Source organism: Massilia sp. GCM10023247 (assembly GCF_042653325.1).
Taxonomy (GTDB): domain Bacteria; phylum Pseudomonadota; class Gammaproteobacteria; order Burkholderiales; family Burkholderiaceae_D; genus Telluria.
This window is the reverse complement of sequence record NZ_JBHSIB010000011.1, coordinates 112,230-168,352: the sequence shown is the minus strand read 5'-3', so window position 1 is coordinate 168,352 and position 56,123 is coordinate 112,230. Positions and strand designations below refer to the sequence as shown.

Here is a 56,123-nt window from a genome sequence, read left to right as displayed (position 1 = left end):
TAGGCCAAGGCAATCGCCTGCGGCGCGCGGACCGCCAACCTGCCCCAAGTGCTGGTGCGCGCACGCGCCGGCAGTGACATGGTGGCGCGCCGCGGCGGCCTGGCCTACGCCCGCTCGGAGATTGCGCTGCAGGCTTACCTGCACCGCAACGGCTTCCAGTCGACCCTGTCCTCGCTGCTGGTCGGCGCCGCGCGCGCCACGGTATTCGCCTCGCCGCTCTCGGTGCGCCAGCTGGTCTACCGGGCCGTGCTGCGCTCGAAGGCACGCTCCTGAGCCGCCGCCAGGGGGCGGGTGCCGGCCCGCCCTGCCTCAAGCCCGCACGGTGGGGACGGCCTGCGCACCCTGCTCTGCGCACAGGAGCGGCATCCAGTAGCGCTGGAACGCGGTGTCGCCGAAACAGGCATCGAACAGCTGCGCTGCGCCCGCCGAGTAGGCGTCGAAGTCGGCGCGGATCGCCTGCACCGCCTGCGCCACCGACTCGGTCGAGATCCGGTCCTTCGGCAGCACGATGCCGGCCCGGTACGAGGCGATTTCGGCGGCGAAGGCATCGAATTCGGAAACGATGACGGGCACGCCGAAGCGCAGCGAGTCCGGGGTGACGCCCGACTGGTTATGCCGGACCGTGTAGAGGTTGGCGGTGCACAGGGCCTGGCGCATCAGCTGCTCCTTGTCTTCCGAACTCCTGCGCTCGCCGTCCGGGAAGAACGAGAACCGGAGCGCGCCGCCTGCCGCCTGCAGCAGGCGCCGGCCGGCCTGCCCGGTAAACAGGTACAGCGCGCGGTTGGCCGACCTGCGGCCGAGGTAGACCAGGCAGTCGCGCGCAGACGCAGCGGCTGCGGCCGGCCGCACGAACAGCAGCGGCGCAAACGGCATGCCGAAGCGTTTGCTGTTTTGCAGGTTGGGCGTGACGACCAGGTCGGCGAAGCGCAAGAACAGGCGTTCGTACAGCGACACGGTCACCGAGTAGCGCAAGGGATCCCCCTTGGCGAGGCGCTGGCGCAGGCCGCCCGGCTCGTGGCAGACGATGACGATGCGCGCGCGCGGATGGAGCAGGCGCACCACGGGCAGCAGCAGGTAGGTGATGCCGACCGACCAGACCACCAGCGTCCCGAACTCGCGCCGCGCCGCGCGCCGCAGCAGTCCGCGCACCGAAAACGGCGCTTTCGGCAGGTCGCCTGCGGTGCGCAGGGACGGGTGATACAGCGTCTGGCCCGGCGTGCCCGCATGCCGGCGCGCATACTCGACCATTGCTTCCGAAATCTCCAGGAGCCCGTAGCGGGGCCTGTCGGCGATGGAAAGGATCATGTCGGTTCCTTGGTGTGGGCTGCGTCGCGTGCCGCGGCACGCCGGCCGCGGAAAGGTTCGCTCCGGCGGGCGCAGCGGCAGGGCATCTTCCTGGCGGACTGGTCAAGGTAGTCTAGTGAGAGACCGGGCTGAAGACTAATGAGGGTTTTTGATGGATCGACGGCCGGCAGCCGGCGCATCAGGAGCGTCGATGGTTCGACGGCGCGCAGTCCGAACGTTCGACGTTAGCGGGTGGCGGCATACGCGTTCGTGCCGGGCTCGGGCAGCTGCGCCGTTTGCCGGCGGTGAGACGGCGTGGACACAAGTGTCCACCCTACAATTCTGCTCGTCTGCTCGGCCGCGGAAAAGAAAAAGCCACCTTGCGGTGGCTTTTTCTTTGCATCTTGGCGGAGACGGTGGGATTCGAACCCACGATACGGGTATAAGCCATATGCATCCTTAGCAGGGATGTGCCTTCGGCCACTCGGCCACGTCTCCAATCAACACCAGCAAGTTTCGCTAGCGCTGAGAGCCAGCATATTATCGGTCGGTGCCTGATTGGTCAAGGCAACACGAGCAATATTTTGAAAAAAGTTAAGCTTTCTCTAATTCAAAAGCTTTATGCAGGGCACGGACGGCCAGCTCCATGTATTTTTCGTCGATCAGGACCGAAATCTTGATCTCGGAGGTCGAGATCATCATGATGTTGATGCCCTCTTCGGCCAGGGTACGGAACATCTGCGAGGCCACGCCCACATGGCTGCGCATGCCCACGCCGACGGCCGAGACCTTCGATACCTTGGCGTCCCCGAGCAGGCGCGTATAGCCGAGCTCGTCCTTGTTCGCTTCGAGCACGGCCAGGGCACGCTGGTAATCGTTGCGCGAGACGGTGAACGTGAAGTCGGTCTTGCCATCCACCGACTGGTTCTGGATGATCATGTCCACTTCGATGTTGGCGTCCGACACCGGCCCCAGGATGTGGTAGGCGACGCCCGGCTTGTCCGGCACGCCGAGGACGGTAATCTTGGCTTCATCACGGTGGAAAGCGATACCGGAGATGACGGCTTGTTCCATGTTGGTTTCTTCCTCAAACGAAATCAGGGTGCCGGAGTTGGCTTCTTCTTCCAGCGGCATGCGTGGGTCGGTCAGCGAAGACAGCACGCGGGTCGGCACCTGGTAGTTGCCGGCAAACTCGACCGAACGGGTCTGGAGCACCTTCGAACCGAGCGAGGCCAGCTCCAGCATTTCTTCAAAAGTAATCTTTTCCAGGCGGCGCGCCTCGTCGACCACACGCGGATCGGTCGTGTAGACGCCGTCGACGTCGGTGTAGATCAGGCATTCGTCGGCCTTCAGCGCGGCGGCGATCGCCACGGCCGAGGTATCCGAGCCGCCACGGCCGAGCGTCGAGATGTTGCCCTCCTCGTCCATGCCCTGGAAGCCGGTGATGATGACGATCTTGCCCGCGTCGAGGTCGGCACGCACGCGCGTGTCGTCGATCGACTGGATGCGCGCCTTGGTGAACGAGGAGTCGGTGCGGATGCCGGCCTGCCAGCCGGTATACGACACGGCATCCTTGCCGATGGCCAGCAGCGCCATCGCCAGCAGGCCGACCGACACCTGCTCGCCGGTCGAGGCGATCATGTCCAGTTCGCGCGGGTCGGGCTCGGCCATGATCTCTTTCGCCAGGCCGATCAGGCGGTTGGTCTCACCCGACATGGCGGAGGGCACCACGACGATCTTGTGCCCGGCGTCATGCCACTTGGCGACGCGGGCCGCGACATTCTTGATACGGTCCGTCGAGCCCATCGACGTACCACCGTATTTGTGGACAATTAAAGCCATAACAGGAAGCTTTCCAGCTTGTAGAGGATCAAAGGGGAGACCTACTCTAGCATGCTGCACTGCAAAATAACAAGTGACCTTCTTCCGAAAAGCTATACGAAATGAAAATAAAGTAATACCGTTTTCGCATAGAAACTATGCAGGCAGGGTCTCCCAGCGCAAGGCAACGAGCTGGGCCGGATCGCTGCCGAAGTGGCGGCAGTCCATGCCCAGGCCGGCGGCGTACAGCAGCTCGCGCCCGCCGCGTCCCGCGCCGACCACCGGCAGGCGCCCCCTCTCCCAGGCCGGCACGTCGGCCGCCTGGTAGTGGGCCTTGAGGCCGCGGGTGGGCCGGTTCGGGGCCAGCTTGAGGCGTTCGCCGCCCTTGCGGAAATCGATGACGAGCTCCTGGGCCCGCAGCCAGGCGGCGTCGAATCCGGTGTCGGCCGTCTCGAAGTGCAGGACGCCGCCGTAGGCCGGGAACGCCAGCTGCGCCTCGCCGCGCCAGGCGAAGGATGCGCCGGGCCGGTCGAGCACGCCTTCGTCGTCCGGATCGCGCATGCCGGCCAAGTCGGGCAGTTTCGGGGTCAGGTGGAGCCGGTCGCGGTGGCGCCGGATGTGGCAGGCCGGATGGGTGACCAGCAGCTGGGCGTCATCCCTTGCCTCGACCAGCTGGGCGTGCATCTCGTGCAGCCAGGCGGTCGAGGGCATCGCCAGGCCTTGCACGGCGAACCAGTGGCGCAGCATGTTGCAGGCGCGGTCGCGCGACATCGTCCGCAGGCGCGCGCAGTCGATGGTGCCGTCGACCAGGCTGGCGGCCAGGTCGGTTTCCGCCAGCTCGGCCAGCAGGCGCTGGGCCGACTGCGCATGCGCCGCGCTGCGCGCAAAACGCTCCTGGAAGCCGGGAAAGGCCTCGGCCAGGGCCGGCATCACGGTATGGCGCAGGGCATTGCGGGCGTAGCGCAGGTCCTGGTTCGACTCGTCCTCGACCCATGCGAGGCCGGCGCCGCGCGCATGGGCTTCGAGCGCGGCGCGCCCCAGGCCGAGCAGCGGGCGCGCCATGACGAGGCCGGGGTTGCCCAGCAGTTCGGGAGCGGCATTGGCGGCATCCATGCCCGACAGGCCGGCCGGTCCCGAACCGCGCAGCAGTTGCAGCAGCACGGTCTCGGCCTGGTCGTCGAGGTGGTGGGCGGTGAGCAGGATGTCCGCGCCATGCGCGCCGCACATCTCGCCCAGCGCCCGGTAGCGCAGCTTGCGCGCGCTCGCCTCCACGCCCGCGCCGGAGGGCGCGACCGCGACCCGGCGCAGGTCGAACCCGGCGCCGACTGCGGCCGCGGCCGCCTCGACATGGGCCAGCCAGGCGTCGGCGTTCGGGCTCAGCCCATGGTGCACGTGCAAGACCTGCAGCAGGTTGCCCTGCTCCCGGCACCAGGCCGCGGCCAGGTCGAGCAGGACCATCGAGTCGAGGCCGCCGCTGCAGGCAATCGCCAGCCTGGAAGTCGCTTGGGAAGTCGTGCCTGGAGCACGCTGGGCGTGCAGCGCATCGAGCGCACGGGTGAAGGTGGCCGGGACTTGGCCGGCGGTGGAACGGTTCACTGGATCTGGCTCGCAAAATGAACGCAGCGCCCTGGAGGCGCTGCGCGGGACGGGCTAAGGGAAGCCGGGCTTATTCGTCGTTCGGCGTCGTTTCCTTGAACTTGCCGTAGGCCATCAGCTTCTGGTGACGGGCTTCGAGCAGGTCCTTGGTCTTCATGCCCTGGAACTGGCGCAGCGTATCGGCCAGGGCGCGCTTGAGCATTTGCGCCATCCCCTTCGGGTCGCGATGGGCGCCGCCGAGCGGCTCGCTGATGATCTTGTCGATCACGCCCATGGCCTTCAGGCGGTGCGCGGTCAGGCCCAGCGCGTCGGCGGCGTCGGCCGCGCGCTCCGAGGTCTTCCACAGGATCGAGGCGCAGCCTTCGGGCGAAATCACCGAGTAGGTCGCGTACTGCAGCATCAGCACGGCGTCGCCGACGGCAATCGCGAGCGCGCCGCCCGAGCCGCCTTCGCCGATGATGGTGGCGATCAGCGGCACTTTCAGTTCGGCCATGACGTACAGGTTATGGCCGATCGCTTCCGACTGGCCGCGCTCTTCGGCGTCGATGCCGGGGAAGGCGCCCGGGGTATCGACGAAGGTGAAGATCGGCAGGTTGAACTTTTCGGCGACCTTCATCAGGCGCATGGCCTTGCGGTAGCCTTCCGGCTTCGGCATGCCGAAGTTGCGCATCGCGCGCTCCTTCGTGTCGCGGCCTTTCTGGTGGCCGATGACCATGCAGGCCTGGCCGTTGAAGCGCGCCAGGCCGCCGATGATCGACTGGTCGTCGGCGAAGGTACGGTCGCCGTGCAGCTCGTGGAAGTCGGTGAAGATCGCGTTCACGTAGTCCATCGTGTAAGGACGCTGCGGATGGCGCGCGATCTGCGAGACCTGCCACGGCGTCAGCTTGGCGTAGATGTCCTTGGTGAGCTGCTGGCTCTTCTTGTCGAGGCGGTCGATCTCTTCCGAGATGTCGACGGCCGAATCGTCCTGGACGAAGCGCAGCTCTTCGATCTTCGAGTCGAGCTCGGCGATTGGCTGCTCGAAACTGAGGAAAGTTGTTTTAGTCATTGTACCTCCGGGGTTGTTCTGTAGCCGGGGCGAAACATGCAGCCGCACGGCGTGATCTGGCAATTCGGCGTTATTCTACCGTACCCGAAGCGGCTACTGGGTCGAGACTACGCCATAAATACCATGTGGCAACTGTGCGCCAGGGTTCCCAGTTCGCCGCGACTTCGCGCGCATCGCTGCGGGAAACGGGCTCACCGGAGAAATAATTCTGACTGATGCCCTGGATCAGGCCGGCATCGTCGAGGGGCAGGACGTTCGGCCTGAGCAGGTTAAAGATCAGGAACATCTCGGCGGTCCAGCGGCTGATGCCGCGGATCCGGACCAGCTCGGCAATGACCGCCTCGTCGTCCATTTCGGACCACAGGTTGGCATGCACGCGCTTGGCCTTGAAGTGGTCGGCCAGGTCGAGGATGTATTCGGTCTTGCGCTTGGACAGGCCACAGGCGCCGATCTGCTCGGCACCCAGCTTGATGACCTGGCTCGGCGTCATTTTCGGACAGGCCTGGCCCAGCTTGGTCCAGGCGGCGTCGGCGGCTTTCGGCGTGACCTGCTGGCCGACGATCGAGCGTGCCAGCGTCGTGAACGGATCCGGGTGCCCCTTCAGGTAGAGGTCGCCGAACTGCGGGATGAGGCGCTTCATGATGCGGTCGCGCCGCATCAGCTCTTCCTTGGCTTCGGCCCAGTAGGCGGGCACTTCGATATCCGGCGCGGCTGCGCCCATGCTGTCCTGTTCTGCTGCCATTATGCGCGACGCCAGTTCGTCGATCCGTCCGGCTTGTCTTCCAGGATGATCCCGCCGGCGGTCAGCTCGCCGCGGATGCGGTCGGCGTCCGCGAAATTACGCGCCTTCTTGGCCGCGGCGCGCTCGGCGATCAGCGCGACGATCTGCGCCTCGCCGAGGCCGCCCTCGCCTGCATTGCTGCCGGGCGCGGCACGCAGGAAAGCCTGCGGCGCACGCTGCAACAGGCCGAGCACCCCGGCCAGCGCCTTGAGCTGGCGCGCGGTCTCGACCGACTTGGTACGGTTCGCTTCGCTGGCCAGGTCGAACAGTTCGGCCACGGCCAAGGGCGTATTGAAGTCGTCGTCCATCGCTTCGCGGAAACGAACGGCGTGGGCTTCGTTCCAGTCGACCGCCGGCAGGTCCTCGCCCAGGTCGAAGTCGGCCAGCGCCGTGTACAGGCGCGTGAGCGCGCCCTTGGCGTCGTCGATGTGGACGTCGGAGTAATTCAGCGGGCTGCGGTAGTGGGCGCGCAGGATGAAGAAGCGCACCACTTCGGCGTCGTACTTCTTGAGCACGTCGCGGATCGTGAAGAAATTGCCCAGGGACTTGGACATTTTTTCGTTATCGACGCGCACGAAACCGTTGTGGATCCAGTAGTTGACCATCGGGCCGCCGAAGGCGCCCTCGCTCTGGGCGATCTCGTTTTCGTGGTGCGGGAACTGCAGGTCCTGGCCGCCGCCGTGGATGTCGAAGTGCTCGCCCAGCAGCGCGCACGACATGGCCGAGCACTCGATGTGCCAGCCCGGGCGGCCGCGGCCCCATTTCGAATCCCATTTGGCTTCGGCAGGTTCGGCTTCCTTGGCTGCCTTCCAGAGCACGAAGTCGAGCGGGTCGCGCTTGCCCGTATTGACGTCGACGCGCTCGCCGGCGCGCAGGTCGTCGAGCGACTTGCCCGACAGCTTGCCGTAGCCTTCGAAGCCGCGCACCGCGAAATTGACGTCGCCGTCCTCGCTCTTGTAGGCCAGCCCTTTTTCCTCGAGCCGCTCGATGATCGACAGCATGCCGGGCACGTGTTCGGTTGCGCGCGGGACGAAACTGGCCGGCAGGATGCCGAGCGCGGCCGTGTCTTCGTCCATGTATTTGGTGAAGCGCGTCACGAGCGAGGACAGGGTTTCGCCGTTCTCGACCGCGCGCTTGATGATCTTGTCGTCGATGTCCGTGATGTTGCGCACGTACTTGACCTCATAGCCCGATTCCATCAGCCAGCGGTAGATGACGTCGAAAGCCATCATCATGCGTGCGTGCCCGACGTGGCAGTAGTCATAGACGGTCATGCCGCAGACATACATGCCGACCTTGCCGGCCTCCATCGGGACGAATACCTGCTTTTCGCGCGCCAGCGTGTTGTAGATCTTTAATTGGCTCATTGGTGGTGATGAATCGAGAGGGAGGATGGAAGCCCGAAGCAATACGAATCCGAGCACAGTCGCCGCAGGGCGCGCGCCGGAATCAATATTTACATCGCAAACTACGTCGGGACCGCCTGCCGCTCTGTGTTGTTCTTATGCGATAGAATGGGACGTTCTGCGCAAAGTATAGCATTGATAAAAACCGGACTGGCCGCATATGGCTCAGGTTTATTTTTCTGCAAAAGACTTGACAGGACTTTGCGCCACGTCCACCGAGGAGACCCTGCATGCCCGCACAAAAACAATCCCGACGCTCCCTGCTGGCCGGCCTGGCCGCTGCCGCCATCGCCCTGAGCCTGCCGCACGCGGCGCTCGCGTTCGAGAATCCGCAGGTCGCCCTGAAGACCACGATGGGCGAGATTGTCGTCGAACTCGACCAGGAAAACGCCCCGAAGAGCACGGCCAACTTCCTGCAGTACGTGAAGTCCGGCTTCTACAAGGGCACGGTGTTCCACCGCGTGATCGACGGCTTCATGATCCAGGCCGGCGGCTACACCGAGAAACTGGTCGACAAGCCCGGCGTGCGCAAGCCGATCCCGAGCGAATCGAAGAACGGCCTGTCGAACAAGCCGTATACGCTGGCCATGGCGCGCACCAGCGACCCGAACTCGGCCACGTCCCAGTTCTTCATCAACGTCAACGATAATGCCGGCCTCGACTATCCGGGCCAGGACGGCCACGGCTACACGGTGTTCGGCCGCGTGGTGCAAGGGCAGGAGACGGTCGACAAGATCAAGGCGGTGGTGGTCGACGACATGCGCGGCATGCAAAACGTGCCGGTCACGCCGATCGTGATTCAGTCGGCGACCCTGCTCAAGGGTGATAAGCTTGTAAAATAGCGATCTAACAGCTTTTCAACAAACACAAGGACACAACATGACCTCCGTACTGCTGACCACCAACAAGGGCAACATCACGATCGAACTCGACGCCGAGAAAGCACCGAAGACGGTTGCCAACTTCCTGGACTACGTGAACAAGGGTCATTTCACCAACACGATCTTCCACCGCGTGATCAAGGACTTCATGATCCAGGGCGGCGGTTTCGAGCCGGGCATGAAGCAGAAGCCGACCGACGCCACCGTCGAGAACGAAGGCAAGAACGGCCTGAAGAACGACAAGTACACGGTCGCCATGGCCCGCACCTCGGCGCCGCACTCGGCCTCGGCCCAGTTCTTCATCAACACCAAGAACAACGACTTCCTGAACTACCCGGGCCAGGACGGCTGGGGCTATGCCGTGTTCGGCAAGGTCACGCAAGGCACCGAGATCGTCGATCAGCTCAACGGCGTGCCGACTTCCCGTTCGGGCATGCACTCGGACGTGCCGGTCGATCCGATCATCATCGAAAAAGCCGAAGTCGTTCAGTAATCGGCACAGCGCGCGGGAGCACCGGATCACCATCAGCACGCCCACGATGTCCACTCCCGCGCGCACGCTCGCGCTCTTCATTTCCGACCTGCACTTGCAGGAGTCCCACCCGCGTACTGCCGACGCCTTCTTCCGCTTCCTCGGCGAGCACGCGGCGCATGCCGAACAGTTATATCTCCTCGGCGACATTTTCGAATACTGGGCCGGCGACGACGACCTCGACTCGCCTTTCCACGCCCGCGTCGTTGCGGCGCTGCGCGCGCTGGCCGATCGCGGCGTGGCCGTGTTCTGGATGGCGGGCAACCGTGATTTCCTGGTCGGCGCCGGTTTTGCGCAGGCGGCCGGCCTGACCCTGTTGCCCGATCCCCATGTCGCCCTGATCGCTGGCCGGCGCATCGCCCTCGCGCATGGCGACGCCGAATGCACGCTCGACACCAAGTACATGGAATTCCGGGCGATGGTGAGGCAGCCGGCCTGGCAGGCGCAATTCCTTGCGCTGCCGCTGGCGCAGCGCAAGCAGATCATCGCCGGCCTGCGCGAAGGCAGCCGCGAAGCCCACACCACCAAGACCTGCGAGATCATGGACGTCACGCCCGACGCCATCGAGGCGCTGTTTGCCGCGACCGGCGCCGAGGTGCTGATCCATGGACACACCCACCGCCCTGCCCTGCACCGCCATGGCGACAAGCGCCGCTATGTGCTGCCCGACTGGGAACTCGATGGCGAAGCGCCGCGCGGCGGCTGGATTGCAATCGACGAGCATGGCGCGATCGCGCGCCATGGGCCCGACGGCGTGATCGGCTGAGCGGCCCGCTTTCCTGCCGCTAGGGCTGCGCCGCGTTCACGCGTGGAGTCGGGGACGCCACCCTGCCTGCTGCGTCGCGCAAGGGCCCAGGCGCCACATCGCATCCTTGAACACATTTCGCGCACGAAAAAAAGCCGCCTTGCGGCGGCCTTGTCGTAGCAGGGGCGCGCCGCCATGGCGCCGCACCCCCGGCTACCGATACTTACTGCACCTGGTGCTGCAGCAGCGCGTAGCGGGTCATGCCGTACAGCTTGCCGTTGCCAAAGGCGACCGCACCGATCGGCTCCTTGCCCCAGGCAAAGGTAGGCGTCGACACCACGCCGGCCGGGCTGATCATGCGCACGCTGCCCTGGCCGCTGAGGTAGAGGTTGCCCTTGTCGTCGATCGTCATGAACTCCACTTCATAGAAGCCGAGCGTTGCCGTGCCGACCGGGCCGTCGATGTCGCCCGCTTCCTTCAGTGGCGTGCCGGCGAAGACGGTCAGCCCGCCCGCCGGGGTCAGCCTGTAGACGGCCACGGTGCCGGTATCGGAAATGTAGATATTCCCGGCGCCGTCGAGGACCACCGACTGCGGCACGAACCTGGCGGTCGGCGCCGAGATCAGCGCGGCGACCTTCGCCGTATCGACCAGGGTCGTCTTGGCACCGTCCGGCGCCACGCGGGTCACGGCGCCATTGGTGGCCACGATCGCATTGCCGTTCGCATCCACGGCCAGGTTATTCACGGCCAGGGTCGTATCGACCGTGCTGACCGAGCCGCCCATGATCCTGCGCAACATGTTGGTGTTAGGCAGCACGCCGCTCTGGGCCACCCACACCGAACCGTCGCGGCCTGCCGCGACCGCGCGCGGCGCGTTGAAGGTTGCACCGGCGAGCGCACCGTCCTGGATGCCGGACTGGCCAGCCTTGCCGGCGAAGGTCGACACGGTACCGTCCGGCGCCACCTTGCGGATGGTGTGGGCGATGCTGTCGGCCGTGTACAGCGAGCCGCTGCCGTCGGCAGCCAGCGAGGTGTGCACGTTGAACCTTGCCAGCGCGCCAGGACCGTCGATGTTGCCGCGCACGGCGGCAGTCGACGCGAGCGTGGTCACGGCCCCGCCCAGGGTCACGCGGCGCAGCACGCCCTGGTCGGTCTCGATGACGATCAGGTCGTCGCCGACGAGGCCCATGCCGCGGATCGACGTGAACCTGGCGACGGTGCCGGCACCATCGACGAAACCGCGGGTAGCGGCACCGGCGAGCGTGGAGACGACGACGCTGTTAGGGTTGCTCAGATCGACCTTGCGCACCATCGAGGCGTCGCCCACGTACAGGTTGCCGTCCTTCGGCGACACCACGATATCGGTAATGGCGCTGAAGCGCGCCTCGGGACCCGAGCCGTTTGCGAAGCCGAGATTGCGGTCGGGAGCGCCAGGCGGATGACCGGCCACCTGCGCCAGGGCGCCGTTGACGTCCTTCCAGATACGCCCGTCGAAATCGGACAGGTAGACGGTGCCGTTCTTGGCACGCGCGATCCCGTAGAAAGTCGGGGCCGCGGTCAAGCCGGCCGGTGCCGCGTAGGTGCGGGTCGTGACGACACCGCCTGCGCTGACAAAACGGACCTGGCCTGCGACCAGCGAATCGATGGCGATGACGCCGCCGGCATCGTCCGGGACGATGCGCATCGGACGCGTGAAGCGCGCCCCCTGGCCGGTACCGTCTTGCGGCGTGGTGACGCCGCCCGCAGGCACGACGTTATTGCAGAAGGTCGAACCCGACCCTGCCAGCGTCGAGACGGTGCCGTCGGCCGCGAGCTTGCGGATCATGCCGTTGCACTCGTCCGATACGAACAGGTTACCTTGCACGTCGGATACGATGTCGCTGCTGCCGAAGAAGTGGAAACGGGCGTTGGCGCCCGGACCGTCCGCGTAGCCGGGCCTGGCGGCGACGCCGGCCAGCGTCGTCATGCTGCCGTCGGGCGCGAACTTCAGGATCGAATGCGGGCCGCCGTCGAGGACGTAGAGGTTCCCCGCGCTGTCGGAGGTGACCGCTTGCGGCTCCTGCAGGGCAGTGATCTTGCCGGCCAGCACCACCGATGCGGTGACAGGTGGCGGCGGCGTAGTGCCCGTCGGCGGAGGCGTCCCGCCGCCGGAACCACTACCGCCACCACCATCTCCACCGCCACCGCCACCGCCACCGCAGCCAGCCACCAGGGCGGCCACCGCTACGGCAAGTGCGTATTGCATCGGCATCATCATTCGCTTCGTATTCATTTTTTCTCCAGGGTCCACCACGCGACTGCGCAGTTTCTAACGACGATCAGTGTAAAAAATATAGGAATTACAATATATTTTCGACAATATACATGAAGCAAAAAAGAGGTGTCGCACTGCTGAGATACGTGTGCGCAACAAAAAAGTTGCAATTCTTGGTGAGTTTTCAGGACAAAAAACCCCCTATCATGCTCGCTGGATTCGATAACTGAACAGCAAGGCGCGGCGTCGACCGGCGCGCCTGCAGTCGCGCCGCGGCGGGGGCGGCATTTCGTTCCGGCATCGGGTTTATGCGTTTCATATCCTGTTTTTTGCAGTTCGTCGCCTTCTGGCTGCCTGAAAAAATGTCGCTGTTATAGTCAAGTACAACACCACAGCAATACTTCACCAGGAGGAGCCAGACATGCACCACCGTGCCGAAGCGCCGCGACAGGAGGGCCATCCATGAACATCGGCTGGAATGACAACGCACCGATTTACCGCCAGCTCAAGGACCGTGTCATCGACATGATGCTCGACGGCATCCTGAAAGCAGGCGACGCCCTGCCCTCGGTCCGCCAGATCGCGGCCGAATACCAACTCAACCCGATCACCGTGTCCAAGGCTTACCAGGAACTGGTCGACGAAAACCTAGTAGAAAAACGAAGGGGGATTGGCATGTATGTCACTGAAGGAGCAAGCGAGAAACTGCTCGCCAGCGAGCGCGAACGTTTCCTGCGCGAGGAATGGCCGGCCATGGTGGAGCGCATCCGCCTGCTGGGCCTGAACGTCGAACAGCTGCTGCACACCGCGCAGCCCGGAGGTGTGGCATGAGCGCCCTCATTTCCGCCCGCGGCCTGACCAAGCGCTACGGCAAGCGGGTCGCGGTCGACGGCATCGATTTCGACATCCCGGCCGGGCGCATCGTCGGCCTGATCGGCCCCAACGGGTCGGGCAAGACCACCACGCTCAAGGCGGCGCTGGGCCTGATTCCCTTCGACGGCGAACTGCGGGTGATGGGGCTCGACCCGCGCACCCAGCGCGACGCCCTGATGCAGGACATCTGCTTCATCGCGGACGTGGCGATCCTGCCGCGCTGGCTGCGCGTCAGGGATGCCATCGATTTCGTGGCCGGCGTACACCCGCGCTTCGACCGTTCGCGTGCCGAGCGCTACATCGCCAACACCCGCCTGACGCCTTCCATGAAGGTCAAGGAAATGTCGAAGGGCATGATCGTCCAGCTGCACCTGGCACTCGTCATGGCGATCGACGCCAAGATCCTGGTGCTCGATGAGCCGACCCTGGGCCTCGACATCATCTACCGCAAGCAGTTCTACCAGAACCTGCTGGAAGACTATTTTGACGAGAACAAGACCATCATCATCACGACGCACCAGGTCGAGGAAGTCGAGCACATCCTGACCGACCTGCTGTTCATCCGCGACGGACGCATCGTGCTGGCCGCCTCGATGGACGAAGTGGGCGAGCGCTATGTCGAAGTGATGGTCGCCGCCGACAAGGTCAATGCGGCCAACGCCCTGCAGCCGCTCGACCAGCGCACCGTGTTCGGCAAGAACGTGATGCTGTTCGACTCGGCCCGCGCAGGCGGCGTCTCGCGGGCCCAGCTGGCCGCCCTTGGGGAGACGCGCAATCCGAGCGTGGCCGACCTGTTCGTGGCAACGATGAAAGGAACCTACGCATGAATACGATGAAATGGCTGGTGCGCCGCGAGTTCTGGGAGAACAAGGGCGGCTTCATCTGGGCGCCGCTGGTGGCGGCCCTGATCATGGTGGTGCTGGTGGGCGGCGTGGTCGGCTACGGCATCGCCAGCGGCAAGATGGGCGGCGACAGCGCCATCAGCATCCAGGTCGATGGCGAAGAAGTGCATAATGCGCGCCTGAGCGAAGTGATCACCGCCGAAAAACGCGCGCAGGTGGCCAGCATGGCCGCCAACAACTACATCGCCATCGGCGCCCCGGTCCTGGTCGTGCTGCCGATCGTCGCCTTCTTCTATTGCCTGGCCGCCCTGTACGACGACCGGCGCGACCGCAGCATCCTGTTCTGGAAGTCGCTGCCGATTTCCGACACGGATACCGTCCTGTCGAAGCTGGTGACCGTGCTCGTCATCGCACCTTTGATCACGATCGGCATCGCTACCGCCGCCGCGCTCGCCATGCTGTTCTTCGGCGGGGTCGCGGCCAGCACCAAGGGCCTCAGCCTGTTCGGGCCGGTGCTGACCAACATCAACTTCTATCTGGCTCCGTTCTACCTGGTGGCGATGCTGCCGGTGTATATCCTGTGGGCCTTGCCGACCGCCGGCTGGCTGCTGCTGGTGTCGAGCTGGGCCAAGTCGAAAGTCTTCCTGTGGGCGGTCGGCGTGCCCCTGATGGCGGCAGTGCTGCTCAAGTGGCTCGATTACCTGCTGGGCGTGTCGGCCGGCGTCACCATCAACGCCGACTGGATCATCAACAACGTGCTCGAGGCAATCCTGCTCGGCCTGGTTCCCGGCACCTGGTTCATGAACGCCGGCTCGGCCCTGCCGCAGCCGGGCACGAGCGGCGTCCCGCTGCTGCCGATGCTCACGTATTCGTGGTCGACTTTGGCCAAGCCGGAACTCTGGGGTGGCGTGATCGCCGGGGTGGCGATGATTGCCGGCGCGATCCGTCTGCGTCGCTGGCGCGATGAGGGTTGATGGTGCGGCGCGCCCTGGTTGCAGCGACCGTCGGCGCCCTGCTCCTGTCCACCCCGGCCGCCGCCGTGCCGGGGGTGGACGAGCCGGATACGGTCAAGGTCAGCGCGATTCGCAATCCGGAGCTGCGCAAGTACAAGGCGATCCTGGCCGGGCTCGACAGCTTCGACAAGCACCGGGCACTGGCGCCAGGGGTGGCCGAACTGCGCTTCCGGATCGAGCAGCGCAGTGACGCCGCCCTGGCGGAACAGCCGCGGGTCCGCATCGAAGGCGAGCACGATTTCGTTCTGCCGCTCGCACTCGACGCCACCAACCGCTTCAGCGTGCCGCGCAGCGAGGCGGCGCTCGACGCCCGGGGCGAGCTGGTGCTGAACCAGAAACGCAAGCACTACCGGATCGTGCCCGAGGTACGCACCCCGGGCCTGCCGGACAATGTAAGGCGGCTGGGCGACCTGCGCCTCGAATGCAAGGTGTGGGTGGCGATCGCCAAGGAAGAGATCCCCCTGTTCTGGGTTCTGACCCTGAACAGCGTGCTACTGAGCCGGGACTGGTGCAGTTTCTTCTCGGCGAAAGAACGCCAGGCCGGATTCCGGTTCAACACCGAATCGCCACTGCGTGCGGCGACGCTGCGCGAGGGAGAGCGCAGCAAGCCGCTGAAGGTCGAGAACGACCACTTCCTGGTCGGGATCAGCGATCCGGAATGGAGCGACGAGGCGCTGGTGGAGCTGGCGTTCGGCAGCGCAGCCACCGCCGACGCCGAGCCCGCCACCGCCGCCGCCACGAGTCTTACTGGAACTGCTGCCGAAACGCCTCGAACTGCGCCTTGAGCTCGTCCAGTTCGCCGCGCAGGGCGGCCACTTCCGCCTCCAGCTGCCCGACCCGGCTGCCCGGGGCGGAGGCGGTGGCGGCGGCGCCGAAGGCGGAATCGTCGCGGGCAAGTGAAATGTCGCCGCCCAGCAGCTGGCCGTAGCGCGATTCCTTGGTGCCGGGCGCGCGTTCCAGCTTCGCCACCAGCGGCGGGTATTTGTCGACCAGGAACTGCAGCGCCGCCTCGACGTCGGCGACCGACTTGAACTCGTGCAGGCGGCCCGTGCGGGTGCGGATCTCGCCGGCCGTCTGCAGGCCGCGCAGCATCAGCACCGTCAGCACGGCCACTTTATCCTGCTCGAGCGTCCACTTGATGCGCATCCGGTGTTCGTATTTCGTCACCCGCGCCCCGGCCGCGCTCACCGCGCTGGCCAGGCGCCGTTCGATCAGGCGCTGCAGGGTGTCCTGCACGGTCTCTTCCGACAACTGCATCACCGGGTCGCGGCTCGACAGCTGGTTGCAGCCGTTGACGATCGCATTGAGCGACATCGGGTAGTTATCGGGCGTGAGCGCTTCTTTTTCGGCCAGCACGGCCAGCACGCGGATCTCGAAGGGATCGAGCACGGCAGGGTCGGGCGCGGCAGCATCGGCGACGGCGCCGGTCACTTCATCAGTCATGGAATTCCTCAGTCAACCAGCCGGTTCAGTTCGGCCGAATCGAGTTTATCACCCTCGCGCAGGTTCGGACAGGCGATCCCGGCGGCCTTGATGGTGGCAGTGAGTTTTTCCAGCTGCTCGTCCTGGTGCGCGACGTGGTCGATCAGGCCGCGCAGGGCTTTTGAGAGCGGGTCGTCGCGGTTCGGCGTGACGCCGTAGGCGGCGAACATGCGCGCGCTCCTCGACTGGTCTTCCTTGAGGATGATGTGGGCCGGGTTGCCGACCGCGGTGGCGCCGGCCGGCACCGGTTTGACGACCACGGCGTTCGAGCCGACCTTGGCGAACTCGCCGACCGTGAACGCGCCCAGCACCTGGGCGCCGGCGCCGACGATCACGCCGCGCTCGAGCGTCGGGTGGCGCTTGGTGCCGGCCACCAGCGTGGTGCCGCCCAGGGTCACGCCCTGGTAGATGGTGCAGTCGTCGCCGATGACCGCCGTCTCGCCGATCACGACACCGAAGCCGTGGTCGATGAAGACGCGGCGGCCGATGGTGGCGCCGGGGTGGATTTCGATGCCCGTGATGACGCGCGCGAGGTAGGACACGAAGCGCCCGAGCCACTTCAGGTTGAGGCGCCAGCACGCGTGCGCCCAGCGGTGCAGGACGATCGCGTGCAGGCCGGGATAGCAGGTGAGCACTTCCCAGCCGTTACGGGCGGCCGGGTCGCGGTCGATGATGCTTTTGATATCTTCGCGCAACGAGGAAAACATAATTTGTACAAAAGGAAAACAGCAGCCATGGTAGCGCATACCACGGGCGGCTGCTTGGGAGGGGGTCAATTTTGGAGGTGTTCCGGGGGGGCGCATGCGGAATATCGGCGGTCGATTCCGCGTGGGCACAAGTGCCCATCCTACGGATGAATTACCGGGCTCGAATCGGTAGGGTGGGCACTCGTGCCCACGCGGATCAAGCGTACCGCTATCCGGGCAGGCAACAGCCCGGAAGCGAAAGTTAAGCCTGCACGCCGCGCTGGCGGCGCGCTTCGTACAGGCAAACGCCGGAGGCGACCGAGACGTTCAGGCTCTCGACAGAACCGAACATCGGGATCGACACCAGCAGGTCGCAGGTTTCGCGGGTCAGGCGGCGCATGCCCTCGCCTTCCGACCCCATCACCAGGGCGCAGGGGCCGGTGAAGTCGGCTTCGTACAGGCCCTTGTCGGCGTCGTCGGAGGTGCCGATCAGCCAGATGCCGCGGTCCTTCAGTTCGCGCATGGTGCGCGCCAGGTTCGTCACGGTGATGTAGGGCACGGTTTCGGCGGCGCCGCTGGCGACTTTGGCGGCGGTGGCGTTCAGGCCGACCGCGCGGTCCTTCGGCACGATGACCGCGTGCGCGCCGACGCCGTCGGCCACGCGCAGGCAGGCGCCCAGGTTGTGCGGATCGGTGATGCCGTCGAGGATCAGCAGCAGCGGCGGGCCCTCGATGGCGTCGAGCAGCTCGTCCAGGTTGCGTGCCAGCGCCAGCTGGCTGGCAAAGGCGATCACGCCCTGGTGACGGCGGGTGCCGACGATCTTGTCGAGGCGGCTTGCTTCGACCGGCATGACGCGCACGCCGGCCTCTTTCGCGTTGGCGATCAGGGCCTTCATGCGGGCGTCGTTACGCTCGGCATCCACGAAAATTTCCTCGACCGATTGCGCCTCGTGGCGCAAGCGCGAGGTCACCGCGTGGAAACCGAAAATCATTTTGTTCTTCATGTATTACTTTTCTTTTTTGCTGCTGGTTTTGGAGGTGGTGCCGCCCGCTTTGGCAGCGGGCTTCTTGGGCGCGGACTTCTTGGCGGCGCTCGTTTTGGGAGCTGCTTCTGCGGCGGCCTTGGCGGCAGGCGCACGGCGCGGCTTGGCCGGGGCTTTCGCCACCGGCGCCGCCGCGACTTCTGCCGCTGGCGCCGGCTCGGCTGCCTTCGCGCGGCGTGCCCGTTTGGCGGGAACCGCGGCTTCCGGCTGCGGCGCCGGTGCCTCTGCGCGGCCAGCTTCGACGGGCTCGGCCGCTTCGCTCTTCTTCGCGCGGCGCGGACGCTTGGCGGCAACCGTCGCCTCGCCGGCCGGCGGCTGGACAACCGCAGCAGGCGCCTCGCTGCCGAGTTCGGTGCTGAGCTCGGCGGCAGGCTGGGCCGTCTTGCGCGCGCGCTTGGGCTTCGGCGCGACCGCATCGTCCGCTTGCGCGGCAGCGACCGGCTGCACGACGGCGGCCGGCGCTGCGATCACCGCCTCGACCGGCGCGGCTGCCTTGTCCTTCTTCGGACGCCGCTTGGCCTTGGCCTCGCTGTCCTGCTGCGGCGCCTGTGCGGCGGCTTCGCTTGCAGCAGCGGCTGCCTCGGCTGCCTCGGCCGCCTGCTGGCGCGCCTGGGCGTTGGCCGCCTTGGCGTTGGCCGACTGGCGGGCGCGGCGCGCGGCTTCCGAGCTGTCCGGCTCGAGCGCCGCATCGAAGCGCGGCGCCGGTGCATTGTTCGCCTGCTCGCGCGCCTGCGCCGCGGCTGCGCGTTCCGCGCGCTCCTTGCGGGAGCGGCGCGAACGCTTCGAACGGCCGCCCTTTTCTTCCTCGGCCTCGACGGCCGGCGCCTGGCGCTGGGCCGGCTGGACGGCGGCCTCGCGGCCCTGCTGCTGCTGCGCAGGAGCGGGCACGGCAGCACTGCCCTCCTCGGCCAGCACGAGGTCGATCTTGCGCGCCTCGAGGTCGACCTTGGCGACCTGCACGGTGACGCGGTCGGTCAGGCCGAAGGTCTTGCCGGTACGCTCGCCGCGCAGCTGGTGGCGCGCTTCGTCGTACTGGAAATAGTCCTGGCCGAGGCCGGTGACGTGGACCAGGCCTTCGACGTAGAGCTCGTCGAGCTGGACGAAGATGCCGAAGGTGGTCACGCCGGCCACGGTGCCGGTGAAGGACTCGCCCAGCTTGTCCTGCATGAAGAAGCACTTGAGCCAGTTCTCGACGTCGCGCGAGGCTTCGTCGGCGCGGCGCTCGTTGGCCGAGCAGTGCACGCCCAGGGCGTCCCAGATGGTCAGGTCCTTGGCGTCCTTGGCCGTGCCCTCGGCCTTGTCTTTCGCGGCCTGTTTGCGGGCGGCGTTCGACACGGTCGTGTTCAGCCTGGAGAGATCGATGCCTTTCGGCTCGTAGCGCTTGCCTTGCAGGACGGCCTTGATCGCGCGGTGCGTGAGCAGGTCGGGATAGCGGCGGATCGGGCTGGTGAAGTGGGCATAGGCCTCGTAGGCCAGGCCGAAGTGGCCGACGTTGTCCGGGCTGTAGACGGCCTGCTGCATCGAGCGCAGCAGCATGGTCTGCAGCAGGGCCGCGTCCGGGCGCTCCTTGATCTCGCGCATCAGGGCGGCGTAGTCGCCGGCGGTCGGCTTCAGGCCGCCGCCCAGGTTCAGGCCCGTCATCTTGAGGAAGGTACGCAGCTGGTTCAGCTTTTCCTCGGTCGGCGTGGCGTGGATGCGGAAGGTGCCCGGGTGCTTGTGGCGGATCAGGAGGTCGGCGGCGCACACGTTGGCGGCCAGCATGCACTCCTCGATCAGGCGGTGCGCGTCGTTGCGGGTACGCGGGATGATCTTTTCGATCTTGCCCATCGCATTGCAGACGATATAGGTTTCGGTGGTTTCGAAATCGATCGCGCCGCGTACGTGGCGCGCGCCGAGCAGGGCCTGGAACACGCGGCTCAGGTTCTGCAGGTGCGGCACGATGGCCGGACGGCTTTTCGCTTCCTCGCCGTCCGGGTTGGCCAGGATGTCGGCCACCTGGTTATAGGTCAGGCGCGCGGCCGAGTGCATCACGGCCGGATAGAACTGGTAGGCCTGCACTTCGCCGTCGCTGGAGACGACCATGTCGCACACCAGGCACAGGCGGTCGACGGCCGGGTTCAGCGAACACAGGCCGTTCGACAGTTTTTCCGGCAGCATCGGGATCACGCGGCGCGGGAAATAGACCGAGGTGCTGCGCTCGATCGCGTCGACGTCGAGGCCGTCGTTCGGCCGCACATAATGGCTGACGTCGGCAATGGCGACGAGCAGGCGGAAACCGTCTTCGCGGCCGAGCTTGACCGGCTCGCAATAGACCGCATCGTCGAAGTCGCGCGCGTCTTCGCCGTCGATGGTGACCAGGGGCACGTCGCGCAGGTCGACGCGGTCGACCAGGTCGCTCGCGACCACTTCGTTGGGCAGCTTGTTGGCCTGTTTCAGCGCGGCGGGCGAAAACACGTGCGGCACGCCGAACTTGCGCACGGCGATTTCGATTTCCATGCCCGGGTCGTCGAGTTCGCCGAGCACTTCGACGATGCGGCCGGTCGGCTTCTGGAAGCGCGCCGGCTGCTCGATCAGTTCGACGCTGACCACCTGGCCGGACTTGGCCTTGCCGGGCGAGCCGGCGACCAGGATGTCCTGGTTCATGCGCTGGTCTTCCGGCGAGACGATCCACACCCCGCCTTCATTCAGCAGGCGCCCGATGACGTGGGTATTGGCGCGCTCGACCACTTCGACGATCGTGCCTTCGGGGCGGCCGCGGCGGTCGGTGCCGGTGATGCGCGCCAGGACGCGGTCGCCGTGCAGGACCTTCTGCATTTCTTTGTCGTTCAGGAACAGGTCGGCGCCCGGCTCGTCGGGAATGACGAAACCGAAACCGTCGCGGTGGGCACTGACTTTACCGGCCACGAAATCGGAGCCGTTGGCGAGGCTGTATACACCGTCGGCGCTGGCGCGCAGCTGGCCATCGCGTTCCATTGCATTCAAGCGGCGGCCCAGGACTTCCTGGGCGGCGGGCTTGACCCGGAGGGCACGTGCGAGCGTGGCTGCATCGAGCGGCGTGCCGGCATCACGGAAAATACCGAGGATTTCCTCGCGGCTAGGGATAGTATGAGTAGGTTGCTTCAAATCGTTTTCTTGATTCTTCTCGAGGGGCGCCGGACCGGCCGGCACCGTGGTTAGATTGACACCTTGACAGGCGTAGTGTAACGGAGGACCACGCAATTTGCCTAACCAATGCCTAACGAAGCGTGCTGCGGAAATGCAAGAGAGGGTCTTTGACTTTTGTAATCGTTCCGCTATAATCTCGGCTCTTTCGCAACGACAGCATGTGAAGCGAGAGAGAAAAGCGGTAAAGATGCAGGCAGTTCGGCGCCGGAGCAGCGAAAGTTGATCTAGCGAAAAACGGTAAAGCCTGATATTGTATCAGCTTCAGCGGTTAGCAGTAACAATGCCCACGTGGCGGAATTGGTAGACGCGCATGGTTCAGGTCCATGTGCCGCGAGGTGTGGGGGTTCGAGTCCCTCCGTGGGCACCATCTACTGGCAGTATCCCGCAGTTGTAGGGTGGACTCCCGAGTCCACGCATAAAGTTCGAGTAGTGTTAGCAGCAAAAAATGCCCACGTGGCGGAATTGGTAGACGCGCATGGTTCAGGTCCATGTGCCGCGAGGTGTGGGGGTTCGAGTCCCTCCGTGGGCACCATCTACCGGATGTAAATCCGCAGAAGTAGTAGCATCGTAGGGTGGACTCCCGAGTCCACGCGTGAAGTTCGAGTAGTGTTGGCAGTACTTGCAGTGCCCACGTGGCGGAATTGGTAGACGCGCATGGTTCAGGTCCATGTGCCGCGAGGTGTGGGGGTTCGAGTCCCTCCGTGGGCACCAAAAGCTTTCTGGCGTTAGCCGGCGCAAAACGCCGCAATCCTTGCATAAGGTTTGCGGCGTTTTGCGTTGTTGGACTCTTCCTTACGCCGCAATCCTTGCAAAAGGTTTGCGGCGTTTTGCGTTGTTGCGCCCTCTCCACCATGGGAAGGTCAAGCCGCCATGTACCGTTCACGGCGCAAACCGGTTATGCTGGCCCTGCCATGCACCCTTATTCCTTCCTGACCGGACTCGTCCTGCTCTGCGCCGTGGCCGGCGCCGCCGCCAAGCCCGCGCCCTGGTACCAGTGGCGCAGCAAGGCGGACGGCAAGCTCGCCTGTTCCCAGACACCGCTCGGCCCCGGCTGGGAGCGCGCCGCCGGTCCCTATCGGGACGGGCGTTGCGAAAAGCTCATCGTTGCTAAATAATAGGGTCGTCAGCCCGCAAGTCGTCCGTCGCAATGATTGATATAACCGGGCAGAACCCTGCCCGGTAAAACCGAGGAGACATTGATGTTCACGAGTCCCGAACAATTCGCATCCGCCACCAAAACCCTGTTCGACCTGCAAATGCAGACCTTCGACATGCTCGCCAACAAGACGGTCAAGGGTCTGGAACAGGTGATGGCGCTCAACATGGCGACCGCCCGCAGCACGATGGACAAGACGCTCGCGGCGAGCCGCGACATGACGCAAGCGCAGGACGCCCGCGCCGCCTTCGACGCGCTTTCGGCGCGCATGACGCCGGACATGTCCGGCAGCGTCGAGTACCGCGACCAGATGAAAGCGATCATCGACGAAATGCAAAGCGAGTTCCGGCGCGCCGCCGAGGTGCACGTCGCCGAGGCCAAGAGTACCTTGTCGGCCCTGATCTACGACGTGACCCAGAACGTCAAGCCGGGTTCGGAGAACGCCGTCGAAATCATCAAGGCGGCGATCGACAACGCTTTCAAGGGCTACGAGCAGGTCACCCAGGCCACGCGCCAGGCCGTGCAGAACGTCGAGGAGCAGATTGCCAAGGCGTCCTCGCTGGTCAATCCCGGCATGAACAAGCCGGCCGGCGCGGACAAGCCGGCCGAGTAAGCTTCGCCTGCGTCAAAACAGCAAGGGCAGCCTCGGCTGCCCTTGCAGTATCCTTTCATTTCAATGCCTCGAATGAAAGGATATTTCACCCTTCCTGACTATCCTTTTCGATCCCCAGCAGCTCTTCCACATGGGCCAGCGCGCCCGCATCCTTGACCACCGTCTTGAGCCACAGGTGCAGCGGCTGTTCGCCCCAGGCCGCCGCCTTGTCGGCGAGGTAGGCGACCGGGCTGTGCGGCTCTGCCTGACGAAAGAAGTCGGCCACCGCGCGCAGTTGCGCCAGCGCCTGGGCGCGGCTCTGGATCGGGCCGGCGACGGCCGGCAGTGCGGCCGCCGCGGCGGAGACGACCGGCAAGGCCGGCTGCGGCAGGCTGGGTACGGCTGCCGCCGGCACGGTGCCCGCCGGGGCAGTGCCCGGCGTGACGAAGTGCGCCAGGTTCTGCAGCGCCGTGCGCGCCGTCGAAAAGCCCGGGCCGTCGGCCCCGAGCCGGGCATCGACCGCCGCCTCCAGCGCGGCCAGCGCCGCCAGGCAGGCATTGCAGTCGTCCAGCAAGGCCTGCTGGAAGGCTGTCGAGCTGCGGCTGCGCGCCGCCTCGACCTCGGCGATTTTGGCGGCGCCGTGGGTGCGCGCCGCTTCGATGTCGCGCATCGAGAAGGCGCGGTCTTCGGTGACCGGGCATTCCATCGCCAGTTGCGGCGACCGCGCGGCGATCCAGGCCAGGTTGCCGATGCGCTGCTCGAAGCCGCCTTCGTCGGGCAGCGGATACAGGCCGTCCCAGTAGCGCTCGCACAGCCCGGCGATCACCAGCAGCGCGTCGGCCAGCCCGCGCAGCCCGGCCATCTTGGCGTTCGCTTCGGCCAGCCACACGGCCAGCTGCAAGTCCTTGCTGCGCGTCTCGAGCAGCTGCGCGCAGCGCCTGGCGACGAACTTCCAGTCCGCTTCCTTGAGCGTGGTGACCCAGGCGCCCTGCTCGATCGACGGATCGTCCGCCTTGCGTGCCTGGGCGATCGCATCGAGTTCGGGCGAAAACGCGAGGTCTTCGCCGCAGGGAGAAGATGGACCGACCGGGTTGAGTAACTGCTCGACCTTGAACATGGCCCTCTCCTTATTGCAGCGTCGCGGCCGCCGCCGCTATCGCCGGGTCGATCGTATATTTGAACTTGCCGGCCTTGGTCGCGCCGACCTTGATGCGGGCGATCGCCCCGCCCTCGGCCATCCGCGCCAGCACGCTGTCGGCGATCTCGGGCAGCAGCGTGCCGTTCAGGATGGTGTCGACATTGCGCGCACCCGAATCGACTTCGGTGCAGCGCGCCAGCACGGCGTTGACCAGGGCGTCGTCGTACTCGAACGTGGCGCCATGGTTGCTCAGTACGCGCTGGCCGATGCGGTTCAGTTTCAAGCGGATGATATTGGCCAGCACCTCGTCGCCGATCGGGTAGAACGGCACCGTCGTCAGGCGCCCGAGGAAGGCGGGCTTGAACTGCTTCATCAGCTGCGGCCGGATCATGTCGAGCAGGGCGTCGGGTTTCGGCAGCTCGCTCGTCGTCTTGTTCAGGCAGGCCGCCATCATCGTGGAGGACGCCGTGTTCGAGGTGAGGATGATGATCGTGTTGCGAAAGTCGATCTGGCGTCCTTCGGCATCGTCCAGCACGCCCTTGTCGAACACCTGGAAGAACAGCTCGAGCACGTCCGGGTGCGCCTTTTCCACTTCGTCGAGCAGCACCACGCTGTAGGGGTTGCGCCGCACCGCCTCGGTCAGCACGCCGCCTTCTCCATAGCCGACATAGCCCGGCGGCGAGCCTTTCAGGCCGGAGACGCTGTGCGCTTCCTGGTATTCGCTCATGTTGATGGTGACCAGCTTACGCTCGCCGCCGTAGAGCAGGTCGGCCAGCGCCAGCGCGGTTTCGGTCTTGCCCACGCCCGAGGTGCCGACGAACAGGAACACGCCCTTCGGCTTGTTCGGGTCGTCGAGGTTGGCGCGCGCGGTACGCACGCGCTGGGCGACGGCGGCGGTGGCGTGCGACTGGCCGAGGATGCGTTCGTCCAGCAGCGACTGCAGTTGCAGGACGGTGCGGATCTCGTCCTTCACCATGCGCCCGAGCGGGATGCCGGTCCAGCCGGCGACGATCGCCGCCACGGTGCTGCCGTCGACCTGGACCGGCACCAGCGGCGCCTCGCCCTGCAGCGCGCGCAGTTCGTCCACGGCCGCCCGCAATGGGGCGGCGTCGCCGCGGCCGCCTTCGAGTTCGCCGCGCAGGCGCGCGATGTCCGCCGTGAGCGCGCGTTCCTGTTCCCAGCGCGCGTTCAGGCGCTCCTGCTCGGTCAGCACGGCCATGCGTTCGCCGCGCAGCACGATCAGGCGCGCGGCGTGGTCGCCGCCGCCGCTCTGCTCGCGCTCGAGCGCGGCGATCTGGGCGTCGATCCGCTCGATCTTGCGCAGGCTCGCTTCCAGCAGCGCCGGCGTGGCGCTCTGTCCGAGCGCGACCTTGGCGCAGGCCGTGTCGAGGACGCTGATCGCCTTGTCCGGCAGCTGGCGCCCGCTGATGTAGCGGTGCGACAGGCGCACCGCTTCGACAATGGCTTCCTCGTAGACGCGCACGCCGAAATGCTGTTCCATCAGCGGCGCCATCGCGCGCAGCATCGCGCAGGCAGTTTCCTCGTCCGGTTCCTCGACCTTGATGACCTGGAAGCGGCGCGCCAGCGCGGCGTCCTTCTCGAAATACTTCTTGTACTCGCCCCAGGTGGTGGCGGCGATGGTGCGCAGCTCGCCGCGCGCCAGCGCCGGTTTCAGGAGGTTGGCGGCGTCGTTCTGGCCGGCCGCGCCGCCGGCGCCGATCATCGTATGCGCTTCGTCGATGAACAGGATGATCGCGTGCGGACTCTTTTTCACCTCGTCGATCACGTTCTTGAGGCGGTTCTCGAACTCGCCCTTGACGCTGGCGCCGGCCTGCAGCAGGCCCATGTCGAGGGTATGGATCTCGACCCCGCGCAGCACTTCCGGCACGTCGCCCTGCACGATGCGCAGCGCCAGCCCTTCGACCACGGCGGTCTTGCCGACGCCCGCCTCGCCGGTCAGGATCGGGTTGTTCTGGCGCCTGCGCATCAGGATGTCGATCGCCTGGCGGATTTCCGGATCGCGCCCGATCACCGGGTCGACCTTGCCTTCGCGCGCGCGCGCCGTGAGGCAGGTGGTGAACTGGTCCAGCGCCGGCGTCTTGCCCGGGGCGGCCGCCTGCAGTTCCCCGACCGGATCGCCGCCCTGCCCCTGCCGGGCTTCCCGTACAGCGCCGCAAGCAGGCGCGGCCGCCTCGCTCGATCCACGCGTGAGCCGGTCGAAATCGTGCTTCAGGCGCTCGGGCGGGAAGTCGGCGAACAGCTTGGATGCGCGCTGGGCCAGCTGGGCCAGGCTCGGTTCCGTGAGCAGCGCCAGCAGCAGGTGGCCGCTGCGGATCTGGTTCGGGCCGTCCGTCCCCAGCGAGGCGATCAACCAGGCATGCTCGAACAGCGCCGGCAGGTGCTTCGAGAACACCGGCGTGCGCGTGCTGCCGCCGGCAAAACGCGCCACCTCGTGGCGCAGGTCGTTTTCCAGGCGCGACAGGCTGATCTCGCAGGCGCGCGCCGCGACGACGACGTCGCAGTCCGCCTGTTCCAGCAGCGCCAGGAACAGGTGCTCGATGTCGACTTCATACTGGCCCAGGCCGACGCAGATATTGGCTGCGCGCGTCGCCGCCAGGCGCGATGCGCCATTGAGTTTGCCGATCAGGGTCTTGAGGTTGATGTCCATGCGGGTCGCATCCTTTATCGTAAAGTGTCCTGGCCTTGGGTATCCTGGCGCCGGCCGCCGGGGCCGCGCGGATGTCCCGTCTTCCTGATTGCGTAGTGCAGCGACGAGGGCTGCAGGACGGCGCTGAAATTCACGCTGCCGCCCTCCTCGCCGCCGGCCCCCAGTTCGAGCCGCCCATGGATGATGAAGTCGAGCCGGTTGACGCTCCCCGGCGCGATGGCGATGCTCGCGCTGACGTCCTTCAGGCGCGGCTCGTGGGTTTCGATGGCGCAGGTCAGCGCTGCGCAGATCGCGGCGCGGTCTTCCTCGCTGCTCATGCAGAAGGCGGCAAAGTCGAGCAGGCCGTAGTTCAGGATCGACGCGCGCGCGAGGGGAAATTCGTCGAAGGCCGCGGGCGGCAGCGCGGCCCGCGTATTGAGCAGCGCCTCCAGGTCGCGCGCCACGTGGTCCTTGATCTGCTCGATGCCCAGGGGCGCGGCGGCACCCGGCTCGCCGCGCTCGTCCATCAGGCGGTCGAGCAGGCCGGGAGTGAAGCCTTTCATGGGAAGCCCTGGAGAGAGATGAACGAGGCGCCACCGGTGACCGGCGCGGCGGCCGGCACCGGTGGTCCTTTACGCTTGCGGCGGTCAGGCGATCTTGTTGGTCGCCAGGTTCCAGCCGCCCGAGGTATTGCCGCCGGCGCCGCCGGTGACCTTTTGCTGGGTGTACTTGTTTTTGACCTGCGAGAACTTCAGGCTGACAGTTTCCTGCATGATCGAGCCTTCCTTCACGGTCGGCATGACCGAGCCGATCAGCACGTTTTCCAGCTCGATTTCAAAGTACTTGATGCGCTCGCCCTGGCCGTCGGCACGCATGAATTCGAGCTTGGCCTTGGGGATGGTCTTGCCGGCCGCGCAGGTCTGCATCAGGATCGGCGACGACAGGTCGGCCAGCTTGGTGAAGGTGATTTCCTTGTGCTCGCAGCGCTCGGCCGTATGGCCGCCGCCGGTCGATGCGGTGGCCGAACGCGGCTGGCTCACGCCCCAGTTCACCGAGGTGCACTCGATCCAGTCCTTGTGCTTGTCGTCCATCGATTCGCCTTTGATGCCATCGATCTGCAGATATACGTCAATTGCCATGTTTGCTAGCTCCTGGTTCGGTTTGTAGGTGAATCAATTTTTGGTCGACTGCGGCAACTCCGCGACCAAACGGAGGGAAACGGACAATTCGTCGAGCTGGAAGTGCGGGCGCAGGAAGGAGACCGCGCGGTAGCAACCGGGCCGGCCCGGCACCTCCGACACCTGCACGCTGGCTTCGCGCAGCGGGAACTGGGCCTTCTGCTCCTGGCTGGCGTTGTCGTCCAGCAAGACGTACTGGGTCAGCCAGCGGTTCAGGTAATCCTCGACGTTGGAAGCGGCGGCAAAGCTGCCGATCTTGTCGCGCATCATGGCCTTCATGTAGTGGGCGATGCGCGAGACGGCGAAGATGTACTGCAGCTGCGAGGACAGCATGGCGTTGGCGTTGGCGGCCTCGTTGGCATACTTCTTCGCCTTCTGCGCCGACTGGGCGCCGAAGAAGGCCGCATACGAGGTGTTCTTGCAGTGCACCAGCGAGATGAAACCCAGGTCCGAGAGTTCCTTTTCGCGGCGGTCGGTGATGGCCACCTCGGTCGGGCATTTCAGGGCCACTTCGCCTTCGTCGGTCTTGAAGGTATGGGTCGGCAGGTTCTCGACCAGGCCGCCGCCCTCGACGCCGCGGATCGCCGCGCACCAGCCGTAGTCCTCGAAGGCGCGCGTCAGCTTGGCGGCGAACGCGTAGGAGGCGTTGCACCACAGGTACTTGCCGTGGTCGGTGCCGTCGACGTCCTCGACATAGTTGAAGCCTTCGGTGCTCATGCCGTCGACCGGGTTGTACGGCAGGCGGCCGAGGAAGCGCGGCAGGGTCAGCCCGACGTAGCGCGCGTCTTCGGACTCGCGGAAGGCCTTCCACTTGGCGTATTCGACGGTGTCGAACACCTTGGCCAGGTCGCGCGGCTTGCCGAGGTCGCCGAAGCTTTCGACGCCGAACAGTTCCGGCGCGGCCGAGGTGATGAAGGGCGCGTGGCTGGCGGCGGCCACGTGCGACATCTGCTCGAGGAAGTACATGTCCTCGGGCTGGCGGCTCATCTCGAAGTCGCCGACCAGGGCGCCGTAGGGCGCGCCGCCGAAGGTGCCGAACTCCTCTTCGTAGATCTTCTTGAAGAGCGAGCTCTGGTCGAATTCGAGTGCGGCCTGGAAGTCCTTGACCAGTTCGCGCTTGCTGGCGTTGAGCATGCGGATCTGCAGGCCCGAACTGGTGGACGAATTCTTGACCAGGTATTGCAGGCCGGTCCAGGTGCGCTCCATCTTCTGGAACTCGGGCGCGTGCATCACGGCCGACAATTGGGTCGAGATCAGCCGGTCCAGTTCGGCCAGGCGGGCGTCGATCATCGCCGACAGGTTGTTCGACACCACCATCGTGCCCGACATGACCTGCGTGACCAGTTCCGAGATCAGGTCGCGCGCCCGTTCGTGCTCGCTGGGCGAAGCGGCGACGCGGCTTTGCTCGACGATCTGGTCGAGCAGGGAATGGTCCAGTTCCAGCGCTTGCGTCCCTTGTTGCGCCTCCTGCAGAATCGCCGCCATTTATTTGTCCTCCGTGGTCTTGCGCAGGCTGTCGAGTTTTTCGGTATTGCCGAGCACCTCGCTCAAGATGTCGTCGAGCTTGTCGTTCCCGGCCAGCTTGTTGCGCAGGTCGGCCAGCTTGGTGCGCGCTTCGAGCAGGCCGCGCAGGGGCGCCACCTGCTGCACCACGGACTCCGGACGGAAGTCCGCCATCTCGCGGAACTGCAGCTGCACGCCGAACTGCCCGCCCTCTTCCGACAGGTGGTTCTCGACCCGGAACTGCACGCTCGGCGCCACGCCGCCCAGCACCTCGTCGAAGTTGGAAGCGTCGACGTTGACGAACTTGCGGTCCTTCAGGCGCTTCTTCTCGGCGTTCGGATCGGAACCGAAGTCGCCGATCACACCGACCACGAAGGGCAGCTCCTTGTTCTCGATGGCGTCGCCGATCTCGACGTCGTAGGTCATCTGCACACGCGGCGCGCGCACTTTCTGCAAGCGTTTTTGTACGCTTTCACTCTTAGCCATGTCAGCTCCAGGGGAAATGGGACCGGCGGGCGCCGGCCGGCGATCGCTTACTGCATCGTTACTTGAGCGCGTCGAACGGGTCGCTCGATGTCGCGGCGGGCTTGGCCGGCGCCCGCGCCGCCGTCGTGGTCGCGCGCCGGACCGGTGTCTTGGCCTTGCCCGGCACCAGAACGTCTTCGCCCAGGCTCGCGCGCAGCAGCTTGGCCAGGTCCTGCGCTTCCGACTTGACGTCGCCGTCCAGCTTGTTCTTGCGCGCCAGGTCGCCGAGCGCCTTGCTCGACACCCGCAGGCCGCTGACCGCGGCGATGCTGTGCGCGAGCGTATCGTCGGGGTCGCGTTCGAGCGCTTCGAGCGCATGGACGATCGCTTCGCCATAGTTGTCGCTGTCGAAGCGCATCTGGGCCATCCGCACCCATGGTGTCTTGTCGGTCGGGAAGGCCTGGCTTGCCCCCTTGAGCAAGGCATAGGCCTTGTCGGGCTGGCCGGCGGCGACCGCCGCGTCGGCAGCAGCCATCGAGGCTTCCACCGTCGTCGCCTTCGCCATGCTGCCCGATCCCTGGCCGCTGCTTGCGCAGGCGCTCAACAATGCGACACACGCCATGGCCGGCATCAGTCGTTTGAACATCATCTCGGTCTCCAGTACGTTGAACCAGACGCCATTATTCGGTAAGCGCAGCCTAAAGAATTGCGCACAGTCAACAACACGACAGGTCCCTGCCGCAACGCATAAAGCCTCTCCCGCTTGCGCCGTCTCACAGGCCAGGCCCGGGGTTCCTGTTAAATGAGCGCTGGCCTTATTTACGAGAGGCAAGCGAACACATGAACCGAATTCCTGTCTGCCTGCTCCTGCTCGGCGCCCTGTCGGGTTGCGCGCGCGACGGTGTCGCCAACCGTGCGCTGGAAGCGGCCGGCCTGCGCCAGCCGGCTGCCGAGATGGAGAAGTCGCCGCACCAGGTGCGGCTGCGCCTGCACGCCGCGCCCCGCCTCAACAGCGATGCCCAGGGCCGGCCGCTGGCCCTGGTGACGCGCATCTACACCCTGCGCCAGGCCGCGGCCTTCGAAGCGGCGCCGTATGCCGCCTTCCTCACGCCCGGTGCCGAGCGCGAGGCCTTCGGCGCCGACCTGGTCGGGGTGCGCGAGGTGATCGTGGTGCCTGGACAGCGCATGGAGACGATCGAGAACGTGCCGCGCGAGGCGGCCTACGTCGGCGTCGTGGCGCTGTTCCATTCGCCGGCGCCGCAGCGCTGGCGCCTGGCGTTCGCCAGCCCCGAGGCCGAACGATCCGGCCTGACGCTGGGCCTGCAGTCCTGCGCGCTGTCGGCCGGCGCCGGAGCCCAGCCGATCGGCGGCGCAAGGGCGACGGGCTCTGCGCGCTGTCAATGAGGGCGGCCCGGCGTTCGCGCAAGCTCAATACTTTCCGCAAACCATTTTTTCTCGAGGTGCCATGAACATGCCATCGAAATTGCTGTGGGGCGAAGGGTTGTTCCTGCGTCCCCAACATTTCCAGCAACAGGACCGCTACCACGAGGCGCGCCTGAACCAGACGGCGCGCGCCCTGCACCCCTATGCCTGGGGCGTGCGGCGCCTCGGTATCGACCAGGAGGCCTTGCGCAACGACGTGCTGCGCATCGAGGCGCTGTCGCTGGTCTTCCCCGACGGGGAACTCTACCGGGCGCCCGAAGGCGACGCCTTGCCGCACCAGGTCAGGCTCGGCAACCTGCCGCCGGCCACCCAGTCGGTCACCGTCCACGCCGCCCTGCCGGCGATGAAATCCTACGGCGACAACTGCAGCGAGGCCGATGCCGAACGCGACGACGCCCGCTTCGTGCAGGCCGACCATGACACCCAGGACCTGTTCACCCGGGCGGCCGACGCTTCCATCACCTACCTGAGGAAGACCGTGCGCCTGGTGTTCGACACCGATGCGCTCGACGCCTACGACAGTTTCCCCCTGCTGCGGCTGCGCCGGGTGGCCACCGGCGGCTTCGAAATCGACCCCGCCTTCCTGCCGCCGAGCGTCTCGATCGACGGCGCGCCGGGCCTGCACAACGCGGTCGCGCGGCTGATGGAAAAGCTGCTGGCCAAGGTCAACGCGCTGTATGGCCACATGCGCGAACCGAGCCGCAAGGTGGTCGAGATCCGCGGCGGCGACATGTCCTCGTTCTGGCTGCTGCACACGGCCAGCACGGGCTACGCCGCGCTGTCGCACTATCTCAACCACCCGGAACTGCATCCGGAGCGCCTGTTCGGCGACCTGCTGGCCCTGGCCGGCGGCCTGATGGCCTATTCGCGCAGCTACAAGCTGGAAGACCTGCCGGCCTACTCGCACCTCGACCCCGGCCCCGCCTTTGCGCGCCTCGACGAGATCCTGCGCGACCTGCTCGATACGGTGGTGTCGAGCCGCTACTTCTCGATCGCGCTGTCGAACGACCGTCCGTCCTACCACCTGGGCGCCCTCGATTCCGGCAAGATCACGGCCCAGACCACGCTCTACCTGGCGGTATCGGCCGACATGCCGGCGCTGCAGCTGGTCGACGCCGTGCCGCTGCGCTTCAAGCTCGGCGCGCCGCAGGACGTGGACAAATTCGTCCTCTCGGCGCTGCCCGGCGTGAAGCTGATCCACGCGCCGCAGGTACCGGCCGCGCTGCCGATCCGGCCCGACACCCATTATTTCCTCCTCGAGAACAGGGGCGCCCTGTACGAGAACATGCTCAAGGCCCAGGCCATTTCGATCTACGTGCCGAACGGTATCCGCGACCTGCAGCTCGACCTGATCGGGGTGGCGGCATGAGCGCCCACGTCGAAAGAAGGGCTGCGCCACAGCCGGGGCGCGGCGCCACCGGGGCCGCCGCGCCAAGCCTGGTGGACCTGATGTACGAAGGTTTCTATGCCCTGTTCCTGCTGAAAAACGGCTGCGGGCCGCACGACAAGACGGCCTTCGCCGACCACATGACGGCCTTCCTGGGCGACGTCGACCGCAACGCCCGCGCCGCCGGCGTCGGCGCCGACGACGTCACCGCCGCCAAGTACGCCTTCTGCTCGGCGGTGGACGAAATCATCCTGCGCTCGAACTTCGAGGTGCGCGAGGCCTGGGAGACGCGCCCGCTGCAGCTGCGCATCTTCGGCGACCAGCTCGCCGGCGAACATTTCTTCCACCGGCTCGAGGACCTGCGCGCGAAAGGCAGCGTCCACCTGCAGGCCCTCGAAGTGTTCCATATGTGCCTGCTGCTGGGTTTCGAGGGCCGCTACGCCCTCGACGGCCACGACAAGCTGAACTACCTGGTGGCGCGCCTGGGCGACGAGATCGCGCGCATGCGCGGCAAGAACCGCGGCTTCGCGCCGCATGCCGAGCGTCCCGACCACATCACCAACACCTTGCGTTCCGACCTGTCGCTGTGGGTCCTGAGCTCGGTATTCGCGCTCGCCGCGCTCGGCGCCTACGTGGGCTTTCGCGCCAAGCTGGGCATGGATACCGACACCGCCCTGGCCAGCTACAACGACCTGGTGAAGCTGCCGCCGCGCGCGGCGAACGTGACCATCACCCTGCCCTGACTGGAAGGGACAAGCAAAAACCGCCGCCGGCATCGCTGCCGGCGGCGGTTTTTTACCGCTTGTTTTCGCTTACTGCGCGACCTTGAACTCGATGCGCCGGTTGCGCGCGCGCCCGTCCGGCGTGCGGTTGTCGGCCACCGGCCGGTCCGGTCCCTCGCCCGACACCGCGATCGAGTCGGGATGGATGCCGCGCGCGGCGACATAGGTCTTGACGGCCTCGGCGCGCGCCTGGCTGAGCGACAGGTTGCCGGCGCGCGAGCCGGCGTTGTCGGTGTGGCCGATCACCTCGACCTTGATCCCGCCCAGTTTTTTCAGGGCTTCGCTCATCTGGTCGAGGATGGCCATGCCGGACGGCGTCAGCGCCGCCTTGCCCGACTCGAATTCGATGATGCGGTTCGCCAGCGCCGCGTCGAGCACGCCCTGCTCGGATGCCGACACGCGCAGGCCGTTGTTGACCGTGTAGGTCGGGTTCAGGCTGGCCGCGATGTCGCCGGCGATCTGCTGGCGCTGGGCCTCGCTGGCGACGTCGCCGCGCAGGCTCACGGTGTTGCCGTCGACTTTCAGCTGGCCGCGGCTGATCATCTTCAGGTTCGGGCCGATCAGGCGTCCGACATACTCGTTCCAGTTCGCCGGCGTGGCGACATTGCCGACGGCGAGCTGGTCGACGACGCGTTCGGCCCCGTAGACGCTGCGCAGGCGCGCCAGCAGCGCCGCCTTGCTCGACTCGTCGGCGACGATGCCGTCGACCACGATCGGGGCCGGGGCCGACGCAGCGGGAGCGGCTGCGGCGCTGCCGGCGCCCGGCGCCTGCGCGTGGGCCGGCGCCTGCGCGTTGGCGGCCGCCAGCAGGAGTGCGGCGATGAGGAGGGTCTTGGTCACCTTGCGTCTCCAATAAAAGTTTTCAGGAACAGCTCGCGCGCCATTTTCAGGGGCAGCTGCGGCTGGTCGAGATAGCTGGCCAGGGCGCGCACGTCCACGTCCAGCCCGAGCTGTTCGTCGACCCAGCCGGTATCGAGCAGGCGCACCTGCTGCTCGCAGCCGACCAGCGGGTCGATGATGGCGCGCAGCGCCTGGGCGGCGGCGCCGCAAAAGCCGATCACCAGCACCGGGCGACCTTCCTGCACGGTCAGGAACAGGGCGAGGTCGAAGCCGGTACGGCGCACGAAGGGCCCCACCAGTTCGAGCCAGAAGGCGGCGACCGGCGCGCGCAGCTCCTCCTCCTCGGGCAGCGGCAGCACCAGGCTCTTGTCGAGCTGCGCCGGTTTGCTGTGCATGACCGGCTGCAGCAGCAGGCCCAGGGCCAGCACGATGCGGCTGGCGTCCTCGCCGTCGAGCAGGGCCGAGAGTGCGCCGATGGTGCCGGTGGCGAGGAAGGCGGCCAGCGCGCCCTCGCATTCGCCGAGGCCGATCGCGGCCTCGCTGATGCCCTGCAGGTGCAGCGTCGGGTCGGCGGCGCCGATCACCTGGGGTGCTGCGGCGGCGAGGAAGGACCACAGCGGCGCAAAGGCGAGCGGGCAGCGCGACACGAAAGGCCCGGGATCCGGCACGTCGAGGGTGCGCATCATCAGGAAGGGGAAGCGGCGGCCGGGCTGGTCGTGGCTGGCGACCAGGTGGCCGGCCACCGCATGGCGGCGCGCCGGGCCGACAAAGGCGAAGCTGACCGGCGCCATCGCGTCGTAATCGATCTTCCAGCGCGCGCTGGAAGGCAGCCGGTGCATGACGGCGGCGAGCCAGTCGTCGAGCATGCCGATGGCCGCGGCGTCGTGCGCGACCTTGACGAAGTCGCTGCGTGCCGGGATCTTGCCGAAGTATCCGATCCGCTCGGGTGCTGGAGCGCGCATCACTGGCCTCCCGCCGTCAGGCTGGCCATGGCAGGCGGCGCTGGCGGCCTGCCGACGATCACATCGGGCAGGCGCAGGCCGTTGAAGCCGCGGCTGTTGTTCGAGGCGGTTTCGGCATTGCTGACCAGGCGCAGGTCGACCGCGACCGACATGCCCGGCCCGTTCCAGCGCAGCTCGACGACGTCGGCGCTCTTGCGTTTCTGGGTGGCCGCCTCGATCATGCGGCGCATGCCGAACTGGCCCGGCTCGTTGAACAGTTCGACCGTGCGGCCGTCGAAGGTGACGGCGCTGATGCGCGCGCCCGAAGTCCCCGGGCCCGGGTGCACCATATTGGTCCAGACGGGCGGCGTGTTCCGGTAGCGCAGCTGCTGGCCGTCGATCTCGATCGTGTATTCGGTCGTGCCGGGCGCCGGTTGCGCCTGCAGCTGGAACACCTTCTGCGGTCCGCTTGCTGCCGGCGTGGCCACGCCATTGCTCGACAAGGGCGCCACCCAGCCCGGAAAGCCCGACACGGCCTGCGGCGCGAGCGTGATCCCGATGTCGGCCCAGGTGCGCGCCGTCAAGAGGTTGCCGCGGTTGATCACGAGCGGGCCCATCGAGGTGGCCATGAATTTCGAGACCACGCCGTCGGGGCCGAACACCTGCCCGATCTCGGCGCCGGTCGCCTCGATCTTGCTGCCGGGCGAGAACGGGTATTTGTCGGCCAGCGTCTTGCGGAAGGGCTCGACCACCTGCGCCTGCCAGGTCTTGTTGATCTCGGACTCCGACGGCAGCACGATCATCGCAAAGGTCTGCACCAGCGGGCGCACCAGCAGCGGGCGCAGCGCGGCGCGCTGGCCCTCGCTCATCCCGGTCAGCATCTGCTCGTCGACGTATTTGAGCGCGTCGGCCAGTTCCGAGCCGCTGCCCTCCAGGGTCTGCTGCATCAGCTGCTTGGCGCCGGGGCCGGGGTCGCCCTGGTTCTTCAGCGTGTTCAGGCGGCTGCGCAGGCGCGACAGCGCATCGAGGTAGCCGCTCATCAGCGAGGCTTCCCTCTCCTTCGCGCCGACCAGCCGCGCCACGCCCGCGAACTCGCGGCTGATCGGTCCCATGGTGCCGGCCGGGCCGGGCGCCAGCGGGCCGGCGGCGTCGGCCAGGGTGCGCGCGTCCGCCGGCGCGCGCCGCATCACCACTTCCTTGAACCAGGCGACGAATCCGCGCTCGGCCTTGGACAGGTTGACGCGGCTCGCGGCCGGGTTGTCCCAGGAGGTTTCGTCGTAGATCGTCTTGAGCAGGCGCGCGATCGGGGAAGCCTGCGGGTCGCCGAGGCGGTTCATCGCCTGCACGCTGCCCTCGAAGCCCTTCAGGTCGGCGACCGTCACGCCCTGCACGAACTTGCCCCACTCCTTGATGTACTCGGCCTTGTACATGTCGACCAGGGTCTTCTGGATCTGCTCGGGGCTGCCCTCGAGCGTCAGGTCGTCCTTGGCGACGGTCTTCAAGACCCAGTCGGTGCTTTGCAGCTCGCGGTTGGACGCTTCGCGGATCGCGTCGAGCACGTAGTTCTCCCAGGCGGCGCGGGTAAAGGCGCCGCTGACGGCATGGCTGCCGGCCACCAGGCCGGCGTCGGCCTCGCCGACCATGCGCGCTACCGTCATGGCCGGGAAACGCGTCGCGGCGCGGGTCTTGATGTCGGCATACACGCGTTCGCGCGCCGGGGTGCCGCGCACCACCTGGCGCAGGTTCTCGCGGGCGGAATCGAGCAGGCCCAGTTTCAGCGTCACCTGGGGCCAGGCCTGGTCCTGGATTTGCGCCAGGTGGAAGGTCAGCAGGCGCTCGGCGCTGCGGATCATCTGCTCGCGCGGCATCGCCCCCCGGTTCGCTTCGAGCCAGGTGCGCCAGTAGCGCGTGAGCTGGTCGTTCAGGTGGCCCGGCTCGGCATGGCTCTTGTCGCCCAACATCAGGTAGGTCTTGAGGGCGTTGTAGGCGTCGGCGACGTTGGTCGGCGACACGTCCTGGTAGGGCTGGCCGGGCCTTGCCGCCGGCGCCGCCTGGGCGTTCGGGTCGAGCGCGCCCGCATGGGCGTTCACTTCGGCCAGCATGGTTTCCAGTGCCCCCGCGACCGGCTCCACCATCACGGTGCGCACGCCCGCAAAGTATTCGTCGCGCAGCTTGCGCTCGAGCTTGTCGCCCTGGTAGAGCCCGAACGAGAGCGCCCAGGGCTGGTCTTCGCGGTATTTATCGAGCTGCTCGATGCGGTCCTGGAGGATGCCGAGCGCTTCCAGGCGCGACTGCAGGTCGACGCGCTTTTCCTGCAGCTTGACCACCTTGTCGAGGTCGGCCTGGACGTTGGCCACCAGTTGCAGGTTGCCCATGTAAGCCCAGCTCCAGCCGCCCAGCGCCGCGCCCAGCGCGATGGTGGCCGCGAAGAAGACGGCGTACTTGGCGCGCGCCGCATGCGGATTCGTATAGCGCTTGACCAGGTCCTTGTCGGCGAAGATCACCTTGCGGAACAGGTCGAGCAGGAAGTAACCCTCTCCGGCGGCGCCCTCGCCCGACTCCACCTTGGCATCGCCGAGTGCGAGATCGAAGCGGCTGGCCACGCGTTTCGACGACAGGTCCTGCACCGGCCCTTCCTGCAGCGCGCTGGTGAAATAAAAGCCGCGGAACACCGGCTTGAACTGGTAGGTGTTTTCTTCGAACAGGGTCGACAGGAAAGCGCGCAGCGGGCTGCGGATGGCGGCAAATTCGAGCGGGAAGGTGAACACCCCGGGACGCATCCGGGCGCTGCGGTTGCCGGCCATGTTGGCCAGGCTCATTTCCTTGAGGCCGTCGTGCAGTTCGTCGAAATGGGCGTCAAAAAAAGCCAGCACGTCCTGCGGCGTGCTGCGCCGGTTGTAGCGCAGGGTCGCGCCCCAGACCCGGTCGCGCTCGGCGCGTTCGCTGTCGTGGAAGAAGTCGGAAAAGCCGGCGACCAGGTCGGCCTTGGTAAAGATCACGTAGACCGGCGCATACACGCCCAGGCGCTCGGTCAGTTCCTGGACGCGGGTGCGCAGGCTTTTCGCCAGCTCCATCGAGGCGCTGGCCGGGCCGGCGGTCAATTCGGCCACGCTGACCGCGATCAGGATGCCGTTGATCGGCGCGCGGCGGCGGTGCTTTTTCAGCAGGTCGAGAAAGCTGAACCACTCGGCGCGGTCGCCCTCCTGCACCGAATAGCGCCCCGCGGTATCGAGCAGGATGCCGTCGGTGGTGAAGAACCAGTCGCAGTTGCGGGTGCCGCCCACGCCCTGCACCGCCTTGCTGCCGGGGATCGGGAAGGTCAGTCCGGAATGGGCGATGGCGCTGCTCTTGCCCGCCGCGGGGTTACCGATGATCATGTACCAGGGCAGTTCGTAGAGCGCCGCAGCGCCGCGCGTGATGCCCAGCTTCGAGGTCTTGATCGTCGCGACCGCCTCGAGCATGTTCTTGCGCAGCACGGCTACTTCGCTGCGGCCGTCGTCGCCCTTTCCTCCCGCATCGCTGGCCAGGCTGTCGGTCAGGCGGCCGGCGGCGCGATTGCGCAGCAGGCGGCGTATGCCCCAGTAGCTGCCCCACAGGGCCAGCAGCCCGAGCGCCGCGATCACGGCCCAGATGGCGCCAAGTTCGAAAGTATCGACGCTGAGGAAAATGATGCCTAGGCAGGCGGTGATGCCGATCACGACAAGCACGCGGCTGTCGGTGAGGAACTTCCAGAGACGGGCCATAGCGGGAGCGTGGGTGAGTTGGGGGAAAGTCCGACAGGCAATGCTCGCATTAATTGCCTATTGAAAATTTGACAGCCGTCAAGCTCCCACCCGCCGCTATGGCTGGCGCATCACCCCGCGCAGACGTAGTTCGGTGTGCCCGAGGTCCATCATTTTCCAGCGCCCGCCCCAGGTCAGGCCCAGCTGCTCGGTCACTTCGCCGTACAGGCGGTAGCCGCGCATCGCCCAGGGATCTTTTTCCGAGATCACGAGCTTGCCGTCGCGCCAGAAGGCGCAGTCGGCGGCCAGGCCGTACTGGTGCCAGCTCTGGAAGGCGCGCGCATTGGTCACGGCGCCGCCCATCTGTGCCAGCAGGTCCTGGCGAGCGGGACTGCGGTAACCCTCGAGCAGCGCCATGTCATAGCCGTGCTTTTCCTTCATGATCTTGAACGCGAGCAGCAGTCGCTGGCTGAACTCGGGATGCATCAGGCCCCAGTTGCGGCTGGCATGGACCAGCATCGGCCGCACCTGCACCACCTCCTCGGTGGTAAAGGCAAGCGGCGGCGGATCGCTCGGCGGCACCAGCTGCTCGCCGCGCAGCAGCGCCGCGATCTGGGCGTCCGGCAGGGCCTCGCTGGGTTCGTAGCCAGGCAGCATGTCGGGGGTACGCATCACCAGCGCGAGCAGGGAGGGAATGGCGACCACGGGCACGCCGATGGCCAGCACGATCCAGTGGCGGCGCACGGCCTTGCGCAGCGCGCCGCCGACGCGCGACAGGTTACGCCGCGGCTGCCACGGCTGGCCCGGCGCCCGGCGCCGCAGTACCAGCCCCTGGACCCGGCTGCGCAGGCCCAGGACCAGACCGTTGATGCGGGCACGTCCAGTCGGGAAACAAACCAGCCAGATCAGGCTGCAAGCGACGCAAAAATACAGAAGTGCGACAAAGATCAGCATGGCTTTTCCCAGATTGTTTCTAATCGAAAGAAACGTTTATCTTAGGAGGTATGCCGTGCGCCCTACAGACGAAAATCAAGCAGGCTCGACAAGACCAAACCTGATGTCGTCGCGCCGCGCTGTGGGCGAAGACAACATCCTCGCCATGCTCGAGCGTGATTCCGCCCGCCGCACCGGCGGCCGGATCTCCGGCCTGCGCGTGGCCTGGTACGGCGCGGCGGCAGCCTTTGCCGGCATCCTGGCCGGCGGCGTGGCATGGCTGGCCTACGACAACCACAAGAGCGCTGCGCAACTGCAGGCCGAGTACCAGGCGACGGTCGCCGCCGTGCCGCCGGTACCGGCGGGCGGCGGCATCCCGCTCCAGCCGCCCGCGACGATGCTGCGGGTGCCGGCGGGCGAACTGCCGCGGGCCGCCGTGATCGTCGACGAATCGCCGCCGGCGCCGCGCACTGCCGGCACGGTACCGCCGCTGGTGATGCTGCCGCGCCAGGAGGCGGCCCCTGCCCTCCCCGCTGCAAAACCAGCTGCAAAACCCGCTGCCCGCGCGCCCAGGGACAGCCCGGGCGCCATCCCCGCCAAGCCGCGCGTCGCCCAGATCAACAGCCGCGCCGGCAGCGAAAAAAAGCCGGAGAAGGTGCAGAAGGTGCAAAAGGTGCAAAAGGTGCAAAAGGCGGAGAAGGTGCAGAAGGCGGAGAAGGTGGAGAAAACCCAGCGTGCCGGCGCCCGCGCCGTCAAACCCGTGCCGGCGCGCGGCAGCACCAAAACCGCTGCCGAGCCAAGCCGCCAGGGCAAGCCTGCCGGCGCCGCGCCCCAGGTCGACAGCGACGTGGCCCTGATTTCCGCCATCATCTCGCAGTCGGAACGCCACCGCGGCGCACGCGAGGCCGTGGAAGCCTGCAAGGGTGCGGCTTGCCCGTCGAAGCCGGCGCAACGTTGATGTGGCAAAAAACCACGGCGACGCAGCCTGGGCGCTGAAACCGCTGGGACTTCATCGCCGTGCCGCGCTATACTGTACATAAGCACAGTAGCGCGTCACGAGATGAACAGGGTTCTGGAAAACGAGTTTTATTACCTGGATAACTTCCAGGGCGTCCTGGACTGGATCGGACAGCGCTACCACGACCTGCTGACCGACGAGGAACGGCACTTCATCGAAGCGTTTCCCGCGCTGCCGCAGCCGGCGCGCGCCTTGTTCGTGCGCATGGTCATGCGCAAGGGCGACCTCTTCCGCGCCAGCAAACTCAACTACGCCGAAATCGGCTGCCCGGTCGCGGCGGCGCACGCCTTGCTGCCCAGCGGCTGGATCGAGCTCGATCCCGTCATCTCCCTCGACGAACTGTTCGACCTGTTGGCCAAGCCGGAAATCGCCGGCGCCTTCGGCGCAAGTCTGCACCAAAAAGGTGCACGCAAGGCCGAGCAACTGGAAGCGCTGCGCGCCGGTTTCGGCGACAGCCGCGCCTTCTCCGCCTGGTACCGCGATGGCGGCGACCTCGCCCTGCGCATCCTGGTCAAACCCCTGTGCGACCGCCTGCGCCTGATCTTCTTCGGCAACCTGCACCAGGACTGGACCGAGTTCGTGCTGGCCGACCTCGGCCTGTTCCGCTACGAACAGGTGGAGTTCTCGCAGGCCTCGCGCGGTTTCCGCCAGCGCGCCGACATCGACCATTACCTCGCCCTGCATGCCTGCCGCGAGCGCTTCGCCGCGGGGGGCGAGCCGGCCGAGGACGTGCTCGAGGACCTGCCTGCCCAGGCTTTCGATAACGACTGGCTCGAGAGCCGGCGCGAGAAATTCCTGTTCCAGGTCGGCCAGCATTTCGAGAAGCAGAAGGACTGGACCCGCGCCCACGAGGTGTATGCGCGCTGCCGCTTCCCGGGCGCCCGCGGGCGCGCGATCCGGGTCCTGGAGAAGGCCGAGCGCTACCTCGACGCCTGGCGGCTGCTGGAAGCGGCACAGCGCGCGCCGGAGAGCGACGCCGAGCGCCAGCACCTGGCGCGCATCGGGCCGCGCCTGGCGCGCAAGCTCGGCCATCCGAAAACGGTGAAAGGGAGCATCGCTGCCATTGCCCAGTTCGGCGTATCGCTGCCGCATCCGGGCCCCGATCCCTGGGTCGAGGGCGCCGTGCGCGCGCACCTTGCCTGCGAGGAGGCGCCGGTCTTCTATGTCGAGAACACGCTGGCCAACGCCCTGTTCGGCCTGCTGTGCTGGCGCGCCATCTTCGCCGCCATTCCGGGCGCCTTTTTCCACCCTTTCCACCGCGCGCCCGCAGACCTCTACAGTCCCGACTTCCAGCGCCGCCGCGCCCGTGAATTCGACGACTGCCTGGCCCAGCTCGACGACGGCCGCTACCGCGCGACCATCCTCGCCCACTTCGAGGAAAAGGCCGGCATCTCGGCGCCCTTCGTCGCCTGGGAATACCTCGATCGCGGCCTGCTCGAACTCGCCCTCGACTGCATTCCGGCCGCGCACCTGAAGCGCTGGTGCGAGCGCATCCTGGCCGACCTCAAGGCCAATCGCACCGGCTTTCCCGACCTGATCCAGTTCTGGCCGGCCGAGCGCCGCTACCACATGATCGAGGTGAAGGGCCCGGGTGACCGCCTGCAGGACAACCAGCTGCGCTGGATCGAGTACTGCGCGCAGCACGACATGCCGGTATCGGTGTGTTACCTCGAATGGGAAGCGGCGCCTTGAGCTATGTTGTCGCGGTGCGCGCCCTGTGCGAATTCACCGCCAAAGAGGGCGACCTCGACCTGCGCTTCACGCCCTCCCCGACCGCCCAGGAAGGCATCGCCGGCCACGCCGTGGTGCAGGCCAGGCGCAAGGACAGCGGTCAAGCCGGCTACCAGGCCGAGGTCTCGCTGTCGGGCGACTACGGCCCGCTGCACGTGCGCGGCCGCGCCGACGGCTACGACCCGGCGCATAAGCTGCTCGAGGAAATCAAGACCTACCGCGGCCAGCTGTCCTCGATGCCCGACAACCACCGCCACCTGCACTGGGCGCAGCTGCGCGTCTACGGTCACCTGCTATGCGCCCAGCTCGGGCTGGGCGAAGTCAACCTGGCCCTCGTGTATTACGAGATCGGCAGCGGGCAGGAGACCCACTTGCGCGAGACCCGCAGCGCCGCCGACCTGCGCGCCATCTTCGAGGAGCAGTGCCGGCGCTTCACGGCCTGGGCCGAGGCCGAACTGCGCCACCGCGAGGCGCGCGATGCGGCCTTGACCGCCCTGCGCTTCCCGCATGCCGCCTTTCGCCCCGGCCAGCGCCAGCTCGCCGAAACAGTCTTCAAGGCCAACGCCGCGGGGCGCTGCCTGCTGGCGCAGGCGCCGACCGGCATCGGCAAGACCGTCGGCAGCCTGTTTCCCGTGCTGAAGGCGGCGCCCGCCCAGCGCATCGACAAGGTGTTCTTCCTCGCCGCGAAGACCCCGGGGCGCCAGCTGGCCCTGGACGCGGCCGAGGCGATCCGGGCGGCGGCGCCGGGCCTGCCGCTGCGCGTGCTCGAACTGGCGGCGCGCGACAAGGCCTGCGAACACCCCGACAAGGCCTGCCACGGCGAGTCCTGCCCGCTGGCCAGGGGCTTCTACGACCGCCTGCCGGCCGCCCGTGAAGCAGCGGCCCGGCTGCCGCTGCTCGACCGCGCGGCGCTGCGCGAAGTCGGCCTGGCACACGAGGTCTGCCCCTATTACCTGGGCAGCGAAATGGCGCGCTGGACCGATGTCGTGGTCGGCGACTACAACTATTATTTCGACGGCGGCGCAATGCTGTACGCGCTGGCCCAGGCCAACGGCTGGCGCGCCAGCGTGCTGGTCGACGAGGCGCACAACATGGTGGCCCGCGCCCGCTCGATGTATTCGGCGCAACTGGACCGGGCCGCCCTGCGCATGGCGCGCGCCGCGGCGCCGGAGGGCGTGAAAAAAACCCTCTCCAGGCTGGCCCGCTGCTGGGGCGAGGTCGATGCGGCGGCGCCCGCGCCCTACCAGCTGCTGCCCGAGCCGCCCGAGAAGCTGCTCAATGCCTTGACCAATGCCACCAGCGCCATCAACGATCTCCTCGCCGAGCAAGCGGGGCCGCTCGACCCCGACCTGCAGCGCTTTTATTTCGACGCCCTGCAATTGACGCGACTGGCCGAATCCTTCGGCGAGCATTCGCTGTGCGACCTCACCCGCAGCGGCAAGGACACCACGCTCTCGATCCGCAACGTGGTGCCGGCGCCCTTCCTGACGCCGCGCTTCAAGGCGGCGCACTCGACGACGCTGTTTTCGGCGACGCTCAGCCCCTGGCATTATTTCGCCGACCTGCTCGGCCTGCCCGAGGACACCGGCTGGATCGACGTCGAGTCGCCCTTTACCAGCGGCCAGCTGGCCGTGCACGTTGCGCGCGACATCTCGACCCGCTATGCCCAGCGCGCCGCCTCGCTCGGCCCGATCGTGCGCCTGATGGCCGCCCAGTACGCCCAGGCGCCCGGCAACTACCTCGCCTTCTTCAGCAGCTTCGATTATCTCGAGCAGGTCGCCACGCTGTTCGCCGAACGCCACCCCGAGGTGCCGACCTGGCGCCAGGAGCGGCGCATGAGCGAACATGAACGCGCCGCCTTCCTCGATCGCTTCCAGCCCGACGGACGCGGCATCGGCTTCGCGGTGCTGGGCGGCGCCTTCGGCGAGGGCGTCGACCTGCCCGGCGCGCGCCTGGTCGGCGCCTTCGTCGCCACGCTCGGCCTGCCGCAACTGAACCCCGTCAACGAAGCGCTGCGCGCGCGCATGCAGGCGATGTTCGGCGCGGGCTACGACTACACCTACCTGTACCCGGGGATGCAGAAAGTGGTGCAGGCCGCCGGCCGCGTGATCCGCACCGAGCAGGACCAGGGCGTGGTCTACCTGATCGACGACCGCTTCGACGAACCGGCGGTGCGGGCATTGCTGCCGGGCTGGTGGGAGGTCGATGTCCTGAGCGCCTGACAAAGGCCCAGGGCAAGGCGCATCGTCGACGACAGTATTGTAGGGTGCAGTCCCGACTCCACCAGGGCAAGGCCGCCGTGCCGTCTCGCGCGCTCAGCGCATCGCATCCTTCAGTTTGGCGTAACCGCTGCGGCTCACGGGAACCCGCTTGCCATCCTTCAGCACCGCGCACCAGCTGTCCCTGGTCGGCGCTTCGATACGCTCGATCGCACCCACGTTGACGATATACGAGCGGTGCACGCGCAGGAAGGCTGCCGGGTCGAGCCCTTCCTCGAGTTCGGCCATGCGCCCGTTCTTCAGGTGGGTGCGCCCCCCGGCGCTGATCTGCACGTAATCGTCCTGGGCTTCGATCCAGTCGATGCTGGCGCTCGGCACCACATGCACGCGCGCGCCATCGCGCACCAGGATGCGTTCGAGGGGTCCGTGGCGGCGCGCCGCGCTCCGGGCCACCTCCTGCACCGCCTGGGCCGGGGCGGCGCGCGCCGCCACGTTCGCCAGCGCCTGGGCCAGCCGCTCGCGGCTGAAGGGTTTCAGTAGGTAGTCGAGCGCGCGCACCTCGAAGGCCTTGAGCGCGTACTGGTCGTAGGCCGTGACGAACACGTAATGCGTGCGCGTTCCGGCCAGTTCCACCACCTCGAAGCCGTCCAGCTTCGGCATCTGGATGTCGAGGAAGACCAGGTCCGGCTCCAGCTCGCCGATCGCCTTGACGGCCTCGAAGCCGTTCGCGCATTCGGCGACGATCTCGATGCCGGGATGGGCAAGCAGGTATTCGCGCAGCAGCGCGCGCGCCAGGAATTCGTCGTCGACGAGGATGACACGCATCGTCAGGTCTCCATCACGGGTTCGGTTTCGACGGGCAGCGCCAGCTCCACCCGGAAGCTGGCGCCGGCGTGGGTCCAGAACACGCTGGCCTCGTGCGCATAGGTCGCCGCCAGGCGCTGGCGCACGTTCGCCAGGCCGATCCCGCAGCCCGGCGCCAAGCCCGCGGCGCCCTCCTCGTCGGCATCGTTCTCGACCCGGATACGCAGCAGCCTGCCGTCGCGCCCGGCGACGATGCGCAAGCTGCCGCCCTCGATCCGGTTGCCGATGCCGTGCTTGACCGCGTTCTCGACCAGCGGCTGCAGCAGCATCGGCGGCAGCAGGCAGGCGCCGGCGTCACGCGCCACTTCTTCTTCGAAGCGCAAGCGCGCGCCGAAGCGCACCCCTTCGATGGCGAGGAAGGCGCGCACCAGGGCCAGTTCCTCGGCCAGCGGCACCTTGCGCTGGGCGTCCATGCCGAGGCTGCGCCGGAAGAAATCCGACAACTGCAGGGTCATGGCGCGCGCGCCGGCCGGATCGATCGAGGTCAGTGCGCTGATCGAATTGAGGCTGTTAAACAGGAAGTGGGGATCGATCTGGGTGCGCAGCATGCGCAGCTCGGCGTCCTGCGCGGCCAGCTTCATCTCCAGCTCGCGCCGCTCGAACAAGCGCGCCCGTTCGAATTCCAGCGCCAGGTAGTGCGCCACCGCCGTCAGCCCGTACAGGATGACGCCGAGGCCGAACATCAGGGCCGCGAAAGGCCGCGTCATGCCCGGCATGCCGGCGACGGTCCCTCCCAGCAGCTCGCCCCAGCCGTTGCCGGCCGCCGTCCACAGCGCGCCGGCGCACACCGCGGTACAGGCGAACACGCCCAGCACCGCCGGCAAGGGTTTGCTTGCCAGCGGATAGGCGCGGCAAAGGTAATACGCGGAAAAGCCGCTCGCGCAGCCGTACAGGAGCGTAAGCGGCACGGCGAACAGCAGGCTGGCGCTCCAGGGAGCGTCGGCCGCGGCATTCATCAGGCCGGCCAGCAGGCTGCCCAGCAGCAGCCAGGCCGCCAGGTACAGGACCGTGCTGCGCCGGGTGCCGGGCGCGCCGTACATCAGTTACGTACCTCCACGCCGCCCATGATCGCGTAGCCCCGGATCACCAGGCGCTTGCTGGAGTCCGGCGGGCTGACGGTCTTTTCCTCGAAACCGCCCATGATCGGCGTGCCCTGCAGGATGATGGTCCAATCCGGCGGACACTTGATCGTCACGCCGCCCCAGAAGGCGAACACGTTGATGACGGCTTCGCCGCGGATCGAGGCGCCGCGCATGTCGAGGGTGCAGCCCCCCATTACCGCCGTCACCTCGCCGCCGCGGAAATCCTGGCTGTGCACGCGCCGCTCGAAGCCCCCGAGGATGGCGGTCACGTCCACCGTCGCCGTGTCGTCGGCCCCGGTCATCCGGTCCTTGTCGTCGACGACGGCGATGCCGGCCCGCGCCGCCGGCGAACCGGTCATGGCGCGGTACACCACCATCGCGCCGACCGCGATCAGTACCAGCGGCCAGAACGCGCGCCACGAAAAATCGATGATGCCGAGGCGGTTCAGGATCATCGCGGTGCCGATGCCGATGCCCGCCAGGCCGACCAGGTAACCGTTCGGCGAATTGGTATCGAGCAGCTTGGCGACGCCGGCAAAGATGAAGACCAGCGGCCAGAAAGCGAGCGCCTGGCGGACCTCGATGATGTCGAGGTTATCGAGCAGGAACAGCAGGCCGATGGCGATCACCAGCACGCCCATCAGCACCTGGCTGGTGACGACGCGGTCTGAGCGGCGCGCCTCGCGCCTGGCCTGGCGCACGGCGCGGCGCGCCTCGCGGCCCTCGTCGATACTGTCCTTATGCATGGTCGTTCTCCTTCGATGGCGGAAAGCGGCGCTTGACCGCGGGAGCGATGATCATCTGCAGCCCTGCCATCAGCAGGAACAAGGGCCAGCTGTTGCGGAAGGTCAGGCCCAGGAAGCCTTCGAACACCGCGAACAGCCACAGGCCTATAAAGACGGTCCACAGCCCAGTGGAAAATTCCTTCGCGCTCGGGTAGCCGATGGTCTGGTTGATACCGGCCGCGACGATGAGCAGCGGCCAATAATGCCACAGGCTGCGCACGTCGACGAGGTCCATGCGGTCGAGCAGGAAGGCGAGGCCGACGGCCATCAAGACCAGTCCCCACATGATCTGCTTGCGCGCTGCGTAACTGCTTTCGGTACTCATTTGCGCCCTCCGTGTTGTGATGTGAATACGATAGCCCGGTGCGCGCGCCATGAAAAGCGGCTTTCGGCCAACGGCGGGATGCGGGCGGTGAATGACGGAGGATTCGGTGGACGGCGCTGGCGGCGGGTCAATGGCGTTGGGAAAAAAAAAGCCCGCCTCATCGGAGGCGGGCTTTTCTGGATGCCGGGGGAAGATCAGGCGGCCGCTGCGGACAGGCTCATCGGCGGCTGGTTCTTGACCTGGTTGCGGTACTTGGCGCGCGCCGCAGCCTGCTTGACCGCTTCGCGTGCGATGTTGGCGCGGCGGATCTCGAGACGTTCGTCCTTGCCGCGATGCTGGGCTTCATGTTTGTTACCGATACGCTTGGTCATGTGCTTCTCCTCTGTTGAAACGGGTGGTCCGGACCGCGGGCTGGGAACAGTACCCTAGGAACGCTCGCTGGCGACTTTGAGTTCCGCCGGCATCAGCATCCCCCAGCCAAGCTGGCGGCGGATTTCCTCGGGCGTCGGCGGCGGCTTCGGATCGCGCGACCGGCGCGCGAGGTATTCGCGAACCAGGTGCTTCGGGGGATTCTTGGTCGTGGCAGACATCGGGCCTCCGCTTCCGGATCGTGTAGGCCGCCGCCGGTGGCGACGGCCGGGAATGTGGTGCCGATCCTCGAGGCGACCGGCTAACCTGTTGAGATATTTGGCCGGCCTGCAGAACGAATTCGCTGGCGCCTCACTCACACGGCTTCATCATAACGAAGGCACGCGAACCGTACCGTTAGGTGACGCACACTTGCACGCGGATGAGCTGCCGCCGCATTGTAGGACTGGTCATACAGGAATAAAAAAGGGGAGCCGAAGCTCCCCTTTTCATCATGCCTTGCAGCCTATCAGAACTTGTACTTCAGGTTCAGGTAGAACTGGCGGCCGCTGACGTCCAGCTTCTGCTGCTCTTCTTCGCTGTAGCGATAGTAAGCGCGCTTGACGTTGGTCAGGTTGGTCGCGTCGAAGCTCAGGATCATGTTCGGCGTGATGTTGTAGCTAGCGTTGAAGGCCAGCGTCGTCACCGGAGCGGCCATGGTCGGCGCGGTCGGCATCGCAACACCGTTGATCACGGACATGCCCTGGCTGTTTGCGGTCGGCGACGGTGCGGTCGTCGAGTTCACGTACTCGCCACGGTAGTTCGACACTAGGCGTGCCGACAGCTTGTCGTTCTCGAAGTAGACACCGAGGTTGCCGGCCCACTCGGAAGCGCCCACCATCGGACGGCCGTCGTCGACCTTGGTCTTGGCGCGGCTGACGTTCGAGGTGAAGCCGAACGGCGACGAGCCGAATGGCTGCTCGTACGACAGTTCCAGACCGCTGATCTTCGCGCCCTGCTGCGACGAGGTATTGATGAAGAAGGTCTTCACCGTCTGGTCACGCGGGTCGGTCAGGTCGATGGTCGAGGTGCCGACCGTGCCGGTCTTCACGTAGCCGTCGATCTTCGAGTGGAAGGCATTGACGGTCACGGCCGAACGCGGCGCGAAGAACCAGCTCCACGACAGGTCGACGTTGTCCGAGGTCAGTGGACGCAGGTCCGGATTCGGGCCGGTCACCTTGCAGCCGCCGGCGTCGCAGCCCGGGGTGCCGAAGCCGCTGCCGATCACGTTGTAGTTCTGGCGGCCGATGGTGCGGCTGGCGCCGAAACGGGCGATCATGTCCTTCGAGATCTCGTAGCGCAGGTTCAGGCTCGGCAGCGCGTTCTTGAAGACCTTGTGCGTCGGGGTCTTGTAGTACATGGTGCCCGACAGCGGATTGAACGGCTGGTTGTCGTAGTAGGCAACGGCGTCGCCCGCGGTCGTGATCGCGCCCGGGTAGGCGGCGCACGGCACAGGCGTCTTGCCCGGTTCGGTACGCAGGCAGGTGCGCGGGTTCGGGATCGGGGTCGAGATCTGGGCGTCGACCACGGTACGCACGTAGCGCACGCCGACGTTACCCGACCAGCGATCGCCTTCCAGGTTGGCCATCAGGTAGCCCGAGCTCTGGCGCTCGCGCATGTCGATCTCGGAGCTGACGCGGCGTTCCCACGCTGCGCTGGTTTCCTTGGTGTTGGCGGTGATGTAGTCCTTCAGCGCCTGCGACGTGTAGGTAAAGCCGGTGTTGTCCCAGTAACCGCCGCCCAGGCCGTTGCCGAAGTCGCCAGGATACGGCTGCCAGCCTTCGGTCGGGGTTGGGGTCGACTGGATCAGCTTGCCGGTGGTGGCGTCGTAGGTGTAGCTCAGCGGAGTACGGAACGCAGGGCCGAAGCGGCCGCTGAAACGCTTGTGGTCGGCATGGCGGATGCCGGCTTCCAGCGATTGCACGAAGCCGCGGTCGAGCTTGTACTCGAGGTCGAACTGGCCGCTCGCTTCCTTGTCGGTGGTCTTGATGCCCGAGGCCGTACGGCCGACGATCATGTAGCCGCTGCCGTCCGGGTTGATGCCCGGCTGGTTCTGGCCCGCGCCGTGGTATTTCACGTACGGCGCGTCATGCAGTCCGCCGAGGGCATACGAGACGCCAGTGCCGTAGCGGGCGAAGGTCGTGCCCTGGTCGCGGTCGGTCTTGCCGGTGCCGCGGGTAACCGAGAACAGGGTCTTGACGGTCAGGTCCTGGTTGACGCGGTACTTGCCGTCCAGGTCGAGGAAGGAGCTGGTCGCCTGTGCGCCGTCGCGGTAGAAGCCTTCCGAGTTGCCGACGTACTGGGGCGTGGTGCCGTCCGGGTACACGACGTCGGCGGCTTTCAGCACTTTCAGCTCGTGGCCGTACATCGTGCGCTCGGTAACGATCACCGGGTTGCGGATCTGGGCGTAGACGCGCTGGCCGTTCGAGAAGGTGTTGAAGGCGGCGGCAGTGGTGCCACCCAGCGGTTCGTTCTTACCGAGCAGCATCGAGTACATGGCACCCGAGGTCAGGCGGCCATTGTTGTTCGCGTTCATCTGCGAATGGAAGCCGGTCATGGTGACGTCGAGGTCCTGGTTCGGCTTGAACTGCATCGAGATCATGCCGCCCTTGCGGTCGCGCACGGATTCGACGAATTCCGAGCTCATCGAGCCTGGCATGCGCACACCGTTCAGGTCGGACGCCTTGTAGCCGGTGCCGGCCAGCGAGGCATCGGTAATGCCGAGCATGGTCGAGGTGTTGATCACGTCCCAGCCGCTGCTGGTGCCGTAGGCGAAACGCGACACCGAGTCACGGCGCACATAGCGCTTCTCGGCGAAGCCCTGGGCGATGACGCCGAAGGTGCCCGCTTCGTTCTTCCAGGTGACCGAGGCGTTCAGGTCAGGGGCGGCCTTGCCCGGCAGCTCGGCATAGCTGGCGCCGGCGCTGATCATGCCCGACAGGCGCTCTTTCTGCGACAGCGGCTTGCGGGTGGTGACGTTGATGGTGCCGGCCAGGCCGCCATCGACGATGTTGGCTTGCGAGGTCTTGTATACCAGGGCCTGGTTCAGGACCGACGACGGCATCAGCGACAGGCTGGTCGAACGCGAGCTCGAGCCCTGGTCGGCAACGTACCAGTCGCCGCCGGAAACGCTGTGGCCGTTGAACAGGATCAGCGACATGTCCGGGTTGGTGCCGCGCATCGACACTTTTTCCGCTTCGTCGTAGTCGGTACGCACGGCAACGCCGGCGAGGCGCTGCAGCGAGTCGGCCAGGTTCTTGTCCGGCATCTTGCCCACGTCTTCGGCCGTGATGACCTCGACGTTGGCGGTGGCGTTCTTCTTGACGTTGAGCGACTTCGCCATCGAGGCGCGGATACCCTTCACCTCGACGGTCTGCATCTGCGCTTCGGCGTCCGTGGTCTGTGCCATGACCGGCAGCGCGGTCAGGCTCCACACGGCCATCGATACGGCAGCCGCCAGCGGCTTCTGTTTGAACATTTATCTCTCTCCTGGATATAGGTATGGGTCGTGCAAGCGGCAGGCAGCCCCTGCCATCGTCGTAGTATTGGCGAAAAGCAAATAATTTGAAAATGACTTGTGTTCCCTCGGTCATAACTTGAAGGAATGTTCGAGCACGGCACGGCGGTTATGGCTGCGCGACAAATTTTCATTGTCAAAACGGCGCTGCTCGCGTTAGCGTCTCGCCAACCAATAAAGGAGACCCCACCCCATGCGTCACGTCCCTCTCGCCCTGCTGCTGGGCGCCCTCGCCGGCTGCGCCACGCAGCCGGTCGTCCAACCGGCCGTCCAGCCGCCCGTCCAGCCGGTCGCGGCGAGCGTGCCGGCGGCGCCGGCCGCCATCGAGACCATCCTGCAAAAACAGGTCTACCAGATGACCCCGGTCGAGGCGGGGCGCTACGTCGCCTGGCAGCACCAGGCCGAGCCCGACCTGCGCAAGCGCATCGCCGCGATCGGCCGCAAGAACCTGGGCCAGCCCTACCTGCTCAACCTGCTGGGCGAATTCCCCTTCGAGGTGCATGACAACTTGCCGCTCTTTAGCCTTGAGCGCAGCGACTGCGTCGTTTTTGCGGAACACACGTATGCGATGGCCCTGTCGCGCTCGTGGGAAGAATTCTTCTGGATGCTGCAACGCATCCGCTACCGCGACGGCGTGATCGGCGTCGCCACCCGCAACCACTACACGGAGATGGACTGGAACGTGGCCAACCGCTGGCTGGTCACCGACATCAGCGCCGAGCTCGCGGGCACCGAGGGCCCCGGCTACGACATGCGAGTCGACCGCGCGCGCTTCCTGAAGACGCGCCACAACACCGAAACCAGCATTCCGGTAGAGACCAGCCGCCAGGCCTTCGTGCCGAAAGAGCGGGTCGCGGCCGTCGCGGCCCGGCTCCAGGAAGGCGATTTCGTGAATGTCATCTCGACCCGCGACGGCGAACACTGGGCCTCCCACGTCGGCCTGGTGGTGCTCGGGCCGGACGGCGAACGCCGCTTCCTGCACTCGCAGGAGCCGCAGGTGCGCGAAGAGAGCTTCGACTCCTTCATCGCGCGCGCGGCCGAACGCGAGGCGCGCAACGCCAAGGCCGGCAAGAACGGCCAGCGCCTGGCGGGATTCAAGTTCCTGCGCCTGAACGAGAACATCGTGGTGCCCCCGATGGCGCCCCAGCCCCGCCCCGCAAGCTGACATCGCCCCGCCGGCACGCACCGCCGCGTGCGTGCCGTTTCCCGCCCCTCCTCCTCCCCCAGCAGGCTGCTGTCCGGCATTGCCGCTTCCGTGCGTGACCTGAACGCCACCGGGCCGTCGCGCCGGCCACGGACGCCTCCGCCCTTCCGCATTCCCGCTTCCTTCGCCTGGACGATGTCTGATCGGTCGCGCCCCGCCACGCGCCGCAGCGTTACGCTCATTATTTCCAATAGTAAATTTATTTTGTTCCCAACGGAAATCTATTGATGCCAAAACATCGATTTATTTCTTAATTACATTTCTTCTATTAAATGAATCTGTGGTTCCGTTTTAATTCGGAATTCCCGGTTGAGCAGGGTCAAACTCATCATTCAGTAGCCCACTGATAATAAACTTACTCAGCAACAGCAAGTCTAATCGTCGCCGGTTTTTTATTTATCAGGTAAATATTTCCAAGGGAATTTATTTCCCGTTTTATTTTGTTTCTGTTTTATCTCATTTCCTTTTTGCGCATCGTCTTTATCGCTTCTCCTGCAACCCACCTGACGAGTCACGCGATCACCATGCCCACACTATCCGCCCGAGTACTGAGCCAGTTTTGCGCTGGAATGGTATCGATGCATCGCAATGCCAAAATAGCGCTGATGGTCGCGATCGACCTGGTGGCACTGCCCTTGTGTTTTCTGATCGCAATGCTATTGCGTTTCGGCGATATAAAGCTTGCTGCCAATTATGGTCCAGCCTCTTATATCATCGTGGCCCTGGTGACGGTAGCGGCGTTATCGATGTCCGACCTGTATCGCGCCGTGATTCGCTTTATCGACGGGCGCCTGCTAAGCGCCACCGGATTTGCGCTCGGCATTGCCGTATTGTGTGCGTATGTCGTGCTATTTGCGATTAACGACGCCATGTTTCCGCGCAGTGCGCTCGCCATTTACTGGTTTATCGTTTTTTCCTATGTCGTCACGTCGCGCATCGGCATGCGCAATTTCCTGCGCAGCCACAGCGCCCGGCGTCCGGCTTCCGATGCCGTCGCCATCTACGGTGCCGGCGAAGCGGGCGCGAAGCTGGCGCAAACGATGCGCAACAGCGACGAGTACCGCCCGGTCTGCTTTTTCGACGACAAGCGCGCGCTGAACGACCGCACCATCGCCGGGCTGCGCGTCTTCCACACCGACCGCCTGGCCGACCTGGTCGCGGCCCATGGCATCCGTACCGTGGTCGTCGCCGTCCCCGGCATGCCGGCCGAACGCCTGCGCGACATCATGCAGCGCCTGGCCGGTGCCGGCGTCACCACCAAGATCCTCAGCCGGCTGGTCGACCTGGCCGACGACCGGGCCCGGCCGCGCGACTCGATCCGCGAGCTGAAATTCGAAGACCTCCTCGGCCGGCCTCCGGTTCCGCCCCGGCTCGACCTGTTCGCCCGTTGCGTACGCGGCAAGACCGTGTTCGTGACCGGCGCCGGCGGCTCCATTGGCAGCGAACTGTGCCGCCAGATCGTCACTCTCGGGCCGAGCCGGCTGCACCTGCTCGACCATTCCGAATACGCGCTCTACACGATTCGCCAGGAACTCGTCACCCGCTTTCCCGACCTGCGCATCGACGCCCACCTCGGTTCGGTGTGCAACGCCGACCTGCTCGAACGGATCCTGTCCGACGGCCATGTGGACACCGTCTACCATGCCGCCGCCTACAAGCACGTGCCGCTGGTCGAGTCGAACATCGTCGAGGGCCTGCGCAACAACGTGCTCGGCGCCCAGGTCGTGGCAACGGCCTGCGCCGCCCACGAAGTCGAGACCTGCGTGCTCATTTCGAGCGACAAGGCGGTGCGCCCGACCAACATCATGGGCGCCAGCAAGCGTATCGCCGAGCTGATCTTCCAGGCCGCGGCAGCCAGGCACGCCACCAAGACCACCTTCTGCATGGTCCGCTTCGGCAACGTACTCGGCTCCTCCGGCTCGGTCATTCCCCTGTTCCAGCGCCAGATCGCGCGCGGCGGGCCGCTGACGATCACCCATCCGGAAGTGTCGCGCTACTTCATGCTCATACCCGAGGCCGCCCAGCTCGTGATCCAGGCCGGCGCCATGGCCAAGGGCGGCGACGTGTTCGTGCTCGACATGGGCGAACCGGTGCGCATCGTCGAGCTGGCCCGCACGCTGCTCGCCATGTCGGGCCTGACCGAGAGGACGCCGCAGAACCCGGACGGCGACATCGAGGTCAAGTTCGTCGGCCTGTTTCCGGGCGAAAAACTGCACGAGGAACTGCTGACCGACGGCACCGTCTTCCCCAGCGAGCATCCCCGCATCATGCGCATGAAGGAAAACGCGCTGCGTCCCAGCGTGCTCGAAACCTGCATCACCTGCCTGATGATGGCTTGCGAAACCCACGAGCGCGCCATGATCGAATCGATGGTCAAGGCCATCGTCAGCGAGTACACGCCGCAACTGCCGAGCGCCGCTCCCGCCCAGGTACCCGAGCCCGAACCAGCCCGGCTCAGCCTCATTAATAAATTCGTGCCGTTCCGAATCTAAGCGGCCCTCCGTAGCACCTACACCACCTTCACCCCACTGTTGGCGAGGATACACATGCGCGACGAACACCAATCGGCCCACCTGCAGCAGCTCACTGCCAAACTGCGCGACCGCACGGCGGTCATCGGCATCATCGGACTCGGCTATGTCGGCCTCCCCCTCACGCTGCGCTATGCGGACGCAGGCTTCCGGGTGCTGGGGATCGACATCGACACGGCCAAGGTCGACAAGCTCAACCGCGGCCAGAGCTATATCGAGCACATCCCGAGCAGCGCGATCGATGCCGCCCGCGCCGGCGGC

At 66.3% G+C, this 56,123-nt stretch carries 50 protein-coding genes and 4 tRNA genes (2 of these 54 cut by a window edge); 23 read left to right on the top strand and 31 right to left on the bottom strand.

Annotated features, from left to right (window positions below; all coding sequences use genetic code 11):
- Positions 1-3 carry the 3' portion of a glycosyltransferase gene (locus ACFPAH_RS11175; protein ID WP_379744752.1) on the top strand. The gene continues 543 nt to the left of window position 1, outside the view, so only the last 3 of its 546 coding nucleotides appear in the window; the start codon falls outside the window, past its left edge; its stop codon occupies positions 1-3.
- 75 nt (positions 4-78) lie between these two features.
- A complete protein-coding gene (locus ACFPAH_RS11170; RefSeq protein WP_379744749.1) occupies positions 79-273 on the top strand; it encodes a hypothetical protein in 195 nt (64 codons plus the stop codon).
- Between the two features lie 36 nt (positions 274-309).
- On the opposite strand, the gene ACFPAH_RS11165 is transcribed toward ACFPAH_RS11170, so the two are convergent.
- The 7 genes from ACFPAH_RS11165 to cysS form a co-directional block, all read right to left on the bottom strand.
- The gene (locus ACFPAH_RS11165) at positions 310-1,305 is read right to left on the bottom strand and encodes a hypothetical protein (RefSeq protein WP_379744747.1); all 996 of its coding nucleotides are present in this window, start codon (positions 1,303-1,305) and stop codon (positions 310-312) included.
- A 384-nt stretch (positions 1,306-1,689) separates the two neighbouring features.
- A tRNA-Ser gene (locus ACFPAH_RS11160) sits at positions 1,690-1,782 on the bottom strand.
- A gap of 96 nt (positions 1,783-1,878) precedes the next feature.
- A complete protein-coding gene (locus ACFPAH_RS11155) occupies positions 1,879-3,126 on the bottom strand; it encodes an aspartate kinase (RefSeq protein WP_379744744.1) in 1,248 nt (415 codons plus the stop codon).
- Between the two features lie 135 nt (positions 3,127-3,261).
- Positions 3,262-4,701, bottom strand: a complete 1,440-nt coding sequence (tilS, locus tag ACFPAH_RS11150; RefSeq protein ID WP_379744741.1) for a tRNA lysidine(34) synthetase TilS — start codon at positions 4,699-4,701, stop codon at positions 3,262-3,264.
- 70 nt (positions 4,702-4,771) lie between these two features.
- Positions 4,772-5,749 carry an acetyl-CoA carboxylase carboxyltransferase subunit alpha gene (locus ACFPAH_RS11145; RefSeq protein ID WP_379744738.1) on the bottom strand — a complete coding sequence of 326 codons (978 nt, stop codon included), beginning with the start codon at positions 5,747-5,749 and terminating at the stop codon, positions 4,772-4,774.
- A gap of 70 nt (positions 5,750-5,819) precedes the next feature.
- Positions 5,820-6,491 (bottom strand): DNA-3-methyladenine glycosylase family protein, encoded by a 672-nt coding sequence (locus ACFPAH_RS11140; RefSeq protein WP_379744735.1) that lies wholly within the window; start codon positions 6,489-6,491, stop codon positions 5,820-5,822.
- Positions 6,491-7,897 (bottom strand): cysteine--tRNA ligase, encoded by a 1,407-nt coding sequence (gene cysS / locus ACFPAH_RS11135; protein WP_379744732.1) that lies wholly within the window; start codon positions 7,895-7,897, stop codon positions 6,491-6,493. The genes ACFPAH_RS11140 and cysS overlap by 1 nt, the downstream gene beginning before the upstream one ends.
- Positions 7,898-8,166: 269 nt before the next feature.
- Between cysS and ACFPAH_RS11130 the strand changes: the two genes are divergently transcribed.
- From ACFPAH_RS11130 to ACFPAH_RS11120, 3 genes are read left to right on the top strand one after another with little or no spacing between them, the layout of a single operon-like run.
- On the top strand, positions 8,167-8,778 hold the full coding sequence (locus ACFPAH_RS11130) for a peptidylprolyl isomerase (RefSeq protein WP_379744729.1): 612 nt from the start codon (positions 8,167-8,169) through the stop codon (positions 8,776-8,778).
- A 37-nt stretch (positions 8,779-8,815) separates the two neighbouring features.
- On the top strand, positions 8,816-9,310 hold the full coding sequence (locus ACFPAH_RS11125; protein ID WP_379744726.1) for a peptidylprolyl isomerase: 495 nt from the start codon (positions 8,816-8,818) through the stop codon (positions 9,308-9,310).
- 46 nt (positions 9,311-9,356) lie between these two features.
- Entirely contained in the window at positions 9,357-10,115 is a 759-nt protein-coding gene (locus ACFPAH_RS11120; protein WP_379744723.1) for a UDP-2,3-diacylglucosamine diphosphatase, read from the top strand.
- 202 nt (positions 10,116-10,317) lie between these two features.
- Here ACFPAH_RS11120 and ACFPAH_RS11115 read toward each other — a convergent pair whose 3' ends face one another.
- Positions 10,318-12,366, bottom strand: coding sequence for a hypothetical protein (locus tag ACFPAH_RS11115; protein WP_379744720.1), 2,049 nt, complete (start codon positions 12,364-12,366; stop codon positions 10,318-10,320).
- 166 nt (positions 12,367-12,532) lie between these two features.
- The gene (locus ACFPAH_RS11110; RefSeq protein ID WP_379744718.1) at positions 12,533-12,808 is read right to left on the bottom strand and encodes a hypothetical protein; all 276 of its coding nucleotides are present in this window, start codon (positions 12,806-12,808) and stop codon (positions 12,533-12,535) included.
- A gap of 2 nt (positions 12,809-12,810) precedes the next feature.
- On the opposite strand from ACFPAH_RS11110, the gene ACFPAH_RS11105 reads away from it, so the two are divergent.
- The 4 genes from ACFPAH_RS11105 to ACFPAH_RS11090 are packed head-to-tail and all read left to right on the top strand — an operon-like array spanning position 12,811 to position 15,861.
- Positions 12,811-13,179 carry a GntR family transcriptional regulator gene (locus tag ACFPAH_RS11105; RefSeq protein WP_379744715.1) on the top strand — a complete coding sequence of 123 codons (369 nt, stop codon included), beginning with the start codon at positions 12,811-12,813 and terminating at the stop codon, positions 13,177-13,179.
- Positions 13,176-14,048, top strand: coding sequence for an ABC transporter ATP-binding protein (locus ACFPAH_RS11100; RefSeq protein WP_379744712.1), 873 nt, complete (start codon positions 13,176-13,178; stop codon positions 14,046-14,048). Before ACFPAH_RS11105 ends, ACFPAH_RS11100 begins: the two co-directional genes overlap by 4 nt.
- Positions 14,045-15,037 carry a hypothetical protein gene (locus tag ACFPAH_RS11095; protein WP_379744709.1) on the top strand — a complete coding sequence of 331 codons (993 nt, stop codon included), beginning with the start codon at positions 14,045-14,047 and terminating at the stop codon, positions 15,035-15,037. The genes ACFPAH_RS11100 and ACFPAH_RS11095 overlap by 4 nt, the downstream gene beginning before the upstream one ends.
- Positions 15,037-15,861: a hypothetical protein gene (locus ACFPAH_RS11090; RefSeq protein ID WP_379744706.1), complete on the top strand. Its 825-nt coding sequence runs from the start codon at positions 15,037-15,039 to the stop codon at positions 15,859-15,861. The genes ACFPAH_RS11095 and ACFPAH_RS11090 overlap by 1 nt, the downstream gene beginning before the upstream one ends.
- Here the strand turns inward: ACFPAH_RS11090 and ACFPAH_RS11085 are convergent.
- From ACFPAH_RS11085 to rnr, 4 genes are all read right to left on the bottom strand, one after another.
- On the bottom strand, positions 15,821-16,519 hold the full coding sequence (locus tag ACFPAH_RS11085; RefSeq protein WP_379744704.1) for a YceH family protein: 699 nt from the start codon (positions 16,517-16,519) through the stop codon (positions 15,821-15,823). The two genes, ACFPAH_RS11090 and ACFPAH_RS11085, sit on opposite strands and share 41 nt — an antisense overlap.
- Before the next feature lie 8 nt (positions 16,520-16,527).
- Entirely contained in the window at positions 16,528-17,265 is a 738-nt protein-coding gene (gene cysE / locus ACFPAH_RS11080) for a serine O-acetyltransferase (RefSeq protein WP_379744701.1), read from the bottom strand.
- 241 nt (positions 17,266-17,506) lie between these two features.
- On the bottom strand, positions 17,507-18,247 hold the full coding sequence (gene rlmB / locus ACFPAH_RS11075) for a 23S rRNA (guanosine(2251)-2'-O)-methyltransferase RlmB (RefSeq protein WP_379744698.1): 741 nt from the start codon (positions 18,245-18,247) through the stop codon (positions 17,507-17,509).
- A gap of 3 nt (positions 18,248-18,250) precedes the next feature.
- A complete protein-coding gene (gene rnr, locus ACFPAH_RS11070; RefSeq protein WP_379744695.1) occupies positions 18,251-21,409 on the bottom strand; it encodes a ribonuclease R in 3,159 nt (1,052 codons plus the stop codon).
- Between the two features lie 324 nt (positions 21,410-21,733).
- Between rnr and ACFPAH_RS11065 the strand changes: the two genes are divergently transcribed.
- From ACFPAH_RS11065 to phaP, 5 genes are all read left to right on the top strand, one after another.
- Positions 21,734-21,818, top strand: a tRNA-Leu gene (locus ACFPAH_RS11065).
- A gap of 80 nt (positions 21,819-21,898) precedes the next feature.
- Positions 21,899-21,983, top strand: a tRNA-Leu gene (locus ACFPAH_RS11060).
- Positions 21,984-22,077: 94 nt separating this feature from the next.
- Positions 22,078-22,162, top strand: a tRNA-Leu gene (locus ACFPAH_RS11055).
- A 200-nt stretch (positions 22,163-22,362) separates the two neighbouring features.
- On the top strand, positions 22,363-22,566 hold the full coding sequence (locus ACFPAH_RS11050) for a hypothetical protein (protein WP_379744692.1): 204 nt from the start codon (positions 22,363-22,365) through the stop codon (positions 22,564-22,566).
- A gap of 84 nt (positions 22,567-22,650) precedes the next feature.
- Positions 22,651-23,220 carry a TIGR01841 family phasin gene (gene phaP, locus ACFPAH_RS11045; protein WP_379744689.1) on the top strand — a complete coding sequence of 190 codons (570 nt, stop codon included), beginning with the start codon at positions 22,651-22,653 and terminating at the stop codon, positions 23,218-23,220.
- Between the two features lie 85 nt (positions 23,221-23,305).
- Here the strand turns inward: phaP and tssA are convergent, their stop codons facing one another.
- From tssA to ACFPAH_RS11010, 7 genes are all read right to left on the bottom strand, one after another.
- Positions 23,306-24,316, bottom strand: a complete 1,011-nt coding sequence (gene tssA, locus ACFPAH_RS11040; RefSeq protein ID WP_379744686.1) for a type VI secretion system protein TssA — start codon at positions 24,314-24,316, stop codon at positions 23,306-23,308.
- Between the two features lie 10 nt (positions 24,317-24,326).
- Entirely contained in the window at positions 24,327-27,005 is a 2,679-nt protein-coding gene (gene tssH / locus ACFPAH_RS11035) for a type VI secretion system ATPase TssH (RefSeq protein WP_379744683.1), read from the bottom strand.
- Positions 27,006-27,019: 14 nt separating this feature from the next.
- Complete coding sequence (gene tssE, locus ACFPAH_RS11030; protein WP_379744680.1) at positions 27,020-27,547, bottom strand: type VI secretion system baseplate subunit TssE; 528 nt, start codon at positions 27,545-27,547, stop codon at positions 27,020-27,022.
- 84 nt (positions 27,548-27,631) lie between these two features.
- Entirely contained in the window at positions 27,632-28,123 is a 492-nt protein-coding gene (locus ACFPAH_RS11025; protein WP_379744677.1) for an Hcp family type VI secretion system effector, read from the bottom strand.
- A gap of 33 nt (positions 28,124-28,156) precedes the next feature.
- On the bottom strand, positions 28,157-29,647 hold the full coding sequence (gene tssC, locus ACFPAH_RS11020) for a type VI secretion system contractile sheath large subunit (RefSeq protein ID WP_379744674.1): 1,491 nt from the start codon (positions 29,645-29,647) through the stop codon (positions 28,157-28,159).
- Positions 29,648-30,151, bottom strand: a complete 504-nt coding sequence (tssB, locus tag ACFPAH_RS11015; protein ID WP_379744671.1) for a type VI secretion system contractile sheath small subunit — start codon at positions 30,149-30,151, stop codon at positions 29,648-29,650.
- Positions 30,152-30,209: 58 nt separating this feature from the next.
- Complete coding sequence (locus tag ACFPAH_RS11010; protein ID WP_379744668.1) at positions 30,210-30,779, bottom strand: tetratricopeptide repeat protein; 570 nt, start codon at positions 30,777-30,779, stop codon at positions 30,210-30,212.
- A gap of 191 nt (positions 30,780-30,970) precedes the next feature.
- On the opposite strand from ACFPAH_RS11010, the gene tssJ reads away from it, so the two are divergent.
- From tssJ to icmH, 3 genes are all read left to right on the top strand, one after another.
- Positions 30,971-31,534 carry a type VI secretion system lipoprotein TssJ gene (tssJ, locus tag ACFPAH_RS11005; protein WP_379744665.1) on the top strand — a complete coding sequence of 188 codons (564 nt, stop codon included), beginning with the start codon at positions 30,971-30,973 and terminating at the stop codon, positions 31,532-31,534.
- Between the two features lie 61 nt (positions 31,535-31,595).
- The gene (gene tssK / locus ACFPAH_RS11000) at positions 31,596-32,942 is read left to right on the top strand and encodes a type VI secretion system baseplate subunit TssK (RefSeq protein WP_379744662.1); all 1,347 of its coding nucleotides are present in this window, start codon (positions 31,596-31,598) and stop codon (positions 32,940-32,942) included.
- Positions 32,939-33,703, top strand: a complete 765-nt coding sequence (icmH, locus tag ACFPAH_RS10995; protein ID WP_379744659.1) for a type IVB secretion system protein IcmH/DotU — start codon at positions 32,939-32,941, stop codon at positions 33,701-33,703. Before tssK ends, icmH begins: the two co-directional genes overlap by 4 nt.
- A 69-nt stretch (positions 33,704-33,772) precedes the next feature.
- Here the strand turns inward: icmH and ACFPAH_RS10990 are convergent, their stop codons facing one another.
- From ACFPAH_RS10990 to ACFPAH_RS10975, 4 genes are all read right to left on the bottom strand, one after another.
- Positions 33,773-34,582: an OmpA family protein gene (locus tag ACFPAH_RS10990; RefSeq protein WP_379744656.1), complete on the bottom strand. Its 810-nt coding sequence runs from the start codon at positions 34,580-34,582 to the stop codon at positions 33,773-33,775.
- On the bottom strand, positions 34,579-35,544 hold the full coding sequence (gene tagF, locus ACFPAH_RS10985; protein WP_379744653.1) for a type VI secretion system-associated protein TagF: 966 nt from the start codon (positions 35,542-35,544) through the stop codon (positions 34,579-34,581). The genes ACFPAH_RS10990 and tagF overlap by 4 nt, the downstream gene beginning before the upstream one ends.
- Positions 35,544-39,266, bottom strand: coding sequence for a type VI secretion system membrane subunit TssM (gene tssM / locus ACFPAH_RS10980; protein ID WP_379744650.1), 3,723 nt, complete (start codon positions 39,264-39,266; stop codon positions 35,544-35,546). Before tssM ends, tagF begins: the two co-directional genes overlap by 1 nt.
- A gap of 96 nt (positions 39,267-39,362) precedes the next feature.
- Entirely contained in the window at positions 39,363-40,199 is an 837-nt protein-coding gene (locus ACFPAH_RS10975; protein ID WP_379744647.1) for a M15 family metallopeptidase, read from the bottom strand.
- A gap of 103 nt (positions 40,200-40,302) precedes the next feature.
- Between ACFPAH_RS10975 and ACFPAH_RS10970 the strand changes: the two genes are divergently transcribed.
- The 3 genes from ACFPAH_RS10970 (at position 40,303) to ACFPAH_RS10960 (ending at position 45,149) form a co-directional block, all read left to right on the top strand.
- A complete protein-coding gene (locus tag ACFPAH_RS10970) occupies positions 40,303-41,136 on the top strand; it encodes a hypothetical protein (RefSeq protein ID WP_379744644.1) in 834 nt (277 codons plus the stop codon).
- Between the two features lie 102 nt (positions 41,137-41,238).
- On the top strand, positions 41,239-42,888 hold the full coding sequence (locus ACFPAH_RS10965) for a VRR-NUC domain-containing protein (protein ID WP_379744641.1): 1,650 nt from the start codon (positions 41,239-41,241) through the stop codon (positions 42,886-42,888).
- Positions 42,885-45,149 carry an ATP-dependent DNA helicase gene (locus ACFPAH_RS10960; RefSeq protein WP_379744638.1) on the top strand — a complete coding sequence of 755 codons (2,265 nt, stop codon included), beginning with the start codon at positions 42,885-42,887 and terminating at the stop codon, positions 45,147-45,149. The genes ACFPAH_RS10965 and ACFPAH_RS10960 overlap by 4 nt, the downstream gene beginning before the upstream one ends.
- A gap of 93 nt (positions 45,150-45,242) precedes the next feature.
- Here ACFPAH_RS10960 and ACFPAH_RS10955 read toward each other — a convergent pair whose 3' ends face one another.
- The 7 genes from ACFPAH_RS10955 to ACFPAH_RS10925 all read right to left on the bottom strand — a co-directional run bounded on the left by ACFPAH_RS10955 (position 45,243) and on the right by ACFPAH_RS10925 (position 52,088).
- Positions 45,243-45,971, bottom strand: coding sequence for a LytR/AlgR family response regulator transcription factor (locus tag ACFPAH_RS10955; RefSeq protein ID WP_379744635.1), 729 nt, complete (start codon positions 45,969-45,971; stop codon positions 45,243-45,245).
- Between the two features lie 2 nt (positions 45,972-45,973).
- Complete coding sequence (locus tag ACFPAH_RS10950; protein ID WP_379744632.1) at positions 45,974-47,050, bottom strand: sensor histidine kinase; 1,077 nt, start codon at positions 47,048-47,050, stop codon at positions 45,974-45,976.
- Positions 47,050-47,838, bottom strand: a complete 789-nt coding sequence (locus ACFPAH_RS10945) for a LiaI-LiaF-like domain-containing protein (RefSeq protein ID WP_379744629.1) — start codon at positions 47,836-47,838, stop codon at positions 47,050-47,052. The genes ACFPAH_RS10950 and ACFPAH_RS10945 overlap by 1 nt, the downstream gene beginning before the upstream one ends.
- Positions 47,831-48,202 carry a LiaF transmembrane domain-containing protein gene (locus tag ACFPAH_RS10940; RefSeq protein WP_379744626.1) on the bottom strand — a complete coding sequence of 124 codons (372 nt, stop codon included), beginning with the start codon at positions 48,200-48,202 and terminating at the stop codon, positions 47,831-47,833. Before ACFPAH_RS10940 ends, ACFPAH_RS10945 begins: the two co-directional genes overlap by 8 nt.
- 194 nt (positions 48,203-48,396) lie before the next feature.
- Entirely contained in the window at positions 48,397-48,573 is a 177-nt protein-coding gene (locus tag ACFPAH_RS10935) for a hypothetical protein (RefSeq protein WP_379744623.1), read from the bottom strand.
- A 54-nt stretch (positions 48,574-48,627) separates the two neighbouring features.
- Entirely contained in the window at positions 48,628-48,792 is a 165-nt protein-coding gene (locus ACFPAH_RS10930; protein WP_379744620.1) for a hypothetical protein, read from the bottom strand.
- A gap of 287 nt (positions 48,793-49,079) precedes the next feature.
- Positions 49,080-52,088 carry a TonB-dependent receptor gene (locus ACFPAH_RS10925; RefSeq protein WP_379744617.1) on the bottom strand — a complete coding sequence of 1,003 codons (3,009 nt, stop codon included), beginning with the start codon at positions 52,086-52,088 and terminating at the stop codon, positions 49,080-49,082.
- Positions 52,089-52,320: 232 nt separating this feature from the next.
- Between ACFPAH_RS10925 and ACFPAH_RS10920 the strand changes: the two genes are divergently transcribed.
- From ACFPAH_RS10920 to ACFPAH_RS10910, 3 genes are all read left to right on the top strand, one after another.
- Complete coding sequence (locus ACFPAH_RS10920; protein WP_379744614.1) at positions 52,321-53,292, top strand: N-acetylmuramoyl-L-alanine amidase-like domain-containing protein; 972 nt, start codon at positions 52,321-52,323, stop codon at positions 53,290-53,292.
- Between the two features lie 785 nt (positions 53,293-54,077).
- Complete coding sequence (locus ACFPAH_RS10915; protein WP_379744611.1) at positions 54,078-55,823, top strand: polysaccharide biosynthesis protein; 1,746 nt, start codon at positions 54,078-54,080, stop codon at positions 55,821-55,823.
- A gap of 54 nt (positions 55,824-55,877) precedes the next feature.
- Positions 55,878-56,123, top strand: partial view of a nucleotide sugar dehydrogenase gene (locus ACFPAH_RS10910; RefSeq protein ID WP_379744608.1) — the 5' end (the start) only. The gene runs 1,083 nt beyond the window's last position; the window shows 246 of its 1,329 coding nt (coding positions 1-246); its start codon is at positions 55,878-55,880; the stop codon falls past the right edge of the window.

Coding starts and splice junctions, on each gene's coding strand:
- ACFPAH_RS10945 (WP_379744629.1), bottom strand. CDS start 47,838: ATGCATAAGGACAGTATCGACGAGGGCCGCGAGGCGCGCCGCGCCGTG.
- ACFPAH_RS10935 (WP_379744623.1), bottom strand. CDS start 48,573: ATGACCAAGCGTATCGGTAACAAACATGAAGCCCAGCATCGCGGCAAG.
- tssK (WP_379744662.1), top strand. CDS start 31,596: ATGAACATGCCATCGAAATTGCTGTGGGGCGAAGGGTTGTTCCTGCGT.
- tssJ (WP_379744665.1), top strand. CDS start 30,971: ATGAACCGAATTCCTGTCTGCCTGCTCCTGCTCGGCGCCCTGTCGGGT.
- tssA (WP_379744686.1), bottom strand. CDS start 24,316: ATGTTCAAGGTCGAGCAGTTACTCAACCCGGTCGGTCCATCTTCTCCC.
- ACFPAH_RS11025 (WP_379744677.1), bottom strand. CDS start 28,123: ATGGCAATTGACGTATATCTGCAGATCGATGGCATCAAAGGCGAATCG.
- ACFPAH_RS11140 (WP_379744735.1), bottom strand. CDS start 6,491: ATGGCAGCAGAACAGGACAGCATGGGCGCAGCCGCGCCGGATATCGAA.
- tssC (WP_379744674.1), bottom strand. CDS start 29,647: ATGGCGGCGATTCTGCAGGAGGCGCAACAAGGGACGCAAGCGCTGGAA.
- ACFPAH_RS11155 (WP_379744744.1), bottom strand. CDS start 3,126: ATGGCTTTAATTGTCCACAAATACGGTGGTACGTCGATGGGCTCGACG.
- ACFPAH_RS10925 (WP_379744617.1), bottom strand. CDS start 52,088: ATGTTCAAACAGAAGCCGCTGGCGGCTGCCGTATCGATGGCCGTGTGG.
- ACFPAH_RS11110 (WP_379744718.1), bottom strand. CDS start 12,808: ATGGCCCTCCTGTCGCGGCGCTTCGGCACGGTGGTGCATGTCTGGCTC.
- ACFPAH_RS10950 (WP_379744632.1), bottom strand. CDS start 47,050: ATGTACGGCGCGCCCGGCACCCGGCGCAGCACGGTCCTGTACCTGGCG.
- ACFPAH_RS10965 (WP_379744641.1), top strand. CDS start 41,239: ATGAACAGGGTTCTGGAAAACGAGTTTTATTACCTGGATAACTTCCAG.
- ACFPAH_RS10975 (WP_379744647.1), bottom strand. CDS start 40,199: ATGCTGATCTTTGTCGCACTTCTGTATTTTTGCGTCGCTTGCAGCCTG.
- ACFPAH_RS11115 (WP_379744720.1), bottom strand. CDS start 12,366: ATGAATACGAAGCGAATGATGATGCCGATGCAATACGCACTTGCCGTA.
- ACFPAH_RS11120 (WP_379744723.1), top strand. CDS start 9,357: ATGTCCACTCCCGCGCGCACGCTCGCGCTCTTCATTTCCGACCTGCAC.
- phaP (WP_379744689.1), top strand. CDS start 22,651: ATGTTCACGAGTCCCGAACAATTCGCATCCGCCACCAAAACCCTGTTC.
- tagF (WP_379744653.1), bottom strand. CDS start 35,544: ATGCGCGCTCCAGCACCCGAGCGGATCGGATACTTCGGCAAGATCCCG.
- ACFPAH_RS10915 (WP_379744611.1), top strand. CDS start 54,078: ATGTCCGACCTGTATCGCGCCGTGATTCGCTTTATCGACGGGCGCCTG.
- ACFPAH_RS11085 (WP_379744704.1), bottom strand. CDS start 16,519: ATGACTGATGAAGTGACCGGCGCCGTCGCCGATGCTGCCGCGCCCGAC.
- tssM (WP_379744650.1), bottom strand. CDS start 39,266: ATGGCCCGTCTCTGGAAGTTCCTCACCGACAGCCGCGTGCTTGTCGTG.
- rlmB (WP_379744698.1), bottom strand. CDS start 18,247: ATGAAGAACAAAATGATTTTCGGTTTCCACGCGGTGACCTCGCGCTTG.
- cysS (WP_379744732.1), bottom strand. CDS start 7,897: ATGAGCCAATTAAAGATCTACAACACGCTGGCGCGCGAAAAGCAGGTA.
- ACFPAH_RS11170 (WP_379744749.1), top strand. CDS start 79: ATGGTGGCGCGCCGCGGCGGCCTGGCCTACGCCCGCTCGGAGATTGCG.
- tssH (WP_379744683.1), bottom strand. CDS start 27,005: ATGGACATCAACCTCAAGACCCTGATCGGCAAACTCAATGGCGCATCG.
- ACFPAH_RS11130 (WP_379744729.1), top strand. CDS start 8,167: ATGCCCGCACAAAAACAATCCCGACGCTCCCTGCTGGCCGGCCTGGCC.
- ACFPAH_RS10955 (WP_379744635.1), bottom strand. CDS start 45,971: ATGCGTGTCATCCTCGTCGACGACGAATTCCTGGCGCGCGCGCTGCTG.
- ACFPAH_RS11010 (WP_379744668.1), bottom strand. CDS start 30,779: ATGATGTTCAAACGACTGATGCCGGCCATGGCGTGTGTCGCATTGTTG.
- ACFPAH_RS11165 (WP_379744747.1), bottom strand. CDS start 1,305: ATGATCCTTTCCATCGCCGACAGGCCCCGCTACGGGCTCCTGGAGATT.
- ACFPAH_RS11050 (WP_379744692.1), top strand. CDS start 22,363: ATGCACCCTTATTCCTTCCTGACCGGACTCGTCCTGCTCTGCGCCGTG.
- ACFPAH_RS10930 (WP_379744620.1), bottom strand. CDS start 48,792: ATGTCTGCCACGACCAAGAATCCCCCGAAGCACCTGGTTCGCGAATAC.
- ACFPAH_RS10940 (WP_379744626.1), bottom strand. CDS start 48,202: ATGAGTACCGAAAGCAGTTACGCAGCGCGCAAGCAGATCATGTGGGGA.
- cysE (WP_379744701.1), bottom strand. CDS start 17,265: ATGTTTTCCTCGTTGCGCGAAGATATCAAAAGCATCATCGACCGCGAC.
- ACFPAH_RS11125 (WP_379744726.1), top strand. CDS start 8,816: ATGACCTCCGTACTGCTGACCACCAACAAGGGCAACATCACGATCGAA.
- tssE (WP_379744680.1), bottom strand. CDS start 27,547: ATGAAAGGCTTCACTCCCGGCCTGCTCGACCGCCTGATGGACGAGCGC.
- icmH (WP_379744659.1), top strand. CDS start 32,939: ATGAGCGCCCACGTCGAAAGAAGGGCTGCGCCACAGCCGGGGCGCGGC.
- ACFPAH_RS10970 (WP_379744644.1), top strand. CDS start 40,303: ATGTCGTCGCGCCGCGCTGTGGGCGAAGACAACATCCTCGCCATGCTC.
- ACFPAH_RS10920 (WP_379744614.1), top strand. CDS start 52,321: ATGCGTCACGTCCCTCTCGCCCTGCTGCTGGGCGCCCTCGCCGGCTGC.
- ACFPAH_RS11145 (WP_379744738.1), bottom strand. CDS start 5,749: ATGACTAAAACAACTTTCCTCAGTTTCGAGCAGCCAATCGCCGAGCTC.
- ACFPAH_RS11095 (WP_379744709.1), top strand. CDS start 14,045: ATGAATACGATGAAATGGCTGGTGCGCCGCGAGTTCTGGGAGAACAAG.
- ACFPAH_RS11105 (WP_379744715.1), top strand. CDS start 12,811: ATGAACATCGGCTGGAATGACAACGCACCGATTTACCGCCAGCTCAAG.
- ACFPAH_RS11100 (WP_379744712.1), top strand. CDS start 13,176: ATGAGCGCCCTCATTTCCGCCCGCGGCCTGACCAAGCGCTACGGCAAG.
- ACFPAH_RS11090 (WP_379744706.1), top strand. CDS start 15,037: ATGGTGCGGCGCGCCCTGGTTGCAGCGACCGTCGGCGCCCTGCTCCTG.
- tssB (WP_379744671.1), bottom strand. CDS start 30,151: ATGGCTAAGAGTGAAAGCGTACAAAAACGCTTGCAGAAAGTGCGCGCG.